The organism is Streptomyces sp. CA-251387 (assembly GCF_050936625.1).
GTDB lineage: Bacteria > Actinomycetota > Actinomycetes > Streptomycetales > Streptomycetaceae > Streptomyces.
Genome location: NZ_JBNJMJ010000001.1, coordinates 7,380,138 through 7,436,852, shown reverse-complemented (window position 1 = coordinate 7,436,852; position 56,715 = coordinate 7,380,138). Strand labels below are relative to the sequence as shown.

Here is a 56,715-nt window from a genome sequence, read left to right as displayed (position 1 = left end):
CCTGCGCACCGAGCCCGACTTCGTGCTGCTGAACGCGACCGAGCACAACGCCTATCAGCTGCTCGACTCGTATCCGCGCCCGCCCCTGTGGGAGCCGGTGCTCGCGAGCGGTCGTGCCGATCTGGCGCTGCTGCGGGCAGGCGATCGCGCGGTGTGGGACGCCGTGGCCGGCGATCCCGTACGGCGCCGACTCGCCCTGCGGGCCGCGCAGTTCGACCGAGCGGACGGCGACATCGAGGTGCTGCGCCATCTGCTGCGGCACGAGGCGCACTCCTCGATGACGGACGAACTGCGGCTCGCCGCCGTGCTGGTGGGGCTGCACGGCGACATCGCGGACCTGCCGCTGCTGCACGAGGTGCGTGAGACGACGTACGACACCTGGTGCGGGCTCGGCGGCATGCCGGAACCCGGGGCGAGCGCTCAGGAGTTGCGGGCGTGGGCGCAGGAACTGGACGAGTCGCTGTTCGGTGCGGATCCCGCGGACGAGCCGGTGGGCACATGGACCGACCTGGCCCGCGACCAGGGCATGACCGAGCTCGCCCGGATCGCGCTGATCCGCCGTCTCGACGAGATCGTCATGGATCACAGCAGACTCCGTCGGCCCGACGCGCCACGGGAGTTGACCACGACCCCGCTGCGGACGCTGGCGCACGACTTCGAGGAACTCGGCGACCGCCTCCAGGCACTGCGCGCCCAGCGCTTGCTCGCCGCGTTGCGGGAGAAGGCGTGGGACCGGGTGCTGGCCCGCCTCGACCAGGCCCGCCTGGAGCGTGCCGTCGGTCAACTGTCACAGTCGGTAAGGACCTTGGCGTACCTGCGCGAAACCCTCGCTGCCCCCGAGGACGACTCCCTGCGTCACTGGCGATGCGCGAGCCTCGGCCGCTTCATGGCCAAAGAGCACTACAGGCTGACCCGCTCCCTGGCCGAAGCGGGCCGACCGGACGAGGCCCGCGCGCTCCTCACGGCCGCCGACGCGATACTCGGCGAGCTGCCGGAGAACGCCGCGAAGGGCGTACGAGAACTCGCCGAGGAGGCCACTGCGCGCGTGCGCGAGGTCAGCTGAGGACGGGTACGGCCGGCGGGCGGTCGGGCAGGAAGCCGTGGGCGCGGCGGGCCAGGAAGTCGGGCTTGTAACGGGCGACCGCACGGTGCCAGTTCAGAATGGCCGCCATGTAGTTCTGCAGGTCGGCCACGTAGCCCCGCATGGCCTCGCGAGCCTCCTCCGAGAGGCCGAAGTCCTCGTACACGACCGGCAGTTCGTGGGCGGCCACGTGCTCGAACTGGCGCATCCGCTGGGTCATCAGGTCGTGGACGACTCCGAGGGCGGTCGGGTAGTCGATCCCGAAGAAGTTCTGCACGACGAGGATCGCGTTGTGGATCTCGCCCTCGTACTCGATCTCCTTCTGGTAGGAGAACACGTCGTTGATGAGCATGCTGTAGTCGACGGCGGCGTTCTCCAGGGAGCGCACGGGCCCGCTGCGGTAGACCTCCTGCGGGACGGCGGGACCGCAGCCGGTGCGGCACAGGTTGAGCGTGAGGTCGGCGCCGAAGGTGGCGCGCCGCATCTCCAGGTAGTCGACCGGGTCGGGGATGCGGTTCTGGAGCTGGTTGGCCAGCTCCCACACCCAGCTCTCGGTCATCGTGTTGATCGCGTCCTTCAGGGAGCGCCGCTGGGCCCGAGTCATCCCGGCCGTCGTGCGCGTCCAGAGGTCGACGAGGCCGCACTCCATGCCGCCCAGCGGGGTGACGGCCGCCTCGCCGTCGAGGGGCATGCAGTCCGACAGGCGCCGGGTGGTCAGGCGCGCGGCGGCCAGGTCGCGGCGGTGGCCGAAGACCAGCGGGTAGTAGTCGTCGCCGTACGTCCCCCAGGCGAGCCACTGCGCGCTGAGGTCGAGGGCTTCGGGTGTGGCGTCCGGGTCGAGGCCGGCGGAGCACAGGGCGAGGTCGTAGGCGGCGAGCTTGTCCTCGTCCCAGACACCCTCCCGGAGCATGCCCATGCGGTGCATCCACTCGGTGAGGCGGGTTCGGGCGCCGGGCAGGTGCGGGCTGAGCTCCACCGCGAACGGCATGTGGAAGTCGGGCAGCCGGGACGGGCCGACCTTCTGGAAGGGGACGTGGGTGTACACGCGCAGGCGTTCGGCGCCGGCCGCCGCGAGCAGGGCGCCGACGTCGGCCGCGGAGGTGCCGGGCCCGGTGAGCGTCTGCCACGGCGCGGAGGACCGTGCGCGGTCGTTCATGTAGCGGCTGGAGCGCATGTGCCATTCGTGGCCGCCCGACTGCCAGTCCTGCAGGCCCTTGGTGTACGCGGCGACCGCGGCGGTCTCCTGCGGCGTGAGCCCCTTCTCCAGCGCCACGGCGGGGACTTCGGTGAGGGCGGTGTGCTCGAACTGGTGGAGCCGGGAGGTGAGGACGTCGTTGACGGTGTCGGCGGCCTCCTGGGTGGTGCAGCCGAAGAAGGTCTCCAGCACCAGGACACCGTTGCTGAGTTCGCCCTCGTCCTCGACCTCGCGCTGGTAGGAGAACAGGTCGTTGCGCAGGTGTACGGCGTCCGAGAACGTCTCCATCAGGACCCTCAGCGGCCTCGACTCCGCAACGGACGCGGGCACTTCGGCCGTCGCGTACTCCACGAGGCCCGACGACCAGGGGGCACCGCCCACTTTGCGGCGCATCTCGATGTACTCGACCGGGTTGGCGATGCGCCCCTCATTGATGTTGGACAGCTCCCACAAGGACTCGTTGAGAAGGTGCTCGGTGGCGACGGCGAACCGGCGGCGCCAGTCGACCGACATCGAGGGCACCGTGCGGGTCCACAGGTCGGCGAGCCCGGCCTCGACGGGGTTCTGCGGCTCGGGCATCGGGGTCGACAGGTCCATCGGCATGAACAGCGGCAGCCGGTCCAGATATGCCTTCCCGCCGGCGCGGTCCTGGGTGCGCTTGAAGGTCTCCAGGAAGTGGTCGTCGAAGAAGAAGACCCACACGTACCAGTCCGTGATGAGGGAGAGGGCCGGGCCGTCGCAGTCGGGGTGGGTGTAGGCGCAGAGCAGGCCGTAGTCGTGCGCGTCCAGGTCGGCCTGCTCCCAGATCCCGGACCCCTCCAGCATGCCCATCTCGCGCGCCCACCGGGTCGAATGGGCGCGAGCCTCGTCGACGTGCGGGTTCAGCCGCGCGGGATACGGCATGTAGAAGTGCGGGAGTTCGAAGGGCTGCTGCGTCATGGCCCGGCCCTACCCTCGGGGCCCAACAGGCATCCGCGGCGCGGGACATGATCACACCATCGCGTGAATCACGGATGAATCCGGGAGTTCTCGCCGGGCCTTGTGGCGTTCATCTCTACGCGCGCAGACTTTTCGCGCTTCATGTGTCCCCTCTGCCCTCCTCCCCTCCTCCCCCACCGGAGTCGCAATGAACAACACCGGATCTCTCTCACGCCGCACCGCACTCGCCTCCCTCGCCGGGGCGGCGCTGGCCACGACCGCGGCGCTCCCGGCCTCGGCGGCCGAGCGGCACGGCCGCCGGTCGGTACGGTTCGCCACCTTCAACGCCTCCCTGAACCGCTCGACCCAGGGCGCGCTGATCAGCGACCTGTCCACGCCGGACAATGCCCAGGCGCGCAACGCCGCGGAGACCATCCAGCGGGTCGACCCGGATGTCCTGCTGATCAACGAGTTCGACTACGACGAGCAGGGCACGGCGGTCCGGCTGTTCCTGCGCAACTACCTGTCGGTCGGCCAGAGCGGGGCGAAGCCGATCCGCTTCCCGTATCGCTTCACCGGCCCGGTGAACACGGGCGTCGCCACCGGCGTGGACCTCGACGGGAAGAACGGCGCGGTCACGACACCCGGTTCGGACGCGTACGGGCAGGACGCGTACGGCTACGGCTGGTTCCCGGGGCAGTACGGCATGGTCGTGCTGTCGAAGTACCCGATCGACACGCGCGCGGTGCGGACCTTCCAGCACTTCCTGTGGAAGGACATGCCCGGTCACCTCATGCCCCCGGGCTACTACAGCGACGAGGCCCGCGCGATCCTCCGGCTGTCGTCGAAGAGCCACTGGGACGTGCCGGTGTGCGTCGGGCACTCCACCGTGCACTTCCTGGTCTCGCACCCGACGCCGCCCACTTTCGACGGCACCGAGGACCGCAACGGCCGGCGCAACCACGACGAGATCCGCCTGTGGGCGGACTACATCGGCGGGCGCGGGCGCAGCTCCTATCTCTACGACGACAAGGGCGTACGCGGCGGGCTGCGGCCCGGGGCGCGGTTCGTGATCGCCGGCGACAACAACGCCGATCCGTACGACGGTGACAGCTACGACCACGCGATACGGCAGCTGCTGGACCACCCAGCGGTGAATCTCCCGGCCACCCCGCCGGCCAGCGCGGGCGGCGTGGAGGCCGCGAAGCTCCAGGGCGGCGCCAACGCCTCGCACACCGGCGACCCGGCGTACGACACCGCCGACTTCGGCGACACCGCTCCCGGGAACCTGCGCGTCGACTACGTCCTGCCGTCCAAGGGCCTGATACCTGGCGCGAACGGGGTGTTCTGGCCGACGGCCGACGACCCGCTGTACCGGCTGGTGGGCGACGGGAAGACGGTGCCGACCTCTGATCACCGGTTGGTGTGGCAGGACGTGCGGCTCGGCTGAGGGGCGGGGCCGGCAGGGGAGTTCCTCGCCCCCGCCGCCCCTACCCGTCCCAACCTGAAGGGGCTCCGCCCCTTCCACCCCGCCAAGGGGCTGCCGTCCCCTGAACCCCCGCTTCGGCCCCTAAAGGGCCTCGTCCTCAACGCCGGACGGGCGGGATGGCGCCGACCGGCGCCAAAGGGGCTCCCAGGTTCCCTCCGCTCTCCCTTCCGCTATCTCTTCCTCACCGCCCGTCCCACCTCCGACCTCAGTGCGACGAACTCCGCGAGGCCCCGGGTCGTGATCTGGTCCCGGGCGCCGGGGAGTTCGACCGGCAGGTCCAGGACGACCTTGGCGCCGGGTCCCGGGGAGAGGACGACGACACGGTCGCCCAGGTACACGCTCTCGTCGATGTCGTGGGTGACGAAGACGATCGTCGCGCCGTCCGTGCGGTGGACATCCAGAAGGAGGTCCTCCAGGTCCTCGCGGGTCTGGGCGTCCAGGGAGCCGAAGGGTTCGTCCATGAGGAGCAGGGAGGGTCGGCAGACCAGGGCGCGGGCGATCGCCACGCGTTGCTGCATGCCGCCCGAGAGCTGCCAGGGGTGGCGCCGGGCCGTGTCGGTGAGGCCGACCCGGGCCAGGATGCGGTCTGCCTCGGCCCGGCGTTCCGCTCTCGGCAGACCCCTGCGGCGCAGCGGGAGCGCCACGTTCTCGCGGACCGTGAGCCAGGGGTAGAGGGAGCGTGCATAGTCCTGGAAGACCACGGCCAGGTTGTCGGGGACGCCCCGCACGGGTGTGCCGTCGAGCGTGATCGTGCCGTCGTACACCGGCAGCAGGCCCGCGACGGTGCGCAGAAGGGTGGACTTGCCACAGCCGGACTGGCCCACGACGCACAGGAGTTGGCCGTCGGGCACGGTGAGGGTGATGTCGTGCAGGACCTGGTGGTCGCCGTAGCGCTGGCCGACCGCGTCCAATCGGAGCATGGCTGTCCCTGCGCAGAGGTTGAGGGGCGTAAGGGTCATCCGGTCGTCGTCCTCCCTTTCCCGACGATCCGCTTCTCGACCGCCAGCAGGCCGGTGTTGAGGAGGTAGCCGAGGGCGCCGAGAAGGACCAGCGCCGCCCAGACGGTGAGCAGGTCGGAGCGGGACTGGGCGTCGGTGAGCGTGAAGCCGATGCCGTTGGCGGTGCCCGGGAGCAGTTCCGAGAACACCATGAGGATGAGGGAGAGCGAAAGGCTCAGGCGCAGGCCGGCGAAGATGCGGGGCAGGGCGGAGGGCAGGATCAGAAAGCGGAGCCGTTCGGCGGGAGTCAGCCGCAGCACGGCGGCGACCTCGAGGCGCAGTGGGTCGGTGTTGCGGGCGCCTTCCGCCGTGTTGATCAGCACCGGCCAGACGGCGCTGAAGACGATCGACGCGATCTGCATCGGCGTACCGAAGTCGAAGATCACGACGAAGACGGGGACCAGGGCGGGCGGCGGCACGGCGCGGGCGAACTGCAGGACGGGGTTGCAGAGGGCGTAGGCGCGTCGTGAGCGGCCGACCGCGACGCCGAGTGCGATCCCGGCGACGGCGGCGAGTGCGAACCCGGCGGCCATCCGGCCGAGGCTGGGCAGGATGTCGGCGACGGCGTCCTCGGTGAGGAAGACGTGCCGGGCGGGCCCCGAGAACCACAGGTCGCGGGCGTGCCGCGCGATCTCGGCGGGCGGCGGGAAGTAGACACTGCCGTGCGCTCGGGCGACCACCTGCCAGACGGCCACGGCGACCGCGAGGACGAGCCAGCGGAGGAGGGCGTGGCGTACGGCGGCGGAGGCGGGCGCGTGTCGTACGGGCGCAGAGCGCAGGGCGCGAAGTACCGCGGCCGACGGCCGGCCACGAGCCCCGGCGGGCTCCGATGCGGTGGTACGGGGGCGGTCCATCAGCGCTCACCGCGGCGCGATCGGGCCGGCGGTTTCGGTGGGATGGGTGCCGCGTGGGGTGGGGCGTATGACGTGGAACCGCGTACCCGGGACGGAAGCCCCGCCCCCGCGAGTACTCCCCGCGCCCACGCACCACCCCTCCGCAACACCCCGACTTGCCCCCACCGACCCGCTCAGAGCCACACTCCACCGCCTCACCAGCCCCTCACCACGCCCCTTCACCTACCGCCCCTCACCACTCCGCTTCACGTACGCGCCTTCACCCACCCGGCTACACCCACCGCGCTTCACCCACCCCGCCACCCCGGCGTCCAAGGGAACAACCGCCGTTCCCCCCACACCAGCACCCCATTGATGACCAGCCCCAGAACCCCCGCCCACACGACCCCCGCCAGCACATCTCGCGTCCCGTCCGTCGCGAGCCCCGCCTGGGCGATGAAGATGCCGAGGCCTTCGCCGAACCCGGAGAGGATCTCCGTGGCGACGGCCAGGATGAGGGCGACCGCGGCCGAGATGCGGATGCCGGCGGCGATGAAGGGGGCCGTGCCCGGTAGTTCGACGCGGAGGAGGACGGCGAGGCGGCCGAAGCCGAAGGCGCGGAGGGTGTCCTTGGCCAGGGGGTCGGTCTCGCCGAGGCCGTAGACGGTGTTGAAGAGGATCGGCCAGACCGAGGCGTACGTCACCAGCACGACCTTGGTCTCGGTGCCCGAGCCGAGGAGGAGGGAGACCAGCGGGATCAGCGCGACGGACGGCAGCGGCCGCAGGAACTCGATGATCGCGCGTACGGCGGCGTCGACGACCGGCACACTGCCCAGCACCAGACCGACCGGCACCGCGATGGCACAGGCGAGACCGAGCCCGAGCGCCCACGCCCGCAAGGTGGCCCCGATGCCGTCCAGGAAGGCCGCGTCGCCCGCCAACTCGACGGCACGGGCCAGGACTTCGGAGGCGGGCGGCAGATAGCTGCGCCGCACGAGGCCGGCACGGGAGACGGCCTCGCAGGCACCGAAGGCCAGCACCACGCCCAAAGCACCCAGCAGCAGCTGCTCCCGACGGCCCTTCACGTCACGTCACTTGACCATCAGCGTCGCCGGGTCGATCGGCTTCTTCAGCATCCCCTGCTTCTCCATCAGACCGGTGAGCCGGCTGAGCTGCGCGGCGTCCATCGCGGGCGGAAAGACCGGCAGATCGATCGACTCGGCCTGTTTCTCGGTGACCTTGGTGTACGTCGGCAGGGTGTCGCGTACGACGGACGGGTCCTTCTCGGCGATCCGCACGGCCGCCTTGATGGCCCGCTGGAAGGCGGCCAGCGTCTTGGCGTTCCCGTCGGCGTAGTCGCTCGTGCTGATGTATCCGCTGAGCGGTAGTGCCTCCACGGGCGCGGACGAGCCGTCGACGAGGACCCTGGCCTTCAACTCGTCCTGAATGGAAGTGTCGTAGGGCTCGACCGCGTGCACGGCGTCGATCTGCCCCTTGTCCAGAGCCGCACCCATCTGCGGGAAGGGTATCGCCCGGTAGACGGGGCGCCCGACGCCCTGCTTCTCCAGGATCTCGTTGAAGGTGAGCGACTGGACGTTGTTCAGGGTGTTGACCGCGAGCTTCTTGCCCTCGAGGTCGGCGACGGTCTTGATGTCCGAGTCCTCGGGCACCAGGACCTCCATCATGCGCGGCGCGGCCCTGATCGCCTCGGCGACGATCCGGATGTCGAGCGTGCCCTGCTCATGGGCCTGCAGATAGGTGACGTAGTTCGCGCTCGCGACCATGTCGATCTGCCCCTTGGCCAGGGCCGGCAGCGCCTGGAGGCTCTGCTGGACCTGCTGGACGCGGACGTCGAGACCCTCCTTCTCGAACAGGCCGCGGTCCCGCGCGATATAGAGGGCGGCGCAGTCGATCAAGGGCAGGGCCGCCACCGTGACGGTCTCGTTCCCGTCGGCTTCGGGCGAGGAGTCCCCGTCGTCGCCGCAGGCCGTGAGTGCCACCAGCAGGAAGGTGACCGTAACGGCCGCCGCTGTCCTCGTTCCCGAGCGCAATTGACGTAACGGCATGTCGACATGACTACCAAGAATTTGTCATGATCACCACATCGAGCAGATGAACACCGCCGTGGCAATCTGTCGGCCTTCACCGATATGCGCCACCTTGGTCACATGACCTCCTACACGCTCCCGCACGAGCTGCACGGCGACGGCCCTCACAAGGTGTTCGCCGTGCACGGCTGGTTCACCGATCGGTCCGCCTACGCGGGCGTCCTCCCCGACCTCGACCGCACGGAGTTCACCTACGCCCTCGTCGATCTGCGCGGCTACGGCGGCGGGAAGCACGCAGTCGGCGCGGATACGACGGCCGAGGCGGCCCTCGACCTGGTGGAACTGGCCGACCAGCTCGGCTGGGAGCGGTTCTCGGTGGTCGGGCACTCGATGGGCGGCGCGGTCGGCCAGCGTCTCCTCGCCGTGGCCCCGCACCGGCTGCGCAGGCTGGTCGGGGTCTCACCGGTGCCCGCGTCGGCGCTGGCGTTGCCGCCGGAGATGGGGGTCCCCCGCTCGAGCGAAGTCGAGAGTGGGGGAGGGAGCTGTTCGCGGACGCGGCGCACAAGCCGGAGAACCGGCGCGCCATCATCGACACCACCACGGGTGGCCGCCGCCCGGCCGCCTGGCTCGACCATATGGTGACCCGTTCACTCGCGGTCAGCGACCAGAAAGCCTTCCGCGCGTGGCTGGACTCCTGGGCCGGGGAGGACTTCCACACCCGGGTCGAAGGATCCCCGGTGCCCGCGCTCGCGGTCACCGGCGCCCTCGACCCGGCCCTGTCCGCCGACCTGCTCCGCCGGACGTGGATGACCTGGCACCCCCGCGCCGAGCTGCAAGAACTCCCCGCCACCGGCCTCCCCCACTCTCGGCTTCGCTCGAGCGGGGGCACCCCCATCGCGATGGACGAGACACCGTTGGAGCTGATCAGAGCGGTGGAGGACTTCCTGCGCGCCGACGAGAGCGAGCAGGCGTGACGGTCCACCACGCTCCCCCCGTGCCCGACGTCTTCGACCCCCGGCAGTACGCCACCGGCGTCCCGTACAACGCCTATCGCATCCTGCGCGACCACCACCCCGTGGCCCGGCAGGAGGAGCCGGAAGTGCTGGGCTGGCCGGCCGGGCCCGGGTTCTGGGCGGTGACCCGGCATGCGGACGTGGTGCGCGTGCTCAAGGACTCGGCGACGTACTCCTCGTACATCGGTGCGACCCAGATCCGCGACCCGGACCCGGCCGACCTGCCGTTCATCCGGCGCATGATGCTCAATCAGGACCCGCCGGGGCACGGACGCCTGAGACGGCTGGTCAGCCGCGCCTTCACCCCCGGACGCATCGACCGCTTCACCAAGGTCGCACAGGACCGGGCCCGCGCGCTCCTCACGCGCGCCCTGGAGGAGGCCCGCGCCGCGGACGGCACCGTCGACTTGGTCACCACGGTCACCGACGAGTACGCCCTGCTCAACCTCGCCGACCTGCTGGGCGTGCCGGACGCCGACCGCAGGCTGCTGCTGCACTGGACGCAGCGGGTGATCGGGTACCAGGACCCCGACGAGTCCGGGCCGCCGGTGCGGGACGCGGCGGGCAGGCCCGTCAATCCTCGCTCACCCGCGATGCTGCGGGACATGTTCGGGTACGCCCAGCAACTGGCCGCGCACAAACGGCGGTTCCCCGACGACGACGTCATGACCACCCTCGCCCACGACGCCGAACTCGCCGGCCCGGAGCTGGAGATGTTCTTCTTCCTGCTCACGGTCGCGGGCAACGACACCGTCCGCAGCGCGGCACCCGGCGGGCTGCTCGACCTCGCCGAGCACCCGGAGGCGTATGAGCATCTCCTCGACGGACGCGCCGAACTCCCGCCCGCCGTCGACGAGTTGCTCCGCTGGCACCCGCCCGTCCTCACCTTCCGCCGCACCGCCACCGAGGACACCGAACTGGCCGGCCGTCGCATCCGCGCGGGCGACAAGGTGGTCGTCTTCCACGCCTCCGCCAACCGCGACGAACGGGTCTTCACCGACCCGGACCGGCTGGATCTGTCCCGCACCCCGAACCCGCACGTCTCCTTCGGCGACGGCCCGCACGTCTGCCTGGGCGCGCACTTCGCGCGGCTGCAGCTGCGCGTGCTCTACCGGGAGGCCCTGCGCCTGCTGCCGGTCCTGCGGACGGCGGGGCCACCGAGGCGGCTGGTGTCGAACTTCATCAACGGTCTCAAATCGCTGCCCGTACAGATCACATGAACCGTCACGGTCGACCGCTGTGGTCGGCCGTCGCCGTCACGTCCGCACCTGGATCAGCGCATGCGTCCCGCCGGTCCGCCACTTCTGCCCCTCCGCCTCGTCCAGCGCCGCCTCCGTGCGGGCGTCCAGGCCGGTGATCACGTCGGACTTCAGGGTGCGCAGGGCGGCGACCGGACCGGGGAAATGGGCGGTGACGTCGGTGAACGGCGTGGTCGGCGGCCAGAGCCGGTCGCCGACGAGGCGCCGGTAGTTGAGGTCGCCCTTGACGACGGTGAGGGTGGCCGCGGACAGCTCCTCGCGGAGATCGCCGGGCAGCGCCGCGAAGGGAAGGGGGGCGCTGGAGAAGGGGTGGGCGCGTACGGTGAGGCGGCCGTCCCTCATCGCCGACCAGAGTGTGTGTCCGTACGTCGCGGCCGCGCCCGGTGCCGCCGTCAGCCGGCGCAGGGCGTCGAGTACGTCGGCGTGCGTGGCGTCGGAGACGTAGTAGGGGTACGGCTTGACGTGGAGGACGGCCCGCCGGACGCGCCCCTGGGTGAGGAGGTGGGCGATGAGGAGCAGGTCGGGGACGAGTTCGCGGCCCGCGTTGTCGGCGATCAGGACCAGGGTGGCGGAGCCGGTGGGCGGGAGCAGGGACCAGAGGGCCGCGCTGTCGTCGGCCACCAGAGGCGGGGTGTCCGAGGAGGTCTCGTCGTTCCCGGCCGACAACCGGAAGCCGAGGTCCGCGCGGTTGCCCCACAGGGAGCCGTGCAGCAGCGCCCGGTCCTGCTCGTCGGCGGGCCGGTCCGTGAGGCTGTCGAGGGCGGCCAGTTCCTCGTCCGTCTCCGGGGCGTCGAGTTCGGCCAGCTTGGAGGGGCGGAACGGGTCGATGCCCTGCCAGGGGCCGGGGGCGAAGTAGCCGACGGCTTCGAGGAGTTGGCGGTAGAAGTAGCTCTCCGACCACAGCCACGGTAGGTCGAACCAGGACCGGCCGGTGTACGTGTCGGCGCCCCAGGCCGTCCAGCGGTCGCGGTCGTGCGCGTCGGCGGGGAGCGGTTCGATCACGCCCTTGGTGCAGTTCGCGTGGAGCGCGTCGAGCGCGCGGTGCTGCTCGGGGCCGTACGGGAAGGAATCCCGCACCTGCTCGATGATCGCGGGATGCCGTTCGGCGAGCACGCTGTGCGGGAACGAGCCGGGTTCGTCGCCGAGGAGCACCGGCGCGAGCGGGGTGTCGGACCTGTCGGGCATGCGCCTCACCGTATCGCGGGCGTCACACGGCTCTGATCTCCCGCTCCAGCTGTGTCGCGAGCGCGAGGTAGGGGGCCCGGCGGGGTACGGGGACCAGGCCCCGGACCAGGAGGCGCCACATCTCGGCCACTCTGCGGGGCTGGCGTGCGACGGGTTCGAGGGAGCGGCCGACGACTCGGGTGCCGACGAAGAAGCAGACCAGGGAGTGGGCCGCGGTCTCGACGTCGACGTCCGGGTGGATGTCGGACTCCTTGGCGGCACCGTGGAGTTTGCGGGTGGCGATGTCCAGCAGTTCGGTGAAGGGATGCCGCAGCGGCGGCCGTATCACCACTCCCCCGGTGGCCAGGCGCAGGCCGGCCCGGGGTATCGGGCCCTCGACGCTGAGTCGTGTGATGCCGAACGTCGTGCGCATCAGGGCCTCCAGCGAGGAGTGGCCCCGGGCGTCCATCTCGCACGCCACCTGACGGGAGGCCCTGGACTGGAGCTCCATGATGGCCTGGGCGAGATCCTCCTTCGCCGCGAAGTGGAAGTACAGGGCACCCTTGGTGACTTGGGCGTGTTCGACGATGTCGCTGAGGCTGGTCGACTCATAGCCGTGGCGGTCGAACAGCTCGGCGGCGGCTGTGAGGATCGTGGTGCGGGTCTGCTCGGCGCGTAACTGCCTCACCATCGACTGGATCCTCCTGGCCTGAAGAGAACGGGACATGCCGTTTGTTTCTTACTCGCTGTACAGGATAGCTCACTCCTCCGCGGTCCCGGCGGCGCATTCGAAGACCGTCGACTCCCCCTGCTGCCCCACGACATGGACGTCGGTGTCGTACGCCCCCTGCTTGTCGAACGCCTCTATCCAGGTGGGCCGGTCGAGTTCGGCGTACCGGTGGAAGACGGTGTGGAACGACACGGGTATGCGGCGGCCGTCGCGGGCCCGTACGGCCTGGCGGACGGCCTCCAGCAGCAGCATGCCGGGCACATGATCGAGTGGATGGTCGAAGAAAACAGCATGAGCGGTATCGACCCGCAACTGCCAGCGGTCGGGGTGGTCGGGCGGGGCGAGGACGACGTCCGCGGGCAGGGCGCGGCCCACGGCGGCGGGCGGCAGACCGGGCGGGACGGGCAGTGCGGACACGGTGGCCTCGGTACGGCCGCCGCGCAGCCTTCGGTAGACGGCCTCACTGGTCCAGGTGGCGGCTGTGTGCGCGGTCGCCACGCGTTCACCGCCGAGCCATAGGTCCGTGTCGAAGCGGATTCCGGCCGGGCGGCCGCCGCGGTGGTCGATGTCGGAGACGGCGATGCGCAGGGCGGGTTCGGCGGGTGCGGGACCGACGGCCAGATGCTCGGGGCGGGTGGTGATCCGCATTTCCTTGAGCACGAACTTGTGGCCGAGGGGGACTTCGTAGGCGGTGTGCGCTATGAGAGTGCCGGCCTGGCGGACGGTCTCCGCGACGAGCAGCGGCTCGTACATCCTTCGGTCCGGCGACACGTGTAACTGATGAGCGCGCGGCCATTGGGCGAAGACGGTGAACCGGTCGGTGTCGGTGCTGGTCCCCCCGGTGATCAGCGTTTCGGCCAACGAGGCACGGTGGACGAGCTGGCGGGGTACGGTGGCGGTCAGGCCTTCCGGCGCCGCCGAGATCTCGGCGAGCGGGTTCGTGGCGTGCTGCCGCGGATGAGGCATGTGCCCTCCTGTGGGTCCCCCCGTGTGTGCGTTGGCATACGGCGAGGTGCCCGTGCCGCGAGCGTTAGAGTACGAGGCGACCGGTTTGTTTTCAATGCGGCCTCGGGTCGCCCGGCCGTGCCCGAATCCGCTCCGGCGCACGCCCGGGCGCGCACGTCAACTCGGCGCAGCCACAAGGGTGCGCCGGTGTCGAGGGGCTCTCGGCACACGGCCTGGAGTGCCCCGGAGGCGACGGAATATACGGAGGGGCGGTTATGGCGAGGCAGGAGCGCGCCATCAGGACGCGGCGGGTGATCCTGGAGGCCGCGGGCGCGGTCTTCGACGAGCACGGGTACACCGCGACCACCATCTCGATGGTCCTGGAGCGGGCAGAGGTGACCAAGGGTGCCCTGTATTTCCACTTCCCCTCCAAGGAATCCCTCGCCCAGGCCGTGCTGGACGAGCAGTTGTCGCTCGGAGCGGTGCCGCCGCAGCCGTGCAAGCTGCAGGAACTGGTCGACACGGCCTTCGTGTTCGGGCAGCGGCTGCTCAGCAACTCCCTGCTCAAGGGCAGTGTGCGGCTGGCGGTGGACCAGAGCGCACCACCCGGCGTGGACCACTCCGGGCCGTTCCGGCAGTGGTCGGAGCATCTGGTGGTGGTGCTGGAACAGGCCCGCGACCAGGGCGAGTTGCTGCCCACCGTGCAGCCCGCGCAGACGGCGGAGCTGCTGGTCGGGGCGTTCGCCGGCATCCAGCTGATGTCCCGCGCGCTCACCGACCGGGCCGATCTGGCGGAGCGGATCTCGGTCCTGTGGGGGCACATCCTGCCGAGCATCGCCGTACCGGCTCTACTGACCGGCATCGACTGGGAACCCGACCGCGGAGCCCGTGTTCTGGCCGCCCTCGACGCGGCGGACGCCGACGAGGCCGCCATGGACTTGTCCGCACGCTGAGTGAACGACACCGACCGGAGTGACGGTTTCCGTTGCTCCGGTCGGTCGGTCGCGATGTACGACGGGCCGGCCGATGCCCCATCCGCATCGGCCGGCCCGCCCGCCTGTGATACGCGCCTGTCCGGCGCGCCTGTTCAGTTGTCGGCTTCAGTTGTCGGCTTCAGTTGTCGGCCGGGGCTCTCACCCGCGGCCGTCGTCCGCCTCCGCTCAGAAGGTCAGCTTCCAGCTGTTGAGCCTGCCCGTGTCCTGGGCCGCCACGTCCTGGACGCGCAGCTTCCAGGTGCCGTTGGCGACCTCGCTGGAGGCGTTCACGGTGTAGGTGGTGTTGACGTTGTCCGCGGAGTCCGAGGAGCTGGAGGACTTCAGGCGGTACGTCGAACCGTCCGGAGCGACCAGATCGATGACCAGGTCACCGCGGTAGGTGTGGGTGATGTCCACGCCGACCTGGAGGGCCGAGGGGGCGTTGCCGCTGCGGCCGCTGACGGTGATCGGGGACTCGATCGCGGAGCTGTTGTCCGGGATGGAGACCGCGGAGGTGCTGGTGAAGGTGGTGCCCCCCGTGGAGCCGCCGGAGCCGCTCACCGCCTGCACCGTCTTGGCCGCGTCCGCGAGGCCCGCACCGCAGCCGCCCGAGCAGGTGCCGGGAAGAGCGCGCGAGTTGGTCTTGATCGCGGACTCGATCTGGGCCGGGGTCAGCGCGGAGTTCGCCGACTTCATCAGCGCGGCGAGACCTGCGATGTGCGGGGCGGCCATGCTGGTGCCCTGGTAGTACTTGTACGTCTCGCTCGACGGGCCCTGGGTGCCGGTGTTCAGCGTGGACAGGATGCCGTTGGCCGTGGTGGTACGGGTCTCGCCGCCGGGGGCCGCGATGTCCACGGTCGAGCCGTAGTTGGAGTAGTAGGCCTTGGCACCGGAGCGGCCCAGCGCGGCCACCGAGATGACGTTGTTGCAGCTGGCCGGCGAGTAGTTGGCCGCGTTGTCGTTCTCGTTGCCCGCCGCGACGACCACCGTGGTGCCGCGGTTGACGGCCGCGTTGATGGCGCTCTGGGTGGCGGCCGTGCAGGCGCCGCCACCGCCCAGGCTCATGTTGATGACCTTGGCGACGTTGGCGTTGGCGGGTACGCCGGAGACGGTACCGCCGGACGCCCAGGTGATGGCGTCGATGATGTCGGAGTCGTAGCCGCCGCACTGGCCGAGGACGCGCAGCGGGGAGACCTTCGCGCCGTAGGCGATGCCCGCGACGCCCTTGCTGTTGTTGGTGACCGCGGCGATGGTGCCCGCGACGTGGGTGCCGTGCCAGGAGGAGGTGGTCGCCGTCCAGTCGCTGGCGCACTGGCCGTCGGTGGTCCAGTCGCCCGGGTCGGCCGGGTTGCTGTCACGGCCGTTGCCGTCGTTGGAGACCGCGGTGTCGCTGATGAAGTCGTAGCCCGCGACGATGTTGGCACCGAGGTCGGAGTGGGTGACGTAACCGGTGTCGATGACGGCGACGGTGACCCCGCTGCCGGTGGCGATGTCCCAGGCACCCGGCACGCGCATACCGGCGGTGGTCTCGAACAGGTCCCACTGCTTGCTGTACTCGGTGTCGTTGGGCGTGGCCGTCGGCTTGTTCAGCCGGTCCGGTACGACGTAGGCGACCTGCGGGTCGGCCTGGTACTCGGCGACGACGTCGGCGACGTCCGCCTTGGTGAGGTGCTCGCCCAGGTCGACGAGGGCGGCTCCGGAGCCGAGGCGACGCCGGAAGTCGAGGTCCTCGCCGGCCTCCTTGCCCTTGGCGGCTGCGTCGGCCTCGGCGGCCTTGTTCGACTTGGCCTCGGCGGCGCCGGACTTGTAGCCGACGATGAGGCGCTCGGCCGGGGTGCCGGGGGCGGCCTCCGTCTGCGCCGCCGGTGCGGCGGCTTCCTGGGGAGCGGGTTCCTGGGCCACGGCGACCGTGGTGGCGGCCGTGAACAGCGCGGCGGAGACCGCGGCGACGGATATCAGCTTCCGTCTGAGGGGTGCAGAGGTACGCAAGGGCTTGCCTTTCGTGGGGCCGGCCGTACTCCGGGCAGCGCGGAGCGGCGGTCGAATTCGCTTCGTCGTCGAAGCGGCGGGGGGTGCATCGAAAGTGCGTTGCGGGGGCGCGGCGGCCGGGCAGGGGGTGTCTGTCGGCTCACCGCGAGAGAAGGAGCGGCGTCCGGTGCGTGCGATCGCAAGGCGCCGGAGCGCCCTCGTGACGGAGCCACGTGGGCGTTTCGGCAACGCGGCGAGCGTGCGTGCCAGACGTCGCGACACCGCGGGGAGCCGGCAGACACCCGCTGAGGCGCGAGCTCGACCCGTTCGGGGTTACCTGTGGGTCAGCTGTGGTCGAACGATAGGCAAAGAGAAGGTCATCGGGATACAGGGGAAACCCTCGATCCGGCCGGAAACCCACCCTCTACGTCGGACAACTGACCGGCAATTGACGGATTTCTCCCGGCTCGTCGCGCAGTGAACGCGCCGGGCCGGTTTCCCGTACTGGACGAGGACCCTTCCCGCACCGGCCGAGGAGACGTTCCGGATGTCCCGGATGCCCTGGATGAGATCGCACCGCTCCGCCCTGGCGGCCGCCGCCGTCACGCCGTTGCTGCTCACGGTGTGGGCGGCGGGTCCCGCCCGTGCGCACGGTGCGCCGACCGATCCGGTCAGCCGGGTGTACGCCTGCTCCCCCGACGGCGGCACCGCGTCCCGGTCGGCGGCGTGCCGGGCGGCGGTCACCTCGAACGGCGTGCCCTTCACCGCCTGGGACAACCTGCGGATCGCGAACGTGAACGGCCGGGACCGCCAGGTCGTCCCCGACGGGCGGCTGTGCAGCGGCGGACTGCCCGCCTACCGGGGCCTCGATCTCGCCCGCGCCGACTGGCCGTCCACCCGGTTGACGCCGGGCGCCACCCTGACCATGCGGTACGTCTCGACGATCCCGCACACCGGCACCTTCCGGCTCTACCTCACCAAGCCCGGCTACGACCCGACGAAGCCGCTCACCTGGTCCGACCTGCCGGACAAGCCGTTCGCGGAAGTGACGGACCCGGCGCTGACGGACGGGGCGTACCGGATCAGGGCGACGCTGCCGTCCGACCGGTCCGGGCGGCATGTGCTGTACACGGTCTGGCAGAACAGCAGCACGCCGGACACGTACTACTCGTGCTCGGACGTGGTGTTCCCGGCGGACGGGAACGGGAGCGCCGAGGAGAGCGGTGGCGGGAGTGCGACTTCGGCCACCGCGGACGGGAAGCGCGGCAAGGGCCGTACGACCGTCAGCCCTTCGCCGACGAACGAGTCGCGCGCATCAGGGCCGCGTACGACCGCCTCGCCCACCGCCTCCTCCTCGTCGAGTGGCGTCACCACCCCGCGCGCCGGGGACGACAGCACGCCGGTGGCGTCCACCGGGGCCGCCGACGCGGGGCCCTCGACGCCACTGCTGGCGGGCGGCGCCGCCGCGGTGCTGGTGCTCACCGGGGGCGCCGCCCTCGCGCTGCGGTTGCGCCGGAGGCGATCTCCGGCGTAACGGGGGTCAGTTGACGTACACCGCCTCGCCGGCGCCGGTCACCGGGGAGTACTTGGCGGTGAAGTAGCCGTGGGCGAAGCAGAGGGACGAGCCGGAGACCTTGGTGAACTGCACGGCGGCGAAGTTGATGCTGTTGTCGGCGTTGCTCGCCGTGCCGGACAGGCTGGGGGCCTGGTAGACGCAGTTGATGCTGCCCAGCAGGGTCCGCAGCACGACCGTCGTCTGGATGGTGGAGCCCTCGGCCGGGGTGACGGTGACGGTGCCGTCGGAGGCCACGGCGGCGCTGTACGGCAGGTTGTTGACGGTGATGCTGGTGACGCCGAGCACGCCGACCACGTTGGTGGTGCAGCTCGCGGCGTCGAAGGTGTGCGCGGTGACCGACTCCGTCGCGGTCCCGGGGGCGCCGGGGTTGTCGGTCACGGTGGCCGTGAACTGCGACGACGTGCAGGAGATGCCGCTCGTACCGGTCGCGCTGGAGTAGAAGGTGGCGGCGGTGCCGCTCGCCAGCGGCGCGGTGAGGACCTCGCCGGCCGCGACCGCCGTACCGCCGACGGAGCCGGTGGTGAGGACGGTGCCGTCGGCCGCGGACGCGGGGGCGGCCATGGGGAGGGTGAGGGCGGCGACGGTGCCGGCGAGGGTGAGCAGGGTGCGTGCGCGCATGCGGGTGTACCTCGTCTTTCGTTGCGGGGGTGTGCCCTGACGGCCTGAGGCCCAGGGGGTTCGGGGAGTCGGTGGGGGGAGCGCGAGTTTCGGTGGGGGGTGCGCGAGTCGGTGTGTGCCGTTGCCGGTCCGTGACGCCTTCTCCGTACGACACGGACCGGCAACGGAGGCCCGGCCGGTGGCCGGCCGGAGACCGTGGGGAGGGCTCCGGCCGGGCCGGGCGGGGGCGGCCGGCACGGACCGAGGGGGGGGAGCGACCGAGACGGCGCCGGGGAGTGATCTCGCGAAAAGGAAATGTGAAGGACATCAGGTCCGGGAACGCGGCATTGGCCGCGCGGCGGCGGATCCGGCGCCACGGATCCAGGGGGGAGCCAGGGAGAGTTGTAGACCTGAGGGACCGTCAACGTCAAGCGTTAATAAGGGAGTTGCTGTGGAACTCGGCGGCTTTGCGCGACCGCGGGGAGCTCATGACTCACAGGCGACACACAATCAACACTCTTTTTCCACAGGCGCCTTGACCCTCGACCGTAACCGCCGGTAACTTCCCGGCTGGCTACTGCGGAGTACGAGAAAGCCCTTGCATCCACCGGGAGTCGCGAGGGGCGTGCGCCGTGGGCGCTGTCCGCGCCAGGACAACGTGCCGCTGACGCCCTACCCGCACTTTCTCTGCACCTGGGAGCAGTTATGGCCTCGTCCGAGAACCCGGAAAGCGGTTCCGTGTCCGAAGCGTCCGAAACCCCCGACGGCCCCGCGAGACGCGGGCGGGTCCGGGCGCGCCGGGCCGCCGTGATGGCGGTGCCGGCCACCCTGATCGCCGGCACCCTCGCGGTCCTCACCGCCGAGGGCGCGCTGGGCGTCCAGTTCGCCATCTCCGGCATGCCCTTCACGGTCACCGCGACCGAGCTCAACGGCACCGGGTTCGAGCAGTTCGGCGGCCTCGATCAGATGGCGCCGGGCAGCCCCAACGAGGGGGACACCGGCGGCCAGGTGCTGGTCGTCACGTCCGCGATCAAGAGCGCGACGCTCACCAAGCTGTGCCAGAGCGTCGATCTCGGCGGCACGAATCTGCTGATCACCGCGGGTGGCGGTGCCGAGAAGGTGACCGCGAGCGATCTGACCACCGACTCGACCGAACTGTCGGGTGACGCGGCGTTCAACAACATCGAGATCGGCAACGATGCGAGCACGTTGACCAAGGCCGGGGTGAAGGGGCCGATCGGTGTCTTCAGCCAGCAGGCGGACACCGTGCGCATCGCCAACCTGCGGCAGACCAACTACGCCACGACTGCCGGGGTGTTCAAGCTCCCCGGCCTCAAACTCCGCTTCAGCGACTCGGGTTGCTGATGAGCGAGCGTACGGGATTTTGGCCCGCCTTCCGTCGTTGGCGGGCCGACCGACCGTTCTGGGGCGGGCTGTTGCTCACCCTGGGCGGGGCGGAGATTCTGCTGACCATGAAGGCGTCGATGAAGGTCGTTCTTCATGTCGGGATGCAGGGGCTGGCGGGGTATCTGCTGCCGGCCCTGATGCTGTTGCTCGGTCTGCTGATCGTCTTCAATCCGGCGCAGCGGCTCTTCTACTCGATCACGGCGGTATTGCTGTCGCTGGGCACGTGGCTCACTTCCAACCTCGGGGGCTTCTTTGTGGGGCTTCTGTTGGGGGTTGTGGGGAGTTGTCTTGCGTTTGGGTGGCTGCCGGATCAGGAGCCCCGCAAAAGCCGTAAGCAGCGCCGGAGCGCTGTTGCGGCTGGTTGAGTTCGGCGAGTGCGAGTGCGTGGGGGCCGGCCGCGCCCACGTGGCGGAGCCGCATGTCGACAGAGCCCCGCGCCACTAGGTTGGACGCTCCGCCCCCAGCTCCAGGAGGCACCCTTGCATGACGGCATCGACACCCAACACGCCCATTCCGCCCGCATCTACGACTACATCATCGGCGGGAAGAACCATTACCCGGCCGATCGAGAAGCCGGCGATGCCATGGTCCGCGAATGGCCCGCGCTGCCCATCCACATGCGGGCCAACCGGGACTTCATGAACCAGGCCGTGCGGTATCTCGCCGAGGAGGCCGGGATGCGGCAGTTTCTCGAAGACGGCGTACGTCGAGGCCGACATGCTCGATCCGGCGGCCGTTCTCGACTTGCCCGCGTTCCGCGAGACCCTCGACCTGAGCGAGCCCGTCGCGCTCACCGTCATCGCGATCGTGCACGTCCTGCTGGACGAGGACGACGCCGTGGGGATCGTGCGGCGGCTGCTCGAGCCGCTGCCCGCGGGCAGTTGCCTCGCGATGTCCATCGGTACCGCCGAGTTCGCGCCGGACAGCGGCTGCGTACCCTCGGCGAGGCCGGGGAGTTCTTCAGTGGTCTGGACCTTGTCGAGCCGGGCATCGTGCAGGTCCACAAGTGGCGTCCGGACGGCACGGGCACCGAGGTGATCCGGGACGAGGACGTCGCGATGTACGGGGCGGTGGCGCGCAAGCCGAGTTGAGCGGTTTGCAAGCGCAAGCGGTGCGGGTGAGCCGACCCCGGGTCCGGTCCTCCCGCCAGCGGTTCATCACGATGTGGCAGCAACGACTTACACCCTGTGGTTGCACACTTGACTACCGGTGGTCACACGCGATTGGCTCCGCCCCAGCGAGAGTTCACCAGGTCGGCGAACTCCCCGTTCGACGTCGGCCGTTCTCTCGTTCGTTCCTCCGGCTCGGCCGCACAGCGAGGTGCCGCACCCTCATGAAGACTTCACCCCCCTCTCCCGTTTTCGCCAGCGTCGCGGCCCTCACGGCCGCCGCCTGTCTGCTGCTGGCCGGCTGTTCCGCCCTCGGCGGGACCGACGAGGCGTCGGGCGCGGACGCGGCCGGCACCGCACGGCTGAAGGTCGCCCTCATCACCCATGGCGGCGAGGGGGACGCCTTCTGGGAGCTGGTACAGAAGGGCGCCCAGGCCGCGGCCGCCAAGGACGACATCGATCTGACCTATGCGAGCGACTCCGACCCGGCCGGACAGGCCGAGTTGATGCGGGACGCGATCCGGCAGAAGGTCGACGGCATCGCGGTCACCCTCGCCAAGCCGTCGGCGATGGCGGGTCCCGTCACCGACGCCCGGAAAGCCGGCATACCGGTGGTCGGCCTCAACTCAGGTATAGACGACTGGCAGTCCGCCGGGCTGCTGGGGTACTTCGGCCAGGACGAGAGCGTCGCCGGCCGGGCCGTGGGCGACAAACTCGGCGATCTGAAGGCCAAGCACGCGCTGTGCGTCGTCCACGAGCGCGGAAACGTCGCCCTGGAAGCGCGCTGTGCGGGCGTGAAGAAGGCGTTCGGCGGCGAGACCGAGAACCTCTACGTGGACGGCACCGACATGGACGCGGTGACCGACTCCGTCGCGACCCGGCTCAGCCAGGACCCGAGCATCGACGAAGTCGTCACGCTGGGCGCACAGTTCGCGCTGGCGGCGGTGAAGTCGGCCGATGAGGCGCACAGCAAGGCCAGGGTCGCGACCTTCGATCTCAACAAGGACCTCGTCCAGGCGGTCCAGGACGGGGACGTGCAGTTCGCGGTGGACCAGCAGCCGTATCTGCAGGGCTATCTCGCCGTGGACTCGCTCTGGCTCTACAGGACCAACGGCAACACCCTCGGCGGCGGCGAGGCCCCCGTCCTCACCGGTCCGGCGTTCGTCACCAAGGCGAACGTGGCCGCGGTCGCGAAGTTCGCCGCCAACGGCACCCGCTGACCGGACACTTCTGCCGACGGTGTCACCAAAGATTCGGTCAGGCATGACGCGTACGCTCACATGTACGGATAACATCCAGCGCACCCCCTGTGACGTACCGGACACGCAGTCACCCCTCGCGCTCGTCCACCTTCCGCTCCCCCGCCCGTCCCCTCCCCCTCCCGCCTCCCCCCATCCCCCATCCGCTTCCGCTTCCGCGCTGACCACCCCAGCCCCTCGCTGATCGCCCTAGGACGACAATGTCTCCACGGACAGGTCCCCGGCGCCGCCGCCTCGGCTCCATACGTCTCTCCCTGATCCTCCTGGCGCTGGTGCCGAGCGTCACGCTCGCCGCCGTCTGGAGCGTGACGACGGCCCAGATGTTCTCGGAGGGGCTGCGGCTCCGCGCGCAGACCGGGCTGAGCAAGTCGACCGGGGCCATGGGTACCGAGGCCACGCTCGCGCTGCAGCGGGAGCGCAGCTACTCGGCCGTATGGCTCGCGTCGCGCCAGGAGGCGGCCCGCGAGGCGCTGGACGAGCAGCGCCGCAAGACGGACAGGGCCGTCGGCAAACTCCTCGGCCAGTCGGACGAGATCCAGCAGGCGCCCTCCCGGGTCAAGGACCGGCTGTACTCGGTCGTCGCGTCGGTGAGCAGCCTGGAGTACTACCGGGGCCAGGTGGACAGCCCCACCGACATCACCGCCGTGCAGGCGCTGGGCCAGTACACGTCGATCATCGACGACCAGATCCATGCTTTCCAGGAGCTCTCCCAGGTCGACGACGGCGACCTCACCTCGCAGGCCGGTCCGCTCGTCGCGCTGGAGCACGCGGCGGAGCTGGTGTCCCAGGAGGACGCGCTGCTGACCCTGGCCGGTCCGGCGGGCACGATGGACGAGAAGACGTGGACCGAGTTCGCGGAGCTGGTGAACACCCGCCGCTGGCTCGTCGAGGACCAGATCCTCCCCTCGCTCACCGGGAGCGCGAAGGCGGACACCGAGCGGATCCTGCGCAGTACGCAGTGGCGGACCCTGGAGTCCATCGAGGACCGGGTCCTCGCGGCCCGGATGACGGCGCGGGACAGCGGGGACATCGCGATTCCGGACGTGCAGAAGCAGTGGCGGGCCGCGCTGATCGAGGTCTCCGACCAGTACGCGGTCCTGATCCAGCAGCAGACGGCCGGACTGCTGCAGCGCAGCGCCGACAACGCGCGCGGCCTGCTGGTCAAGGCCGCCTCCCTGAGCGCGGGCGGCCTGGTCGCCCTGCTGGTGTGCGTCGGGATGTCCTGGCGGATCACCCGCTCGCTGTCCCGGCGGCTGCGGGGCCTGCGGGAGGCGACCCTGGGTCTGGCGCACGACCGGCTGCCCGATGTGGTGGCCCGGCTGGAGCGGGGCGAGAAGGTCGACGTCGAGCTGGCGACCCCGCCGCTGGACTACGGGCACGACGAACTCGGCCAGGTGGCCCAGGCGTTCAACACCGCGCAGCGCACCGCCGTGCACACCGCCGTCGAACTCGCCGACACCCGGCGCGGCTTCCAGAAGGTCATCCTGGGCATCGCCCGGCAGAGCCAGAACCTGGTCAACCTCCAGCTCACCAAGCTGGACGCGCTGGAGCGCGCGCACCAGGACCCCGAGGTGCTCAAGGGGCTGTACGAACTGGACTCCACCGCCAGCCAGTTGCGCCGCTACGAGGAGAACCTCGTCATCATCAGCGGTGAGCGGCCGGGCCGCAGCTGGAGCGAGCCGGTCGCGCTGATCGACATCCTGCGCAGTGCGGTCGGCGAGGTCGCCGAGTACCAGCGGGTGGAGGTGCACACCGAGGAGGAGGTGCATCTCGCGCCGCCCGCGGTCGCGGACGTGATCCATCTGCTGGCCGAGCTCATCGAGAACGCCACGCTGTACTCCCCCGCGCCCGCGCCGGTCACCGTGCGGGCCGCGATGGTGGCCAAGGGCCTGGCCGTGGAGGTCGAGGACCGTGGCCTCGGCCTGTCCGAGGAGGACTACGCCTCCTTCAACGCCCAGTTGGCCGAGCCCCCGCAGTTCGACGTGGTGGCACTCGCCGACGACCTGCGGCTCGGCATGTTCGTGATCGCGCAGCTCGCCCAGCGGCACGGCATCGCGGTCACCCTGCGCTCCTCGCCGTACGGCGGCACGACGGCGATCGTCCTGATCCCGCACGATGTCGTGGTGCGGGACGTACCCGCCCGGGATCCGGAGGAGGTGGAGCACGCCGGGGCCGCCGAACCGGAGGAGCCCGTACGGGAGTCCCGCCCGGTCGTCCCGGCCCGCACCACCCCCGACCCGGCCCCCGCCCCCGTCGCGCGCCGCGACGGCCTCTCCCCGCTCCCCCGCCGCGTACCGCAGACCAGCCTGGCCGCCGAGCTGCGCGAAGAGGCCCCGCCCGCCGAAGAGTCCGAGGCCACCGACGAGTTCACCGCGGAGCAAGCCGCCTCCTCCCTCGCCTGCTTCCAGCGCGGCACACTCCAGGCCCGCGACGACAGCGGCGACGAGACACCGGACGCATGCGGCTCCACGGACCACCAGGAAGCCGCCGCCCCCGCCGGACTCAAGCACGGCAGACCCCAAGCCCACGACGACAACGGCGACGAAACCCCAGACGCACGCGGCTCCACGGATCAGCAGGGCCCGACCGCCCTCGCCCAGTTCCAGACCGGCACACTCCAAGCCCGCCACGAAAACGGCGACGAGACCGCGGACGTACTCACGTCCACGGAACACGAGGGCCCGGCCGCCCCCGCCCGGCTCCAGACCGGCACACTCCAGGCCCGCGACGACAGCGGCGAGCACGCGCCGGACGTGTCCGAAGGCGTGGGCCGGCGGGTTCCGGGCGCGCGGCGGGCGCGTGACGGCGTCGCCTCCGACGAGCCGCCCGCGGCCGACTCCGCCGCCTCTTCCCGGGCCGCCGCTCCCCCGTCCTCCGCTCCGCCCGCCGACCGCTCATGAAGGACATCGCCATGACACGCCCCACCCCCGCCACGGACACCCAGCTCGACCAGTTGCTCACCGGACTCGTGGAGCGGGTCGCCGACGTCAACCACGCCGTCGTCCTCTCCGAGGACGGGCTGGTGGTCAGCAAGTCCACCGGGTTCCTGCGCGACGACGCCGAGCGGCTGGCGGCGACCGCGTCCGGTCTGATGAGCCTCAGCAAGGGCGTCAGCATGGACTTCCGGGGCGGCCCGGTGCGCCAGGCGCTGATCGAGATGGCCAACAGCTATCTGATCCTGACCTCGGCCGGACCGGGCGCCCACCTCGTCGTGCTCACCAACCAGGGCGCGGACGTCGGCGTGGTGGCGTACCAGATGAACATGCTGGTGAAGAAGATCGGCGAGCACCTGTCGGCGGCACCGCGGGCCCATGTCGGCCCGGGCGCGTGAGGTGGGCGGAGACGATACGGCGGGCCGGCTGGTACGTCCGTTCACGCTGACCGGCGGCCGGACCCGGCCCAGCCGCACCGACTTCACGCTGATCACGACGGTCACGGCGGTGGATCCGCCGCCGGAGCGGGCGCCGCGTCCGCAGCCCGAGCAGGCGCGGATCCTGCGGCGCTGCGCGCGGCCGATCGCCGTCGCGGAGCTCGCGGCCCATCTCGACCTGCCGGTGAGCGTGGTCGCCATCATGCTCTGCGATCTGCTGGAGGCGGGCCTGATCACCGTGCACCCGCCGCACCCCGTCACCCCCCGCACCCCGGACCTGGACCTGCTGCAGAAAGTGAGGGACGGCCTTGGCCGGCTCTGACACCACCGCGACGGCACTCGCGCCGCCCGACACGGTCAAGATCCTCATCGCCGGCGGTTTCGGAGTCGGCAAGACCACCATGGTCGGATCGGTCAGCGAGATCGCCCCGTTGCGCACCGAGGAGCCCCTGACGGTCGCGGGACTGGGCATCGACGACCTCAACGGCATCGAGGAGAAGCGGGCCACGACCGTCGCCCTGGACTTCGGCCGGATCACCATCAGCCGGGAGCTGGTGCTGTATCTGTTCGGTACGCCCGGGCAGCAGCGGTTCTGGTTCATGTGGAACGACCTGGCGGTCGGCGCACTCGGGGCCGTCGTCCTGGTGGACGTCCGGCGGCCGGAGTCCAGCTTCGCGGCGATCGACTTCTTCGAGCGCCGGGGCATCCCCTTCGTCGTCGGCGTCAACGGCTTCCACGGCGAACACCCCTACCCCGCGGAGGAGATCCGGGACGCCCTGGCCCTCCCGGCGCATGTGCGGGTGCTGCTGTGCGACGCGCGGGAGCGCGAGTCGTGCCGGGATGTACTGATCGCCCTGATCGACCAGTTGATAGCGGCGGCGAAGACGGCGTAGCCGTTCACATCGGGCCCAGAGCGAACTCACAGGCGGATGGCGGGAATCCGCCAAGCCTGACAGGACGATTGACCCGTAGGCACCGCCTCCCTACCTTCTGATCGATTCACCGAACCTCGTTCGATATGTCGACCATCCACACCCCGGGGTTACTGCCCCGCCCCCACACCAGCCCCTCCCTTGGAGCGCACATGACCGATGCCGCCCACCTCTCCCGCCGCCGCTTCCTCGGCATGGCCGCGACCGTCCCTGTGGCCGCCACGGGCGCGCTGGCCCTCGGCTCCGGGACCGCCCACGCCGCCGATTCGGCGTACGTCATGTGCTACTTCACCGAGTCGACCAACCTCGGGGACGGCACCGACTACGGCCTCCATCTCGCCGTCAGCACGGACGGGCTGCGCTGGATGCCGCTGAACCAGAACAACCCGGTGGTCACCCCCACCGAGGGCGCGGGGGGCCTGCGCGACCCGTTCGTCCTGCGCAAGCAGGACGGCACGTTCGTGGTGCTCGCCACCGACCTCAAGGGCACCGACTGGAGCTACAACAGCCAGTACATCCACGTCTGGAACTCGACCGACCTGCGCACGTTCACGGGCTACCACCGGCTGAAGCTGCACGACATGGTCACCCACAGCTGGGCGCCGGAGGCCTTCTGGGACGCGGGGTGCGGCCAGTACGCGATCATCTACTCGTCGGTCAACTCGAGCGGCCACAACGTGATCATGGTGAACTACACCACCGACTTCGTCACGGTCTCGGCACCCCAGGTCTTCTTCGACCCCGGATACGACGTCATCGACGGCGACATGACGGTGGGCGTGAACGGCGTCAACTACCTCTACTTCAAGAGGAACGGGACGCTGGTCGGCGCCCGGTCCACCTCGCTGAACCCGGGCAGCTTCACGCCTTTCACCAGCGGCGTGGCGCACGGCGGCACCGAAGCCCCGACCGTCGTGAAGTCCCTGACGTCCAGCACCTACTGGCTCTGGGGCGACACCTACACGCCCAACGGCGTGTTCTACGCCTGGCAGTCCACCGATCTGTCGGCGGGCACCTGGAGCGCGCTCGACCAGCGGACGTACACCCAGCCGGTCAACTCCAAGCACTGCGGCATCACGACGATCACCACGACCCAGTACGACAACCTCGTCGCCAAGTGGGGCGCCCCCGGCTGGAACCGGCTGAAGTCGTACAACTACCCGGCCCGTTACGTCCGCCACGCCAACTACGCGGGCCGCATCGACGAGTACCCCATCGAGCCGTACAAGGACTCGCTGTGGAAGCTGGTGCCCGGGCTCGCGGACTCCTCCGGTGTCTCGTTCCAGTCGGTCAACTACCCGACCCGGTATCTGCGGCACTACAGCTACGCCCTGCGCCTCGACGCGAACGACGGCACGTCGGCGTTCGCCGCGGACGCGACCTTCCACCGGACGGCCGGGCTCGCCGACTCCTCCTGGGTGTCGTTCCGCTCGTACAACTTCCCGACCCGCTACATCCGGCACGCGGACTACGCCCTGCGCATCGACCCGGTCTCCACGGCCACCGAGCGGCAGGACGCCACCTTCCAGGTCGGCTACTGAGCAGCCCCCGCCAGCCGTACGGCGGGGTGGTGGCGGCGCCGGCCGGCCACCACCCCGCCGTAGGGGACGTCAGGCCAGACCGGCCGACTTCAGCCAGGCCTTGGCCACGTCGAGCGGGTCCTCGTTCTCCAACTGGACCTGGGAGTCCAGGTCGAGGAGCGTCTTGGTGTCCAGCTTGGCCGAGACCGCGTTGAGCGCCTCGACGCCCTCCTTCGAGAGGCCGCTCTTGTAGACGAGCGGGGTCACGTTGGCGTACCCGAAGAGGTTCTTCGGGTCCTTCAGGACGACGAAGCCCTCCTTGGTGATGGTCGGGTCCGTGGTGAAGATGTCCGCCGCCTGCACGGTGTTCTTCGCCAGCGCCGCCTGGGTCAGCGGGCCGCCCGCGTCCAGCGCCTTGAAGGACTTGAACGTCAGGCCGTACTCGGACTCCAGGCCCTTCAGGCCCTGCTGCCGGGTCTGGAACTCGGGTGAGCCGCCGAACACCAGGTCCGGCGCGATGTCCTTGAGGTCATCGAGGGTGGACTCGGAGGTGAGCTTGTACTTCTTCGCCGTCTCGGCGTTGACGCTGACGGAGTCCTTGTTCTCGGCCGGCGAGGACTCCAGCAGCGTCAGCTTGGAGTCCAGCTTGCTCTTGACCGCGGCGTCCACGGCCTCGGCCGACTTCTGCTCCGCCTTGGAGTCGAGGTAGGCGAGCAGCGAGCCGTTGTACTCCGGCAGGACCGTGACGGAGCCGTTCCTCAGCAGGCCGTAGGTCGTCTCGCGGCTGCCGATGTTGGGCTTGTAGGTGACCTTGATGCCCTTGGCCTTCAGGGCCTCGCCGTAGATGTCGGCGAGGAGGATGCTCTCGGCGAAGTTGTTCGAGCCGACGACGACGGTGTCGCCGCTCGGCTTGTCCCCGGCGAGGGGGTCGGAGTTGTCGTCGGAGGAGGAACATCCCGCCAGCAGCGCCGCCGTGGCGGCGAGCGCGACGGCGGCCGCGCCGGGATGGTTCCTGAGGGACCTGCTGCGTGAGGCGGTGAAAGTCACGATTCCCGTTCCGGATTCGGCGAGTGGGGAGAAGCTGCGGAGCTTTCGAAGCTCTCGACTGATCCAAACCAGCCACGTCTTGCTCAGTCAAGAGCAGCCCGGTCACGATTGGCCCCGGAAGAACCGGCGGTCGCGGGGCGATGCGAAGGCGGGACGGTCGAGGCACGGGGGGTTGGCACGGGGGTTGTAACGGAATATTGATGTTCAGTTTCGGTCATGACCAGCAAGAGACTGTAGTCTCCCCGCAATTGACCTGATCAACACCGGTCACGTGAAGCCTTCGCGCGCCGAGTGACGCCACGAAGGGGGCACGTATGCGCGGGTTCGCCGTCCGCTGGCCGTTCCGGCGCAAACTCAACCTTCTCGTGGGCGTACCGCTGACCCTGGTCGCCGTCCTCCTCGCCTACCTCATCGCCGACCAGACCGCGCAGTCGCGCAACGCGGCGGACGCCGCCCGGCTGGTCCGGGAGAGCGCGGAAGTCGCCACCCTCGTCGACCGGCTGGCGGCCGAACACCAGCAGGCCGTCCTGCTCTCCGTGCGGCACGAGGCCGCCGAGGGCAACACGCCCTCGTCCGCCGCCTACCGCACGGCGCGGTCCCTGGTGGACGCGCAGGTCGAGCGGGTGCGCGACGCTTTCGGGGACGCGCTGCCGGAGAGCGAGGCGCAGGCGCTGCGCGGGGTCGAGGGCCTGAGCAGCCTGCGCGAGACCGTCGAGCAGCAGTATCTGCCCGCCGAGAACATCGACCCCGCGTACACCCACGCCGCACAGGGGCTGATCGACGGGCTGGGACTGGACCGCAACCCCGATCTCGCGAGCACCTTCACCGGCAACCTGCTCGACTCGCTGCTGCGCGCGGGCCTCGCGCACAGCGCCTTCGAGACCGGCGTCTTCTCCGCGTCGACCGGCGACTCCAACGCGCTCCTCGAGCTCATCGGCGCCATCGGCTCCTACGACGAGTACACCCACCAGGCCGACCGGTTCGCCCGGTTCGCCACCGATGCGCAGGCCGCCCAGCTCAACGGCATCAAGTACACCGCCGCGCAGAGCGTCGTCAGCCGGCAGTTCGCCGAGCTGCAGATCGACCCCGGATCGGTGCAGGGCGACTCGCCCGCCGAGATCCGCAGGTCGCTCGCGGAGGCGCTCGACTCCTATCCCGCCTACCGGGACCAGGCCAGGACCAGGCTGGCAATCACCACGTCCCTCATCGGCCAGATAGCCGACCAGGCGGACCAGGCCTCCGAGGAGGCGGCGTGGCGCGCGGTCCTGCTGCTGGGGCTCGCCCTGCTCGGCTTCGCCGTCTGGCTGGTCCTGGCGATGCTGGTCCGCCGCTCCGTGGTCCGCCCGGTGGTGGCTCTCACGGGTGCCGCGCGGCAGGTCGCCGAAGTCGCCGAGCGGGAGCTGGCCCGGGTGGCCGACGACGACGCCGAGGACGACGGGCCGCCGCGGCTGCGCGCGATGCCGGTCACGGCGCGCGACGAGATCGGTGAACTCGCCGAGACCTTCAACCAGGTGCAGACGACGGCGGCCGCGCTGCTGGAGCGGCAGGTGCTCAGCCGGCGCAACGTCGCGGAGATGTTCGGCAACGTGGGCCGCCGGGTCAGCAACCTGACGTCACGTCAACTCGCCCTGATCGACGCGGTCGAGCGGGGCGCGACCGACCCCGCGCTCCTCGAACGCCTCTACTCCATCGACCACATCGCGGTCCGGCTGCGCCGCAACGCCGACAGCCTGATGCTGCTCGCCGGCATCCACGAGGCGGACCTCGACGCCGGGCCCACCGCGCTCACCAACCTCGTACGCGCCTCCCTGGGTCAGATCGAGGGCTACCAGCGCGTGGAGCTGCGCGCGCGGACCGAGGCCGTGGTGGAGCCGGAGGTCATCGGCGACCTCACGCTGATGGTGGCCGAACTCCTGGAGAACGCGGTGTCCTTCTCGCCGGAGGGCACCCCAGTCGAGGTGACGGTGGCCGACGGCGAGCACGGTGACGCGGTCATCGTCGTCGCCGACCACGGCCTCGGCATGAGCCCCGAGCGCCTCGACGAGGAGAACGCCCGCCTGATCCGCCGCGAGCGACTGGACCTGGTGCCGACGAAGGTCCTGGGCCTGTTCGTGGTCGGCACGCTGGCCCGCCGCTGGGAGATCGCGGTCACCCTGTCGCGCACCCCGGGCGGCGGCGTCACGGCCGAGGTGACGGTGCCGTCGTCGCTACTGGTGACGGGCAGCACGACGGTGGCAACGGCCACGGCGGCACTGGCGGCGCTCGCCGGGGGTGCGGCGGCCGGGGCGGCCGGTACCGCGGAGGCGGAGGCGGGCGGCGACTCGACGACCAAGGCCGCAGCCGTCTCCCGGGGCGCCGAGGCTGGGACGACCGGCGCCACGAAGGCGCAGGCCGACAGCGACCCGACAACCAACGCCGCGGACGCCTCCCGGAGCGCCGGGACCGCAACGACCGGTGCCACGAAGGCGGAGGCCAGCGGCGGCTCGACGACCAAGGCCGCAGCCGTCTCCCGGGGCGCCGAGGCTGGGACGACCGGTGCCGCGGAGGTGGAGGCTGCTGGCGGCTCCGGGACGAAAGCGTCGTTGATGTCCGACGGTCGCAAGCCCAGGGCGGTAGGCGCGACGCAAGCGGACGGCCGCGCCCGCACGGTGCCGCCCACCGGCTCGCTGCCCGGCGCCGGGTCCCAGTCGGGTTCCGTCTCCGGACCCCGCTCGTCGGGTGCCACGCGCACGGACGCCGTACGGGCTGACGCGGACGGACCGCGGCCGCTCCCCCGCCGGGTCTCCCGGCGGCAGGTCGACGTGGGGGACGCGGCGGAGCCAGCCACGCCGGGTGGTGCCGAAGCGAACGCGGCGCCGGCCTCCGAGTCCCAGCCGCGTGAGACACCGTCCCGCGCCGAGGCCCCGAGCGAGAACACCTCGGTAGTGGACCAGCCCGGGACCGGTGCCGGCGACACGGCACCTTCCGACCACCGAACGCAGACCGACCACCAAGCCCAGGCCGACGACCACGCGCGGGCCGACCAGACTGATCCCTTGCCGCGCGCCCGGACCGACCGGCGCTCCCCGACTGCCATGCCCCGCCCCGGCGCGACCCCGACTGCTCCCCCGGCCTCCGGCGAAACCCCCGCCGCCCGCCCCCTGCGGCGCCGCGTCCGGGGTGCGACCCTCCCTGCGAACGCCGACGCCTCCATCTCGCACGCGCCGCTTCGGCAGAGCGTGCGGATCGTGGACGCGGAGGCCGTCCGGGCCGCGATCGAGGAGTTCGAGGCCGCCGTGGAACGCGCGCACCGCGACAGCCGGCCCGGCAGCGGCACCAACACCGGCACCGGCACCGGAGAACAGGCCGTGTCGGCCACACCCCCGACCCCCCGTACGCAAGACCAGAACGACCCCCCGGAAGGAGCGGAGCAGTGAGCACGTCGACAGGTGGCACCCCGGCGGAAGGCGCCACGCCGGCCGAACTGCAGGCCGCCGCAGCGGACTTCACCTGGCTGCTGAAGCGCTTCGCGACCGAGACCGCCGGCGTCGTGGACGCCATCGCCGTCTCGTCCGACGGACTGCTCATCGCCGTTTCCGACGTGCGCGAGCACGCGGACTCCGAGCGGCTCGCCGCGATCGTCTCCGGCATCACCAGCCTGGCCGCCGGCGCCTCCGGCAACTACGGCCTCGGCGGCCTCAACAAGGTCATCATCGACCTGGAGGGCGGCCACGTCCTCGTCTCCGCGATCGGCAGCGGCGCCGTGCTCGGCGTGGTCACCGACAAGGAGGCCAAGCTGGGCAACATCGCCTACGAGATGACCGTGTTCGCCAACCGCGTCGGCGCCGCCCTCAGCCCGCAGCTCGTGCTGGAGCTGAAGAACAGCGTCGGCTCCGCGTCGGCCCGCTGAGGACGGACAGGGCCATGGCGGACGGCTCCCCACCCCCGGGCTCCGACGCGGAACCCGTCGATCCCGCCTCCGCCGTACGGCCGTTCCTGGTGACCTCCGGTCGGGTGGCACCCAGCCCGTCCGGCCGGACGATGCCGCTCGAGACCCAGGTGGTGGCCACCGCCGAGGGTCTCGACGCGCTCGATCGACTCGCCTTCGAACAGCACGACATCGTCGCCGTCTGCCGGCTGCCGCAGTCCCTCGCGGAGATCGCGGCCCGGCTGCGGCTGCACCTCAACGTGGTGCGCGTCCTCGCCGAGGACCTGCGCGCCGCGGGGCAGTTGACGGTGCACGTGCCCGACTCCGGCGTCGTCCACGACGCATCCGTACTGCGCAGGGTCATCGACGGCCTGCGCGCCATCCCCGACGCACGAGGGGCACTCAGTGACACCGACTGAACCGGTCACCGTACGACCGCCGCTGCCGGTGAAGATGGTGATCTCGGGCGGCTTCGGCGTGGGCAAGACCACGACCGTGGGCTCGATCTCCGAGATCGAGCCGCTGACCACCGAGGCCGCCATCACGGAGGTCGCGGCGGGCGTGGACGACCTCACGCACACCCCGCGCAAGACCACGACGACCGTGGCCATGGACTTCGGCTGCATCACCATCGACCCCACCCTGAAGCTGTACCTGTTCGGCACGCCCGGTCAGGAGCGGTTCGGGTTCATGTGGGACGACATCGTCGAGGGCGCGGTCGGCGGGCTCGTCATCGTGGACACCCGCCGCCTCGACGACTGCTACGCCGCCGTCGACTACTTCGAGCACAAGGGCATCCCGTTCGCGGTCGCCGTCAACGCCTTCGACGGCGAGGTCGAGCACAGTCTGGAGGAGGTCCGCTGGGCGCTCGATGTCACGGACGGGGTGCCGGTGATGGTGTTCGACGCGCGGGAGCGGGGTTCTGTGCGGGACGCGCTGCTGGTGGTGCTGGAGCTCGCGCTGGCCCGCACGGCGGAGCCGCATATCGATACAGCCCCGCGCCCCTGACCGGCGCCGCAGAACCCGCACTTACTCTGCCAGGCACGCTCAGACCCGCCTTCGCACCCCCGGCGACACCGCGATCCGGCCGAGCAGCCAGAACACCGCCAGGGTCGCCAGCGCCAGACCCGCGACCAGCGTCGCGCCCCCGACGACCTTCTCGTAGCTGCGCTGGTAGAGACCGTCGATGATGTACCGGCCCAGCCCACCGAGGCTGACATACGCGGCGATGGTGGCCGTCGACACGATCTGGATGGCCCCGGAGCGCAGGCCGCTGAGGATCAGCGGGAGGGCGGCCGGGAGTTCGACCTGGAAGAGGACTCCGGCCTCGCTCATGCCCATGCCTCGCGCGGCGTCGACCGGTGAGGGATCGACGGAGCGCATCGCCTCGTAGGTGGTGACGAGGATCGGGGGGACGGCGAGCACGACCAGCGGCGTCATCACGTTCACCATGCCGAAGCCCACCAGCAGGGTCATCAGCACCAGCAGGCCGAACGTGGGCAGGGCCCGCCCGGCGACGGCGATCAGGGCGAGGACGTTTCCGCCGCGCCCGTAGTGACCGGTGATCAGGCCGACCGGCAGTCCGATCAGGGCGGCGATGCCGAGCGCCTGCAGGGTGTACTGGATGTGCTCGCCCACGCGCGTGGGGATGCCGTCGTAGCCGCTCCAGTGGGCGCTGTCGCGGAAGAAGTCGCTGATGAAGTGCAGCAGGTTCACCGGGCTGCGTCCTCCAGGGCTGCGGCGGCCGGGTCGGGCCGGCCGGCCTTCGGTGTGGTGCGTGCTCGGCGCGGCATCCACGGGGTCAGCAGGAGGCGCACGACGACCAGCAGGCCGTCGGCGAGGATGGCCAGGAGGGCCATGCTGAGCACGGCGTTCACCGCGAGCTCCGGCCGGTTGTAGATGTTCGCGTCGTTGATGAGGTTGCCGAGGGCACCCTGGTTGCCGATGAGGGCGCCGATGCTGACGAGGCTGATGCTGGACACGGTCGCCACGCGCAGACCGGCGATGATCGCGGGCACCGCGATGGGCAGCTGCACCTGGAGGTATCGGCGTACGGGGCCGAAGCCCATGGCCGTCGCGGCGGCGAGGGTCTCCTGCGGTACCGAGCGGACGCCGTCGACGATCGCCGGGACCAGGACGACGAGGCTGTAGACGGTGAGCGGGATCATCACCGTGAGCTCGGTCTGGCCCGTGTAGTCGATGAGGAGCACGAAGAAGGCCAGCGAGGGGATGGCGTACAGCACGGTCGTCACCCACAGCACCGGCGGGTACAGCCAGCGGAAGCGGACACACAACTGGGCCAGCGGCAGCGAGATCAGCAGCCCGGCCAGCACCGGCAGCAGGGCCTCGCGCAAGTGCAGCCCGACCAGGCCGAGCCAGCTGTGCTGGAGGTCGCTGGGGATGTCGAAGATGCGGTCCCAGTTCATCCGGCGACCTTCACGTCCGTACGCCCCTCGCCGCGTCCGTCGGCGTCAGGCCCCCCGGCGTCACGTCCCCCGGCGTCACGCCCCTCCGCGTGGGCGCCGCGGATCGCCTCGGCGATGGTCTGCTGGGAGACCACGCCGGTCACCCGTCCGTCGTCGTCCACGGCGACCGCCCACCCGGTCGGCGAGAGCACGGCGCAGTCCAGCGCGGCGCGCAGCGAGTCGGTGCCGGGGACGAACGGCCGCCCGTACGGCAGGAGTTCCTCCGGCTTGATCTCTCCGGGGGTCAGGTCCCGCGGCTCGCTCCAGCCGAGGGGCTTGCCGTCGGGGTCCGTGACGAGGAGATAGGGGGCGTCCGCGCTGTCGTACGCGGCGATCTGCTCGGCGGTGGCGTCGATCGCCATGACGGGTGCGGTCAGCAGCTCCAGCCCGGCAGCGGGGAAGAAGGACAGCCGCCGGATGCCGCGGTCGGCGCCGAGGAAGTCCTCCACGAACGCGTCGGCGGGGTGGGACAGCAGCTCGGCGGGCGGGGCGAACTGGGCGAGGTGCCCGCCGGTGCGCATCACGGCGACCATGGTGCCGAGCTTGACGGCCTCGTCGATGTCGTGGGTGACGAAGACGATGGTCTTGCCCAACTCCTCCTGGATGCGGAGGAGTTCGTCCTGCAGCCCCTTGCGGACCACGGGGTCGACGGCCGAGAACGGCTCGTCCATCAGCAGCACGGGCGGATCCGCGGCGAGCGCCCGCGCCACGCCGACGCGCTGCTGCTGCCCGCCGGACAGCTGGTAGGGGTACCGCTTGGCGAGCGCCCCGTCGAGGCCGACCCGCTCCATCAGCTCCCGCGCCCGCGTCCGGGACTTCTCCTTGCCCCAGCCGAGCATGCGGGGCACGGTGGCGATGTTGTCGAGGATCGTGCGGTGCTGGAAGAGCCCGGCGTTCTGGATGACGTACCCCATGGACCGGCGCAGGGTGTTGACGGGCTGCTGCTGGATGTCCACGCCGTCGAGGAGGATGGTGCCCTCGCTGGGCTCGACCATCCGGTTGATCATCCGCAGGGTGGTCGTCTTCCCGCAGCCCGAGGGCCCGACGAGAACGGTGATCGAGCGGTCGGGTATCTCCAGCGACAGCCGGTCGACCGCCACCGTGCCGTCCGGGTACCGCTTGGTGACTGAATCTATCCGTATCAAAACGCCGAATACCCTTCGGGTTTGGCAGTTCTCGCCCGCTTTCGACCACGGGCTCCGGGCCATTGAGGGCCGAGTCTAGACCTCTTGTGTTGCGGAACCTTTGCCGTGACCTGCGGCACGCACACCAGCGCCTGTACGGCCTGGACGCCTCCGGCGTCGGCGACATGGACCTGGACCCGCTCGTCGAGGTCCAGGTCCGGAAGCGTCTCGGCGCGCGAAAGGGGCACATCAGACTACGGTTCCTTACAAAACAAGGACGTCGGAGCCGGACGGCGGCACGCGCGCGCGTGGGGTGCGACGCTGGCGGCATGGAGCATGAGCAGCCCAGCGCGCAGGCCGGGGCCCGGGTCCTCGTCGTCGACGACGATCCCACCGTCGCCGAGGTCGTCACCGGATACCTCGACCGCGCCGGATACGTCGTGGACCGCGCGGGTGACGGCCCCGACGCCCTCGCCCGGGCCGCCGCCCACTGGCCGGACCTCGTCGTCCTGGACCTGATGCTGCCCGGCATGGACGGCCTGGAGGTGTGCCGGCGGATGCGCGGCCACGGGCCCGTGCCGGTCATCATGCTCACCGCGCGTGGCGACGAGGACGACCGCATCCTCGGTCTGGAGGTCGGCGCGGACGACTATGTCACCAAGCCCTTCAGTCCCCGCGAACTCGTCCTGCGGGTCGAGTCGGTGCTGCGCCGCACCCGCCCGGTCCAGTCGGCGGGCACCCTCCGCGCGGCCGGGCTCTCGGTCGACTCCGCGGCCCGCCGTGCCGTCAAGAACGGCACCGAACTCGCCCTCACCATCCGCGAGTTCGACCTTCTCGCCTTCTTCCTGCGCCACCCCGGCCGGGTCTACAGCCGTGAGGACCTGATGCGCGAGGTGTGGGGCTGGGACTTCGGGGACCTGTCGACCGTCACCGTCCATGTCCGCCGGCTGCGCGGAAAAGTCGAGGACGACCCCGCCCGCCCCCGGCTGATCCAGACGGTGTGGGGCGTCGGTTACCGCTTCGACGCCACCGGTTCCACAACCGAGGGGTGACGACCGTGCGCGACACCCTCCTCATCGCCCTCTTCGCCTTCCTGGGCGCCGCGGCCGCCGGTCTGCTCGGCGCCTGTGTCCTCCTGGTCATCCGGCGCCGCTCACTCATCGCCCACCTCGCCGTGGTCGCGGGCGTCGGCGTGAGCGCGATGCTCGCGGGCACGCTCGCCGTCGCGCAGGCGATGTTCCTGTCCGGTCACGACCTGACCGTCGTCACGACCGTCGTCGCCATGGCCGCCGTCGTCTCCCTGGCCACCGCGCTGCTGCTCGGCCGCTGGGTCGCCGCCCGCAGCCACGCCCTCGCACTCGCCGCCCGCTCCTTCGGCGACGGTGGGGACTTCACCTCGCCCGACGGGCCCGCCACGGCCGAACTCGCGGCGCTGAGCCGCGAGTTGGAGACGACCAGCGCCAAACTCGCCGAGTCCCGGGAACGCGAGCGCGCCCTTGAGTCCTCCCGGCGCGAACTCGTCGCCTGGATCTCCCACGATCTGCGCACCCCGCTGGCCGGCCTGCGCGCGATGGCGGAGGCGCTGGAGGACGGGGTCGCCACCGACCCCGACCGCTACCTCAAGCAGATCCGGATGGAGGTCGAGCGCCTCAACGGCATGGTGGGCGACCTCTTCGAGCTGTCCCGCATCCACGCCGGGACGCTGGCGCTGAGCCCGAGCCGTGTCTCCGTGTACGACCTCGTCGGCGACGCGCTCGCGGGCGCCGACCCGCTGGCGCGCGAGCACGGCGTACGGCTGGTCGGTGACCGGGTCGAACCCGTTCCGGTGGAGGTGGACGGCAGGGAGATGAGCCGGGTGCTGGGCAATCTGCTGGTGAACGCCATTCGCCGGACGCCTGCCGACGGCACCGTCGCCATCGCCGCCGAGCGCTCACCCGAGGGCGTCGTCCTGTCCGTGACGGACGGCTGCGGCGGCATCCCCGAGGAGGATCTGCCACGCGTCTTCGACACCGGTTGGCGCGGCTCGCACGCCCGGACGCCGCCCGCGGGCGCCGGGCTCGGCCTCGCCATCGTGCGCGGCATCGTGGAGGCGCACGACGGGAGGGCAACGGTACGGAACGTCCCCGGTGGCTGCCGCTTCGAGGTGGTGCTGCCCGCAGCCGCTTCCTGAGGCGGGCAGCACCACCGGTCCGATGCAGGCTACGCCTCCCGCAGCCCGGCCCGCGCGAACTTCCGGGTCACGACCGGCTCGGGGCCGCCGTACGCCGCGGCGACCGCGTGGGCCATTGCCGACGGTGTGCGGATCACCGCCGCATGCGGTCACGCCAGGGCCGTGGGGGGCGTTTCAGTTGCCCGGCGCAGGTGATGTCACGTCTCCGTAAGACCTGGTGGAGGGGCTCCGCCCCTGTCCACCACCAGCGGAATCGTCACCGTGAACACCGTCTCCCCCGGCTCGCTGCTCAGGTCGATCCGGCCGCCATGGGCCCGCACCAGCGACTGCGCCACCGCCAGCCCCAGCCCGCTGCCGCCCCGGTCCCGACTGCGGGCCTTGTCGACGCGGTAGAAGCGGTCGAAGACGCGCTCCCGGTCGGCGGGCGGGATACCGGGGCCGGCGTCGGCGATGCGGACCTGGGCGGTGCCGTGCGTCGCCGACACCGCCACGGAGACCGGCGTGCCGGCCGGGGTGTGCATCGCCGCGTTGGTGAGGAGGTTGTCCAGGACCTGGCGGATGCGCTGGGGATCCAGGCGCAGTTTCAGGGAGCCGGGGCCCGGGGCCACCGTCAACGGGTGGTCGGCGTGGGTGACCCCGAAGGCGTCGGCCGCCTGCTCGACCAGCTCCACCAGGTCCGCTTCCTGCGGGCGCAGCGGCGTCTCGACCTCCGCGGCGTCCAGGCGGGCGAGCAGCAGCAGGTCGTCCAGCAGGAACCCCATGCGCGCGGCCTCGGCGCGCAGCCGCGCCAGGTGCTTGTCGCGTTCCTCGGGAGCGTTGGCGGCCGCGTACTGGAAGAGGTCGGCGTAGCCCCGGACCGACATCAGGGGGGTGCGCAGCTCGTGCGAGGCGTCCGCCACGAAGCGGCGCAGACGCTGTTCCGCCTCCGCGCGCACCGCGAGGGAGTCGTCGATGTGTTCCAGCATCGTGTTGAACGCGGTGCGCAGTTCCTCGACCTCGGGCCCGCCGCCGCGCCGGTCGTGCCGCACCGGCAGCCGCGCCGAGTCCGTGAGGTCGTGCGAGGTGATGCCGCGCGCGGTGTGCGCCATGTCGCTCAGCGGCTGCAGGCCGCGCCGCAGCATGGCCCTCCCGAACACGACGAGCGCCAGCAGCGCCAGCACGAAGGTGACCACCTGGACGGTGATCAGCTGACCGACGGTGTCCTCGATGTCCTCCATGGGCGCGGCGCTGACCAGGACCACGCCGGGCTCGACCTCGCAGGCGCGCAGCCGGTACTCGCCCTTGTCCCGCAGGTGCTCGGTGCGCAGCACCTCCGTGTCCGCGCCGGTCTGCGCCCGGGCCACGGCGGTGAAGTCGTCGACGTCCGTCGGCAGGTCGGCGGGGTCCTCGGGCCTGCGGAGCACGGGCCTGCCGTCGGACACGTCGTACACGGCGTAGAACCAGCTGTAGTACTTCTTCCCGGAGAGCGTGCCGTAGTCCGCGAGGCTCTTGGACTGGGCGATCTGCGCCTGCGCCAGCTGCGTGTCGAGCTGGTTCGACAGGTAGTCGCGCATGTACGTCGTCAGGGCCGTGCCGACGACGGCGAACACGACCAGCGCCAGCCCGCCCAGCCCCAGCGCGAGCCTGGTGCCCAGCCGGAGCCTGCCGTACGTCCGCCGCAGCCGCCCGATCACTCGGCGGCCTGCCGGATCACGTACCCGAAGCCGCGCACCGTGTGGATCAGCGGTGTGCCGGTGTCGTCGAGCTTGCGGCGCAGCCGGCTGACGACCAGCTCCACGACGTTCGAGCGGCCGCCGAAGCCGTACTCCCACACATGGTCGAGGATCTGCGCCTTGGTGAGCACGGTCGGCGACTTGCGCATCAGATAGCGCAGCACCTCGTACTCGGTCGGCGTGAGCGTGAGCTGCTTGTCGCCGCGGCGCACCTCGCGGGTGTCCTCGTCCATGGTCAGGTCGCCCACCCGCAGCACCGCGCGCTGGAAGCCGGGCCCGGCGCTGCGTCGCAGCACGGTCCGCAGCCGGGCCATGAGCTCCTCCACCGCGAACGGCTTGACCAGGTAGTCGTCGCCGCCCCGGGTCAGCCCGGCCACCCGGTCGGCGACCCCGTCGCGTGCGGTGAGGAACACCACGGGCACCATCGTCCCGGCGCGGCGCAGCCGGTCCAGGACGCCGAAACCGTCCAGGTCGGGCAGCATCAGGTCCAGCACCACGATGTCCGGGTGGAACTCGGCGGCCAGCCGCAGCGCCTCCTCACCGGAGTTCGCGGTGACCGCCTCCCAGCCCTCGTAGCGGGCGACCGTCGCGACGAGGTCGGCGATGGGCGGGTCGTCGTCCACGACGAGCAGGCGTACTTTCTCCACCCGTTCATAGTGCGGCACCCGGCACCGGTCCTCCGGGGCGGGTAGGGTGCCGCGGCCACATCGATAAAGAGTTGAAAGAAGTACGACAGCTTTTCGACAGCTCCCGCCGGACAAGCTCGGTAACCACAGACGAGATCAAGGAGCTGTCGCCCGTGACGACCGTCCAATCGCCCCCCGCGCCCCCCACGGCGATACGCCCGAGGGTGGTCGCCCGCACGGGCCTGTACGCCGTGCTGGCCGCGAACGTGGCCGTGGTGCTCTACTTCTTCTTCGCCGCCGGCTTCACCTCCAACACGCTCATCGTGCTGGGGCGGCTGACCGGTCTGTCCGGCGCGCTGCTCATGGCGTTCCAGCTGCTGCTGGTGGCCCGGCTGCCGTGGCTCGACCGCCGTATCGGCATGGACCGGCTGACTTCCTGGCACCGCTGGACCGGCTTCAGCGTCCTGTGGGCCCTGCTCGCGCACGCCGTGTTCATCACCTTCGGCTACGCCGAGTCGTCCTCGCTGGACCCGGTGAACCAGTTGGTCGACCTCGCCGAGACGGTCGAGGGCGTGCTGCGCGCCGTCGTCGCGCTGGGGATCATCATCGTGATCGGTGTGGTCTCCGCCCGGTTCGCGCGGCGGCGGCTGGCGTACGAGACGTGGCACTTCATCCACCTGTACACGTACGTCGCGGTGGTCCTGGCGTTCACGCACCAGGTCGCGGTCGGTACGTCCTTCACCTCGTCCTCCGCCGCGACGGCGTACTGGTACGCGGTGTGGGGCGTGGCGCTGGGCGCGGTGTTCGTCGGCCGCCTCGTCCTGCCGCTGTGGCGGAACCGGCGCCACCAGCTGCGTGTGTCGGCGGTCGTCCCCGAGTCCGACAACGTGGTCTCCGTGTACATCACCGGCCGCGACCTGGACAAGCTGCCCGCCCGGGCCGGCCAGTTCTTCCTGTGGCGGTTCCTGACGAAGGACCGCTGGTGGCAGGCCAACCCCTTCTCGCTGTCGGCCGCCCCCGACGGCCGCACGCTGCGGCTCACCGCGAAGGCGGCCGGCGACGGCTCGGCGGCCCTCAGGCACATCAAGGTCGGCACGCGCGTGTTCGCCGAGGGCCCGTACGGCGCCTTCACCACGATGCACCGCACCCGGCCGGAGGCCGTGCTCATCGCGGGCGGCGTCGGCGTCACCCCCATCCGGGCCCTCCTTGAGGAGCTGCACGGACACGCGGTCGTGATCTACCGGGTGGCCGCGGACCGGGACGCCGTCCTGTACGGCGAGCTGGTGGAACTCGCCCACGCCAAGGGCGCCGAGCTGCACCTGGTGACCGGCCCGGCCGTTCCCGACAAGCTGGCCCCGGCCGAGCTGCAGCGGCTCGTTCCGGACATCACGAACCGGGACGTCTTCCTCTGCGGACCGCCGCCCATGATGAACGCGGTCATCGGCAGCCTGCGCGAGCTGGGCGTGCCCAAGCAGCAGGTCCACTTCGAGCGCTTCAGCCTGGCCGGCTGAGAGGGACGGGGAAGAGAACCGTGAAGCGAGCAATACCTGTCCTGGTCCTGAGCGTCGCGGGCCTGATCCCGGTCTGGCGCTACGAGCCGTCCCTCGGCACGGCCACCACGGAGGCCGCCGCACCGGCCTCGACACCCTCGGCGTCGTCCTCCGCCGCCGCGGGGTCCGGGTCCGGCGGCACGGTCGTCAAGGGCTCGACCGTGCAGACCGACAAGGGTCCCGTGCAGGTCCAGGTGACCTTCGACGGCACCGAGATCACGGCTGTGAAGATGCTCCAGCAGCCGAACCACCCGCAGACGACGGCCGCGGTGCCGAAGCTGATCGCGGAGACGCTGGAAGCCCAGAGCGCCGACATCGACACGGTCTCCGGCGCCACGATCACCAGCGACGGCTACAAGGAATCGTTGCAGGCCGCGATCGACGCGAACGCGGATTCGGCGTCCTCATCCTCGTCCGCTGCCTCGGGGACGCAGTCGCAGACGGTCGACGGCTCGACGGTGACCACGGACAAGGGCCCGGTGCAGGTCCAGGTGACCTTCGAGGGCGACAAGATCTCGGCCGTGAAGATGCTCCAGCAGCCGAACCACCCCCAGACCACGGCCGCGGTGCCGAAGCTGATCGCGCAGACGCTGGAAGCCCAGAGCGCCGACATCGACACGGTCTCCGGCGCCACGATCACCAGCGACGGCTACAAGGAGTCCCTCCAGGCCGCGATCGACGCGAAGGGCTGATCACGATGCACCGAGTCGAACACGTCATGGGGTTCCCGGTCTCGCTGCGGGTCGACGACGAGAACGTCGGCGAGGAGACCGCGGACGCCGTGTTCGCGTGGCTGCGCGAGGTCGACGCCCGGTTCAGCCCGTTCAAGGCCGGCAGCGAGGTGAGCCGGCTGGACCGGGGGGAGATCGCGCGGGCGGACGTCAGCGCGGACCTCGAAGAGGTGCTGGGGCTGTGCGAGGAGTACCGGGTCGCCACCGGCGGCGCCTTCGACGTACGGCTGCCGGGGCGCGGGCTGGATCCGTGCGCGGTGGTGAAGGGCTGGTCCGTGCAGCGGGCGGCCGAGCTGCTGAAGGCTGCGGGCGCGCGGCGCTTCGTCCTCAACGCCGGGGGTGACGTGGTCGCCTCCGGTGGGCCCTGGCGGGTGGGGGTACGACACCCCGAGCAGGCCGACAAGGTGTGCACGGTGGCCGAGCTCACCGAGGGGGCGATCGCGACGTCCGCCCGCTACGAGCGCGGCGACCACATCATCGACGGCCGCACCGGGCGTCCGGCGACGGGGCTGCTGTCCCTCACCGTCGTGGCGTCCTCCCTGACCGTGGCGGACACGGTAGCCACCGCCGCGTTCGCGATGGGCGCGGAGGGCGTCGGGTGGGCCGCCGCGCGGGAGGGCTGCGAGGTGTTCGCGGTGGACGCCGAGCGGCGGGTGTTCCGTACGGAGGGGTTCCCGGTGGCGTCCGTGGAGGCTCGGGCGGCGTAACCCAGCTCCCTGCTCGCCCTCGGAGCGGCCGAGCTACGCCTGGCGCTCCACGTGCTCGGTGCGCTCGTCACCCTCCTCGTCGCCGACCTGTCCGGGATGAGCAAGGCGGACGGGGCGGAGCTGGCTGCCGTTGCTCGTCAATCCCCTTTTGCTGACGGGTTGGTGAGGGCACATGAGGCGAGGTAAGGTTTGCCTTACCTAACTCGAAGGGTTTCCATGTCTGCTGCCACCTGCCCTGAGCCGACGCCCGCCGAGCGTGCCCGCTCGGTGCTCTCGGCGGCCGGCTCGCTGACCGTCACCACGCACGGCCACCGCGTCGAGCTGATCGGCCTGCACACCGTCGACGCCGCCGCACGGCTGCTCCTGCAGAACCCGCCGGACGCCCACCTCGCCGCCGAGCTCGCCGTGGCACCGCACGGCGACCTGGCCGCCCTCGTGGAGTTCACCGACGTCGCCCCCGTCGCCGTACGCGACCGGGTGCGCGCCCGGCTGACGCTGGGCGGGTGGCTCACCGCCCTCGGTCCGAAAGCCCTGGTGTTCCATCCGGCGCGGGCCGTGCTCACGGAGGACGGCGGGACGACCACGACCGTCGTAGGCCTCGACGAACTGACCCTGGCCGCTCCCGACCCGCTGGCCACCCACGAGGCGGAGATGCTGGCCCGGCTGGACGCGGCCCACGCCGACACCGTCGCCCCGCTCGCCCGCCTGCTCCCGCCCCGGCTGCAGCTCGGCGCGACCGGCGTACGGCCGCTGCGGCTCGACCGGCACGGCCTCGTGCTCCGCGTGGAGACGCCGGACGCCCACCACGACACCCGCCTGCCCTTCGCAACGCCGGCCACGCACCCGGGAGACGCGGTGCGCCGGATCCACGCGCTGCTCGCCGAGGCCACCGCCCGCCCGCGCCGCCGACGCCTGCCGACCGGGTCGTAGGGCAGGCCGAGGAGGGACGCACCCGAAAGCCTCCGGCCTCCGGACCGCCCGCCGGGGCCTTCCCGTCTCCTCGGCGTCAGGCGCCCGGAGGTCGGCCGTGGTGCTCACCGCCGAGCCCCCGCCTCCAGGCGCTCCGTGGTCTCCATGAGGGAGACGGTGAGGGGGTGCTGAGGATCCGTCAGGACATCGTGCGCCGCCCCCTGTTCGACCAGCTCTCCCGCGTCCAGCACGGCGATGCGGTGAGCCAGGCGCGCGGTGTCCAGGTCGTGGGTGATGAGGACCAGGGACAGGTCTTCGCCCTCGCCCACCAGGCCCGCGAGGACGTCGAGGATGCCGCGCCGGGTGACGGTGTCCAGGCCGGACGTGACCTCGTCGCAGATCAGCACCCGGGGGCGGGCGAGCAGGGCGCGGGCGAGGGCGGCGCGCTGGAGTTCGCCGCCGGAGAGTTCGGCGGGGCGGCGGTGGGCCAGCTCCTCCGGCAGGCCCAGGCGGTTCAGGGTGGTCGCCGCCTCGTCCGTCGCCGTCCGTTCGTCGGTAGCGCGCAGCCGTACCGCCGTACGGGCCACCTGGTGGAGGACCGGCCGGTGCTCGTCGAAGGCGGCGCGGGCGTCCTGGAAGGCGTACTGCACGGCGGCGAGTTGGGCGCTGCTGCGGTGGCGCAGACTGCGCGGCAGCGGTGTGCCGTCGAGCAGGATCTCGCCGTCGTGGTCGCGGTGGAGGCCCGCGAGGCAGCGGGCGAGCGTGGTCTTGCCGCTGCCGGAGCGGCCGACGACGGCCAGACTCGTGCCGGGGTGGAGCGCGAGGTGCGGGACGTGCAGGACGGCGGTCCGGCGGTCGTGCACGGCCGTCAAGTGCCGTACCTCGAGGACCGGTCGAGCCGCGCCCGGTTCCGCTCCGGTCCGCGGGACCGCGCGCTGCCCGTCGAGCAGACGACGGGTCCACTCGTGGCGGGGCGCCGCCCACAGCCGCTCCACCGGGCCCGACTCCACGACCCGGCCCGCGCGCATGACGAGGACCTCGTCGGCGAGGGCCCGTACGACGTCCAGGTCGTGGCTGAGCAGCACGATCGCGATGCCGCGCGCCGCCACCGCCGCCAGTTGCCCGACGACCCGGCTCTTGGTCAACGCGTCCTGTCCGGTGGTGGGTTCGTCGGCGACGATGACACGGGCGCCGAGCAGCAGGGCCTGGGCGAGGACGACGCGTTGCTGCTGGCCGCCCGAGAGCTGGTGCGGGTGGCGCCGCAACAGGGCCTCGGCAGCCGTGAGTTGGGCGTCGGACAGGGCCCGCAGGACCAATGCGCGGGCCGCCGTGCGGCGTTCGGCGCGGGGCAGGTGGCGGACCTGGGGCCGGGCGATGTCGTCGAGGAGGGCGCTGACGCGGCGGGCCGGGTTGAGGACGGCCGCGGGGTGTTGGGGCACATAGCCCACCGGGCCGTCCCCCGGCCGCCGTACCTCGCCCGTGACGCGTGCGCCGGGCGGATACTCCCCCAGCAGCGCCAGGCCGGTCGTCGTCTTGCCGCTGCCGGAGGCTCCGACCAGTGCGGTCACCTTTCCGGGCGGCACCCGCAGGTTCACCCCGTCCACGATCGCCCGGCCGCCGATCTCCACGCGCAGGCCGCGGATCTCGGCGACGGCATCACCCGTTGCCCGGCTCACGGACGTCGTCCCTTCTGCTCCAAGGCGGCCCTCTTCCCCCATGCGGCCCTCTTCTCCAAGGCGGCCTTCTTCTCCAGCGCCGCGTCGAAGAGCAGGTTGGTGCCCATCGTCAGCGCCACGATCAGCAGCGCGGGCACCACCACGGCCCAGGGCTGCACGAACAGTCCGGTGCGGTTGCGGTCGACCATGACCGCCCAGTCGGCGGCGTCCGGCGCGACGCCGACACCGAGGAACGCCGCCGTCGACACCAGGTACAGCACGCCGGTCAGCCGGATCCCGGCGTCGGCGGCGAGGGTGCGCAGCACCGACCGGCCGACGTAGCCGACGGCGATCCGCCACCAGGTCTCCCCCTGCATGCGCAGCGCCTCGACGGCGGGGCGTGCGGCGGCCTCCCCTGCGGCCGCCCGCACGATCCGCGCGGCGTCGGGCACGTTCACCAGCGCCACGAGCAGCGCGAGCCCGGCGGCGCCCGGCGAGAGCACGGAGGCCACCAGCAGGATCAGCAGCAGCGACGGTACGGCGAGCAGCACGTCCAGCGGCCGCATCAGCAGCTCCTCCAGCCACCGCAGGCGGGTGAGCGCGCTCATGAGGGCGACCGGGACGGCGACGAGATAGGCGAGCGCGGTCGCGGCCAGCGCGGTGACCACGACCGTACGGCCGCCCAGCAGGACCTGTTGCCACACGTCACGGCCCACGAAGTCGGTGCCGAGCCAGTGGCCGCCGCCGAGGGTGAAGGACGTGGCGCGGGGGCCGGGGTCGCCGGTGAACAGCGGTCCGAGCAGGGCAAGGACGAGGGGGACGGCGATGACCGCGAGGCCGAGCGCGAAACGGCGGTGCGTCGTCATGCGGCCACCGCCGCACGAGGAGTGAGCCGATGGGCCATCAGATCGGCCCCGAGGTTCAACATGACCGTCAGCACCCCGAACACCACGGCCAGCCCCTGCACCACCGGTACGTCACGTTCGGCCACGGCGTTGAGGAGGACCGTGCCGAGGCCCGGGATCACGAAGAGGGCCTCCACGACGATGACTCCGCACAGCAACCAGTCGACCGTGCGGGCGAGTTGCTGCACGGCAGGGGCGAGGGCGTTCGGCAGGGCGTGGGCGTAGCGGACCCGGGCGCCGGGGACGCCGTAGCGGCGGGCGTGGGCGGCGTAGGGGGAGGCGAGGGCGTCGACCATGCCGGCCCGCACCAGGCGGGACAGGGAGCACACCGGGCGGGACAGCAGGACCAGCACGGGCAGGACAAGTGCCGCAGGATGGCCGAGCAGGTCGGTGCCGTAGCCGAGCGCGGTCGGCGGCAGCCAGGCCAGCTTGAGGGCGAGGAGCGTCACCAGCAGCACCCCGAGGGCGAACTCGGGGACCGCGTAAACGGCCAGCGTCACCGAGCTGACCAGCCGGTCGACGAGCCGCCCCTCGTGCCGGGCGGCGAGCACGCCGAAGCCGAAGCCGAGCGGGACGAGGAGCGCCAGCGTGAGCGTGGCCAGCAGCAGGGTCGGCCCGAAGCCGTCGGCGATGTACTGGGTGACCGGGCGGCCGGACGTCAGGGAGGTACCGAAGTCGCCGTGCAGCAGGCCCGCCGCCCAGTCGGCCAGCCGCTCGTACGCCGGCCGGTCCAGGTCCATCGCCTCACGGATCGCGGCGATCCGCGCGGGGTCCGGCTGGTCGCCCGCGAGGGCCACCGCGGCATCGCCCGGCAGCGCCTCGGTGAGCGCGAAGACCAGCAGCACGACGGCCACGGTCTGCACGACGCCGAGGAGCAGGCGCCTTGCGGCGAAGGAACGCACACTCGTAGTGCCGCGAAAGGCCGTCTTGCGGCTGCGGCGCCGTTGTGGCTGGTCGCGCAGTTCCCCGCGCCCCTTGGGGGCGTTGCCGCCCAACCACGTCGTCACGCCAGCCACACCTTGTCGAAGCGGGCCCAGTCCAGGGTGTTGGCGGGTGCCTTGGTCTCCACTCCCTTCACCGTGCGGGCCGTTCCGATGATCCAGTCCGCGAAGCCCCAGACGAGGAAGCCGCCCTCGGCGTACAGACGGCGCTGCATCCGCTCGTAGACGGCGGTCCGTTCGGTCTTGTCGCGGGTGGACTGGGCCTGCTGGTACAGGGCGTCGAAGTCCTTGTGGTGCCACTTGGTGGCATTCGTCGTGGAGTCGGTGAGCAGGCGCTGGGAGATGTGGGCCTCGATGGGCATCGCGCCGGAGCGATAGCAGCACAGGGTGCCGTTGTCGAGGATGTCGCTCCAGTAGGAGTCCTTGCTGCCCATCTTCACGTCGATCGTGACGCCCGCCTTCGCGGCCTGGTCGCGGAAGATGCCGGCGGCCTCGGTGAACCCGGCGGCGACGGCCGAGGTGTCCAGGGTGACCTTGAGCTTCTCGGCGCCGGCCTGCTTCAGCAGGGCACGGGCCTTGTCGAGGTCCTGCTCGCGCTGGGGCAGGCCGTCGGCGTAGTACTCGTAGCCCTTGCCGAACAGGTCGTTGCCGACCACGCCCGCGCCGGACAGCGCGCCGTCGACGAGTTCCTGCCGGTCGGCGATCAGGAAGAAGGCCTCGCGGACCCGCTTGTCGTCGAAGGGCGCCCGGTCGGTCTTCATGCAGAACGCCTGCATGGCGCTGCCCCGCAGCCGCACGATCTCGATCTGGCCCTTGCCCTCGTGGGCGCGGGCGGTGGTCGGGTTGAGCTCGTGCGCGTACTCGACCTGGCCGCCGAGGAGCGCGTTGACGCGGGCCGACTCCTCGTTGGCGACGACGAACTCGATCTCGTCGAGCAGCGGCGCGCCGTCCCAGTGGTCGTCGTAACGGCGGAAGACGGCCGAGCGGCCGGGGGCGAAGGAGACGAACCGGAAGGGGCCGGATCCGACGGGCTTCTTGTCGAAGTCCGTGGCGTTCTCCGGGACGATGTACGCGCCGAACGCCGCCAGGATGTTGGGGAATTCGGCGGTGGGCCGCTTGAGGACGAACTCGATCGACCGTTCGCCGGTGGCGCGGCTGGCGTCGAGGTCGATGGGCTCCAGGGACGCCTTGGCGCGGAACGCCTGGTCGGGGTCGGCGATGCGGCGGTAGCTGTAGAGGACGTCCTTGGCGGTGACGGGCTTGCCGTCGTGGAAGGTGGCCTGACGGAGGGTCACCTTCCAGCGGTCCAGCGTCTTGTTGGACTCCCACTTCTCGGCGAGGCGGGGCTGGGCGGAGAGGTCGGCGCCGTAGTCGGCGAGCTTGTCGAAGAGGGCCTTGGCGCGGGCGACGTCGGCGAAGAGGTTGGCCAGGTGCGGGTCGAGGGTCTCGCTCGCGCCGCCCCCGGCGAACGCGGCACGCAGCCGGCCGCCGCGCTTGGGAGTGCCGGATGCGCTGTCCGCCTTGTCGTCCGTGCCGCCGCCGCAGCCGACGAGGGCGAGGGCGGCGGCGCCCGAGGTGGCGGCGAGGAAGCCGCGGCGGCGCAGGCCGGGGAAACGTTCGTCGTACATGAGTGGTTCCTTCGTGTCAGTTGGTGTGCGAGCGGCGCGCGACGACGTGCAGCCGGTCACCGTCGATGGAGAGGCCGGGCAACGCGCCCCGCCGCCAAGGCGGTTCGGTGCGCGGCCCCGGGCCGTCGTGGAGTTCGAGCACCTCGAAGCCGTGCGCCGCGAGGAAGTGCCGTAGTTCCTGCGGGAACAGCAGCCGCCAGGCGGAGCGCTGTTCGACGGGCGGTGTTCCGTCGCCGGCCGTCCATACGCGGATACGGCGCAGGAGCTGGGCGGTGCGGTCGACGGTCAGGGTGGTGGTGGACCGGTAGGCCGTGCCCTGCCAGGTGAAGGCGTTGACGGACGGGGCGTCGAGCAAGTCCGTACGGCCCAGGAAGTACGCCCCATTGCGCATCTCCGCGACCAGCAGCCCGCCCGGCGCAAGGGCGCGGCGGCAGGAGGCGAGGAAGCCGTCGAGCTGGTCGTTGGTGTGGCAGTACAACAGGGAGCTGTCCAGGCAGACGACCGCGTCGAAAGCGGCCCCGCCCAGGCCACGCAAGTCGAAACCGTGCAGGTCGGCGCGGACGTACGCCGGTCCCGGGTGGTGGACGCGGGCGTGCGCCAGCATCGCCTCGGAGAGGTCGGCGCCGGTCACCGTACGGCCGACGGAGTGCAGATGGGCGGCGTCGCGGCCGGTGCCGCAGCCCATGTCCAGGACGCGCGGCCCGGCGCCATGGCGGCGCAGACAGTCCTCGGCCCAGCGTCCGGCGAGCCGGTCGGGGTCGGGGAAGCGTGCCTCGTACAGGGCGGGGTTGTCGGTGAGGAGGTTGCGGTTGCCGCCCGGGGCACCGGTGACGGGGGTGCGATTCTCGCCGTCCGACGCGGCGGCCACGTGTCGCTCCCGCCCGACCGGCCCGGCGATCGCACCAGGACCCTCACCCGCCCGAGCGGCCGCCGACCCAACGGTCACCTGGTGCCCCAGGCCGACCCGCTCGGCGCAGGCATCCTGGCTCCCGCGCGCCGCAGCCACGGGCGCGTTCGGTTCCGGACGGCCGGGCCCGGCGGTCGTGCGCTGGCGCTCGCCCCCCGCCACCACGGTCACATGCCGCTCCTGGCAGAGCCGCTCGCCGGCGACACCTTGGTCCTCGCCCGCCCTGGGGGCCGGGCCTGGCTGCCGACCGCCGGGCCCGGCGGCCATGACACGACCGTCTGGGTCGGTGGCGGCGCTTCGACCCCCGCCCGTCCGATCGCCGACCGTGCGCCGCTCCGCTTCTCCTCCGCGTCGCGCACTCACGCCCTGCTCCTCTCTCCGGCCTGCGCCGGAGCCGCCGATGCCGGATCCGCGGGCAGTCCCCCGAGCCGGTGCAGCCAGGCCACCCCGCCCGCCGAGGCCAGCCCGAAGGCCGCGCAGCACACCCACGGCAGCCACGGGCGGCCACCGCTCTCCCCCGCGTCCATGGCCCACCCGACGACGGTGTTGCCCACGGCCGCGGCGACGCCCGAGACGACGTAGAAAATCCCGAAGTACGTGCCGGTCAGCTCGGACCGCCCGAAGCGGGGGATCAGCTCCATCACGAACGGCGAGGCGACCATGACGCCGAGGTAGAGCAGCAGTGCGCCCAGCAGTACGGGCCCGGCGTCCAGCCACCCGGGAGACCCCGCGCCCTTCACCAAGGCCGGCGGCAGGAAGGCCAGCCCCATCACCGCGAGTCCGACGGCGATCCAACGCGCCCTGTCCCCACGGGACTTGAGGCTCGTCGTGATCCTCAGCTGGAGCGTCAGATTGGCGACCGTGCCGACGAGGAAGACGATGCCCGCCGCCCCGTCCCAGCCGGTGGCCTCGCGGGCCCCGTCGGGCAGCAGCAGGTACAGCTGGTTCTCCAGGGTGAACATGCCGACCATGGCGAGCGCGAAGGCCAGGAAGGCCCGGTTGCCGAGCACCTCCCGCCAGTCCGCGAGGACACCGCTGTTGCCGCTGGGCTCGACCTTCCGCGCGGGCAGGACGAGGGCCTGGGCCACGGTGAGCACCGCGAAGATCCCGGCCGCGGTCAGCGCGGACGTACGGAAGTCGACGAGGAGCAGCACGCTGCCCAGCAGCGGGCCGATGAGCGCGCCGGTCGTGGCGAACACGTTGAACAGCGCGAACGCCTCCGCCTTCCGCTCCCCCGCCTCCTGCGCGAGGTACGCCCGCACGGCCGGGTTGAACAGCGCCCCCGCGATCCCGCTGAGCACGGACGCGGCGAGCAGCACCGGCAGCCCGTCGCCGAGGGCGAACAGCGCGAACCCGACGGTCCGCACCGCGCACCCGGCGATGATGACGCCCCGCGCCCCGAGCCGGTCCGAGGCCGAGCCGCCGATGATGAACAGGCCCTGCTGGCTGAGGTTGCGCACGCCGAGGACGATCCCGACGACCGCCGCCGACATGCCGAGGTTCTCGCCGAGGTGGGTGGCGAGGTACGGGATGAGGAGGTAGAAGCCGGTGTTGACGCCGAGCTGGTTGACGAGGAGGAGCTGGACGGCGAGCGGGAAGCCCCGCATCTCACGCCACGTCCTCATGCGCCGTCACCTCCTCCGCCTGCCGACCACGACGGTCGCTCTCCTCGACTCCCAGGCCCGGTCGGCCACTTGTGCGTACGAAGCCGTCGGCCCCGCCGATCCCGGTCCACGGGTCGTGGGCGAGCAGCAGATGCCCGTCGAGGTCGGCCCAGCGGGCCCGGTCGGCGAGGTGGACGGCGGGCGCGAGGCCGAGGCTGCTGGCGGTGAGGCAGCCGAGCATCAGCTCGGTCCCGCTGCCCTCGATCAGCTCGGCGATCCGCAGGGCCGCCCGGACTCCACCGCACTTGGCGAGCTTGACGTTGACGCCCTGGACGCGTCCTGCCAGCCGCCGTACGTCGTCCACGCTCACCGCGTCCTCGTCGGCGATGACGGGCAGCGGCGACTTCTGTGCGAGGGCGCCGAGCGCATCCGGGTCACCGGGCGGCAGGGGCTGTTCGACGGCCTCGACCCCGAGCGCCGCGAACCGGGGCAGCAACCGCTCCGCCTCCGCCGCGCTCCACGCCCCGTTCGGGTCCAGCAGCAGCCGCACCTGGGGTGCCGCGTCACGGATGACCCGTACGCGCTCCACGTCCTCCTCGGAATCCGGCGAGCCCGCTTTCACCTTGACGACCTCGAAGCCGTTCGCGGCGAGGCGGCGGGCCTCGGCGGCCGCGTGCGCGAGGGAGGTGATGCCGATGGTGCGTGCGGTGGCGACGCCGAACGACGTCTCGGTCCCCAGCAGGCGGTGGACGGGCACACCGTCCCGCTTGCCGGCGAGGTCCAGCAGCGCGGACTCGACGGCGGCGACGACGGCGGGCGGCACGGCAGCCGAGGGCAGGGCCTCCAGGGCGCTCTCGGGATCGGCGAACCGTTCCAGGCCGACCGCCGAGAACAGCCGTACGAGCGTGCCGGCGTCCAGCCCGTAGTACACGCTGCTGACGGCCTCGCCGTAACCGGTCACTCCGTCGTGCTCGACGGCCAGCCACACGGCGTCGCGGGCGGTCATGGTGGAGCGGGATATGCGCAACGGCTCGGCGAGTTCGAGACGTACGGTGCGCAGACTGGCCTTCACTGAGTCCCTTCCAGGGGGTGGAGCGTCTTGAGTGGATCCGCGACCCGCGTGCACCGCACCCACCCGCTCGCCTCGGCGGCATACGGATGCGGTATCTCCACGGGCCGGGTGGCGGCGCCGGCCGGGTCGAGGCCGTGGGCGGCGAGGAAGTCGTCGTCGTAGACGGTGCCGAGGTAGCGGTGCGGCCCGTCGGGGAAGACGGTGGCGACGACCGCGCCCGGGTGCACGCAGGCCGCCCAGGCGGCGACCCGCGCCACGGCCCCCGTGCTCCAGCCGCCGCTGACGAAGCAGCCCCGGGCGAGCCTGCGGCAGCTGTCCACGGCCTCGGCGGGGCCGATCCAGTGGACCTCGTCGAAGGCGTCGTAGGCGACGTTGCGCGGGTGGATGCTGCTGCCGAGTCCGCGCATCAGGCGGGGGCGGGCGGGCTGGCCGAAGATCGTGGAGCCGGTGGCGTCGACGCCGATGAGACGGAGTGCGGGCCAGCGGCGGCGCAGCGGGGCGATGACGCCGGCGCTGTGGCCGCCGGTGCCGACGCTGCACACCAGGATGTCCAAGTGGTCGAGCTGGGCGCCGAGTTCGGCAGCGAGGGAGGCGTAACCGAGGGTGTTGTCGGGGTTGTTGTACTGGTCGGGCCAGTAGGCGCCAGGGAGTTCGGCGAGTAGTTCCCGCAGCCGGGCCAGGCGTGCGGCCTGCCAGCCACCCTGGGGCGCCGGGCGGTCCACGAGCTCCAGTCTCACTCCATGCGCCCGCAGCAACTGGCGCATGGACGGCTCCAGTTCGCTGTCGCCGACCAGCACGATCGGGTGGCCGAGCGCCTGCCCGGCGAAGGCGAGCCCGACGCCGAGCGTGCCGGAGGTGGACTCCACCACCGGGGCACCGGGCCGCAGTTCGCCGCGCTCGCGCGCACCGAGCAGCATCGACACGGCGGCCCGCGCCTTCATGCCGCCCGCCGCGAGCCCTTCGAGCTTGGCCCAGAAACCGGGGTGGGCGTGGGGCAGGCCGGTGGTGACACGGACGACGGGGGTACGGCCGAGCAGGGCGAGCAACTCCGGGCGCGCGGTGGGGAGCACGGCGGTGGCGGTCATCGCGCACCCCCGGGACAGCGGTACCGGTGAACGACGCCGGGCCCGCCGTCGAGCCAGAAGAAGGGGTACGGCTCCGCGCACACCGCGCTCACGCCGTGCCCGAGGAACCGGGGCAGCACGGCGCTTCCCGTCTGGGCGAACATCACCAGCTGCTTGCCGTGCCGCAGCGCGTGCTCGCGCAGGGGCTCGAAGGTGCCGTTGCCCAGGGTCATCCCGGACACCAGCAGCGCGTCACAGCTGTCGGCAGCGCCGAGCGCGTCAGTGACGACCGGCTCGCCCCACTCCGTCGCGCCGCCCTTGAGATCGCACGGCACATAGCCGAGTCCGCGCGAACGCAGCGCCTCCAGCAGGGAGTTGACGACCCCGACTACCAGGACCGTGCTCCCGGCCGGCAGGTCCAGGAGCTCGATGACCGCCCTCGCCCTGCCCTTGGACTTCTCCAGCGACGACCCGGCGGGCAGGGTGACGGGCAGCGCCCCGTGGTCCGGCGTGTGCGGGGTGACGTGCATCAGATAGGCGTCGAGGGCGGCCACCCGCACCGCCGGCAGCGGATGCTCCAGCAGCCGTGCCACGTCGGCGCCCACGCAGTCGTCGAGCGCGCTGTCGGGCAGTTCGCCGGGCTCGACCGCGCAGGAGCCGACGGCCTCGGCGAGGCGCAGGCTGAGCACCTCGTTGCGGTAGCCGGTGCCGCGCCCGTCGTGCCGTACGGCCTGCCGGGTGGTGAAGGCGACGGCGATGCGCTGGGTGCGCGGGTCGGGGCCGAGCTCGCCGGCGCGGACGCGGGCGACGAGATCGTCGTACGTCCGACAGGGCGCCGTCGGCGAGGCGCTCGCGGCGGTCACCGGATCACCAGCCCCGCGCGCAGCCCGGTCATCAGGTCCTCGACACGGTCACGGGCGCCGAGGCCCTCCGCGTCGCCCGCCATGACATGGCCCAGGTACTCGTTGTTGCTGCCCGCCGCCTTCACGGTCCTGCCCGGCTCGGCGAGCTGCACCTCCAGCACATCGGGCCGGTCGGCCAGTCGGCTGCCGTCGAGTGCCTCGAGCGTGCCGGCACGGTCCGTGACGAGGAAGCCGATGGCGGCGCTGCGCAGCCCGGTGTCCGTGCGCCGCAGGTCGGGCTCGCGGCCGAGGGCGACGTCCACGAAGGCGGCGGCGAGGTCGATGCCGGTGACATGGCGGACGAGCTCGGTGATGCGGTTGCCGGCGGGCCGGGGGTTGACCTCGACGACGCGGGGCCCGGCGGAGGTCAGCTTGATCTCGGTGTGCGCGACGACGCCGTCCGTCAGCCCGAGCGCCTTGAGCGCGCCGAGGGCGGTCTGCTCGGCGGCGTCGAGGTCGGCGAGCGGCAGGGCGGCGGGGAACATGTGGCCGGTCTCGACGAAGGCGGGCGCCCCGCCGATGCTCTTGTCGGTGACGCCGACCATGTGCACCGCGCCCCCGTACGACACCGTCTCGACGCTCACTTCGGGGCCGTCGAGCAGCTCTTCGAGGAGCACGGCGGAGGCGCGCCGCTGCCCACGGGCATTGACCGGAAAGCCGGCCAAGGCCCGTACGGCCTCGGCGAGTTGGGCCTCGTCGTCGAC

52 protein-coding genes (2 of these 52 running past the window's edge) are annotated in these 56,715 nt (G+C 71.6%); 26 read left to right on the top strand and 26 right to left on the bottom strand.

Annotation, left to right across the window (positions count from 1 at the left end; genetic code table 11):
- On the top strand, window positions 1-1,063 hold the 3' portion of the coding sequence (locus tag ACQEV2_RS33135; RefSeq protein WP_433049809.1) for a hypothetical protein. Its footprint begins 422 nt before the window's first position; 1,063 of the gene's 1,485 nt are visible here — the last part of the coding sequence; its start codon lies off the left edge, out of view; its stop codon occupies window positions 1,061-1,063.
- Here the strand turns inward: ACQEV2_RS33135 and cyc2 are convergent.
- Window positions 1,056-3,215 (bottom strand): germacradienol/geosmin synthase Cyc2, encoded by a 2,160-nt coding sequence (cyc2, locus tag ACQEV2_RS33130; RefSeq protein WP_433049806.1) that lies wholly within the window; start codon window positions 3,213-3,215, stop codon window positions 1,056-1,058. The genes ACQEV2_RS33135 and cyc2 overlap by 8 nt on opposite strands.
- Before the next feature lie 187 nt (window positions 3,216-3,402).
- On the opposite strand from cyc2, the gene ACQEV2_RS33125 reads away from it, so the two are divergent.
- Window positions 3,403-4,644 carry an endonuclease/exonuclease/phosphatase family protein gene (locus tag ACQEV2_RS33125; protein WP_433049803.1) on the top strand — a complete coding sequence of 414 codons (1,242 nt, stop codon included), beginning with the start codon at window positions 3,403-3,405 and terminating at the stop codon, window positions 4,642-4,644.
- 209 nt (window positions 4,645-4,853) lie between these two features.
- On the opposite strand, the gene ACQEV2_RS33120 is transcribed toward ACQEV2_RS33125, so the two are convergent.
- The 4 genes from ACQEV2_RS33120 to ACQEV2_RS33105 form a co-directional block, all read right to left on the bottom strand.
- Entirely contained in the window at window positions 4,854-5,603 is a 750-nt protein-coding gene (locus ACQEV2_RS33120) for an ABC transporter ATP-binding protein (protein ID WP_433049800.1), read from the bottom strand.
- Between the two features lie 35 nt (window positions 5,604-5,638).
- Window positions 5,639-6,535: an ABC transporter permease gene (locus ACQEV2_RS33115; protein ID WP_433049798.1), complete on the bottom strand. Its 897-nt coding sequence runs from the start codon at window positions 6,533-6,535 to the stop codon at window positions 5,639-5,641.
- Window positions 6,536-6,822: 287 nt separating this feature from the next.
- Window positions 6,823-7,599 (bottom strand): ABC transporter permease, encoded by a 777-nt coding sequence (locus ACQEV2_RS33110; protein WP_433049795.1) that lies wholly within the window; start codon window positions 7,597-7,599, stop codon window positions 6,823-6,825.
- A 6-nt stretch (window positions 7,600-7,605) separates the two neighbouring features.
- A complete protein-coding gene (locus ACQEV2_RS33105) occupies window positions 7,606-8,514 on the bottom strand; it encodes an ABC transporter substrate-binding protein (protein WP_433049792.1) in 909 nt (302 codons plus the stop codon).
- A gap of 168 nt (window positions 8,515-8,682) precedes the next feature.
- Between ACQEV2_RS33105 and ACQEV2_RS33100 the strand changes: the two genes are divergently transcribed.
- Genes ACQEV2_RS33100 through ACQEV2_RS33090 form a run of 3 tightly spaced genes read left to right on the top strand, consistent with a single transcriptional unit; the run spans window position 8,683 to window position 10,795 of the window.
- Window positions 8,683-9,204 (top strand): alpha/beta fold hydrolase, encoded by a 522-nt coding sequence (locus tag ACQEV2_RS33100; RefSeq protein ID WP_433049789.1) that lies wholly within the window; start codon window positions 8,683-8,685, stop codon window positions 9,202-9,204.
- The gene (locus tag ACQEV2_RS33095) at window positions 9,198-9,536 is read left to right on the top strand and encodes an alpha/beta fold hydrolase (protein ID WP_433049786.1); all 339 of its coding nucleotides are present in this window, start codon (window positions 9,198-9,200) and stop codon (window positions 9,534-9,536) included. Before ACQEV2_RS33100 ends, ACQEV2_RS33095 begins: the two co-directional genes overlap by 7 nt.
- Window positions 9,533-10,795, top strand: a complete 1,263-nt coding sequence (locus ACQEV2_RS33090) for a cytochrome P450 (protein ID WP_433049783.1) — start codon at window positions 9,533-9,535, stop codon at window positions 10,793-10,795. The genes ACQEV2_RS33095 and ACQEV2_RS33090 overlap by 4 nt, the downstream gene beginning before the upstream one ends.
- A gap of 36 nt (window positions 10,796-10,831) precedes the next feature.
- Here ACQEV2_RS33090 and ACQEV2_RS33085 read toward each other — a convergent pair whose 3' ends face one another.
- From ACQEV2_RS33085 to ACQEV2_RS33075, 3 genes are all read right to left on the bottom strand, one after another.
- Window positions 10,832-12,019 (bottom strand): damage-control phosphatase ARMT1 family protein, encoded by a 1,188-nt coding sequence (locus ACQEV2_RS33085; protein WP_433049780.1) that lies wholly within the window; start codon window positions 12,017-12,019, stop codon window positions 10,832-10,834.
- A gap of 22 nt (window positions 12,020-12,041) precedes the next feature.
- The gene (locus tag ACQEV2_RS33080) at window positions 12,042-12,689 is read right to left on the bottom strand and encodes a ScbR family autoregulator-binding transcription factor (protein WP_433049777.1); all 648 of its coding nucleotides are present in this window, start codon (window positions 12,687-12,689) and stop codon (window positions 12,042-12,044) included.
- 69 nt (window positions 12,690-12,758) lie between these two features.
- Window positions 12,759-13,694: a ScbA/BarX family gamma-butyrolactone biosynthesis protein gene (locus ACQEV2_RS33075; RefSeq protein WP_433049774.1), complete on the bottom strand. Its 936-nt coding sequence runs from the start codon at window positions 13,692-13,694 to the stop codon at window positions 12,759-12,761.
- A 254-nt stretch (window positions 13,695-13,948) separates the two neighbouring features.
- Between ACQEV2_RS33075 and ACQEV2_RS33070 the strand changes: the two genes are divergently transcribed.
- Window positions 13,949-14,626, top strand: coding sequence for a ScbR family autoregulator-binding transcription factor (locus tag ACQEV2_RS33070; RefSeq protein WP_433049771.1), 678 nt, complete (start codon window positions 13,949-13,951; stop codon window positions 14,624-14,626).
- A gap of 207 nt (window positions 14,627-14,833) precedes the next feature.
- Here ACQEV2_RS33070 and ACQEV2_RS33065 read toward each other — a convergent pair whose 3' ends face one another.
- On the bottom strand, window positions 14,834-16,636 hold the full coding sequence (locus ACQEV2_RS33065; protein WP_433049768.1) for a S8 family peptidase: 1,803 nt from the start codon (window positions 16,634-16,636) through the stop codon (window positions 14,834-14,836).
- Between the two features lie 535 nt (window positions 16,637-17,171).
- Here ACQEV2_RS33065 and ACQEV2_RS33060 point away from each other — a divergent pair.
- Window positions 17,172-18,149: a lytic polysaccharide monooxygenase auxiliary activity family 9 protein gene (locus tag ACQEV2_RS33060; RefSeq protein WP_433054951.1), complete on the top strand. Its 978-nt coding sequence runs from the start codon at window positions 17,172-17,174 to the stop codon at window positions 18,147-18,149.
- 6 nt (window positions 18,150-18,155) lie between these two features.
- On the opposite strand, the gene ACQEV2_RS33055 is transcribed toward ACQEV2_RS33060, so the two are convergent.
- Window positions 18,156-18,809, bottom strand: coding sequence for a Tat pathway signal sequence domain protein (locus tag ACQEV2_RS33055; RefSeq protein WP_433049765.1), 654 nt, complete (start codon window positions 18,807-18,809; stop codon window positions 18,156-18,158).
- Window positions 18,810-19,493: 684 nt separating this feature from the next.
- On the opposite strand from ACQEV2_RS33055, the gene ACQEV2_RS33050 reads away from it, so the two are divergent.
- The 9 genes from ACQEV2_RS33050 (at window position 19,494) to ACQEV2_RS33010 (ending at window position 28,406) form a co-directional block, all read left to right on the top strand.
- Window positions 19,494-20,153 (top strand): DUF6230 family protein, encoded by a 660-nt coding sequence (locus tag ACQEV2_RS33050; protein WP_433049762.1) that lies wholly within the window; start codon window positions 19,494-19,496, stop codon window positions 20,151-20,153.
- Complete coding sequence (locus ACQEV2_RS33045; protein WP_433049759.1) at window positions 20,153-20,560, top strand: DUF6114 domain-containing protein; 408 nt, start codon at window positions 20,153-20,155, stop codon at window positions 20,558-20,560. The genes ACQEV2_RS33050 and ACQEV2_RS33045 overlap by 1 nt, the downstream gene beginning before the upstream one ends.
- Before the next feature lie 114 nt (window positions 20,561-20,674).
- On the top strand, window positions 20,675-21,286 hold the full coding sequence (locus ACQEV2_RS33040; protein ID WP_433049756.1) for an SAM-dependent methyltransferase: 612 nt from the start codon (window positions 20,675-20,677) through the stop codon (window positions 21,284-21,286).
- Window positions 21,287-21,528: 242 nt separating this feature from the next.
- Window positions 21,529-22,524 (top strand): substrate-binding domain-containing protein, encoded by a 996-nt coding sequence (locus tag ACQEV2_RS33035; RefSeq protein ID WP_433049753.1) that lies wholly within the window; start codon window positions 21,529-21,531, stop codon window positions 22,522-22,524.
- A gap of 239 nt (window positions 22,525-22,763) precedes the next feature.
- On the top strand, window positions 22,764-25,463 hold the full coding sequence (locus tag ACQEV2_RS33030) for a sensor histidine kinase (protein ID WP_433049750.1): 2,700 nt from the start codon (window positions 22,764-22,766) through the stop codon (window positions 25,461-25,463).
- Window positions 25,464-25,474: 11 nt separating this feature from the next.
- Entirely contained in the window at window positions 25,475-25,894 is a 420-nt protein-coding gene (locus ACQEV2_RS33025; RefSeq protein WP_147997842.1) for a roadblock/LC7 domain-containing protein, read from the top strand.
- Entirely contained in the window at window positions 25,875-26,255 is a 381-nt protein-coding gene (locus ACQEV2_RS33020; protein WP_433049745.1) for a DUF742 domain-containing protein, read from the top strand. The genes ACQEV2_RS33025 and ACQEV2_RS33020 overlap by 20 nt, the downstream gene beginning before the upstream one ends.
- Window positions 26,242-26,826 (top strand): GTP-binding protein, encoded by a 585-nt coding sequence (locus tag ACQEV2_RS33015; RefSeq protein ID WP_433049742.1) that lies wholly within the window; start codon window positions 26,242-26,244, stop codon window positions 26,824-26,826. Before ACQEV2_RS33020 ends, ACQEV2_RS33015 begins: the two co-directional genes overlap by 14 nt.
- Before the next feature lie 191 nt (window positions 26,827-27,017).
- Window positions 27,018-28,406: a glycoside hydrolase family 43 protein gene (locus tag ACQEV2_RS33010; protein ID WP_433049739.1), complete on the top strand. Its 1,389-nt coding sequence runs from the start codon at window positions 27,018-27,020 to the stop codon at window positions 28,404-28,406.
- 69 nt (window positions 28,407-28,475) lie between these two features.
- On the opposite strand, the gene ACQEV2_RS33005 is transcribed toward ACQEV2_RS33010, so the two are convergent.
- Complete coding sequence (locus tag ACQEV2_RS33005; RefSeq protein WP_433049736.1) at window positions 28,476-29,432, bottom strand: ABC transporter substrate-binding protein; 957 nt, start codon at window positions 29,430-29,432, stop codon at window positions 28,476-28,478.
- A gap of 314 nt (window positions 29,433-29,746) precedes the next feature.
- On the opposite strand from ACQEV2_RS33005, the gene ACQEV2_RS33000 reads away from it, so the two are divergent.
- Genes ACQEV2_RS33000 through ACQEV2_RS32985 form a run of 4 tightly spaced genes read left to right on the top strand, consistent with a single transcriptional unit; the run spans window position 29,747 to window position 34,347 of the window.
- Window positions 29,747-32,848: an ATP-binding protein gene (locus tag ACQEV2_RS33000; RefSeq protein ID WP_433049733.1), complete on the top strand. Its 3,102-nt coding sequence runs from the start codon at window positions 29,747-29,749 to the stop codon at window positions 32,846-32,848.
- On the top strand, window positions 32,845-33,321 hold the full coding sequence (locus tag ACQEV2_RS32995; protein ID WP_433049730.1) for a roadblock/LC7 domain-containing protein: 477 nt from the start codon (window positions 32,845-32,847) through the stop codon (window positions 33,319-33,321). Before ACQEV2_RS33000 ends, ACQEV2_RS32995 begins: the two co-directional genes overlap by 4 nt.
- Before the next feature lie 14 nt (window positions 33,322-33,335).
- On the top strand, window positions 33,336-33,758 hold the full coding sequence (locus ACQEV2_RS32990; RefSeq protein WP_433049727.1) for a DUF742 domain-containing protein: 423 nt from the start codon (window positions 33,336-33,338) through the stop codon (window positions 33,756-33,758).
- Entirely contained in the window at window positions 33,745-34,347 is a 603-nt protein-coding gene (locus ACQEV2_RS32985; RefSeq protein WP_433049724.1) for a GTP-binding protein, read from the top strand. The genes ACQEV2_RS32990 and ACQEV2_RS32985 overlap by 14 nt, the downstream gene beginning before the upstream one ends.
- 39 nt (window positions 34,348-34,386) lie before the next feature.
- Here ACQEV2_RS32985 and ACQEV2_RS32980 read toward each other — a convergent pair whose 3' ends face one another.
- From ACQEV2_RS32980 to ACQEV2_RS32970, 3 genes are read right to left on the bottom strand one after another with little or no spacing between them, the layout of a single operon-like run.
- A complete protein-coding gene (locus ACQEV2_RS32980) occupies window positions 34,387-35,055 on the bottom strand; it encodes an ABC transporter permease (RefSeq protein WP_433049721.1) in 669 nt (222 codons plus the stop codon).
- Window positions 35,052-35,765, bottom strand: a complete 714-nt coding sequence (locus tag ACQEV2_RS32975) for an ABC transporter permease (protein ID WP_433049718.1) — start codon at window positions 35,763-35,765, stop codon at window positions 35,052-35,054. Before ACQEV2_RS32975 ends, ACQEV2_RS32980 begins: the two co-directional genes overlap by 4 nt.
- A complete protein-coding gene (locus ACQEV2_RS32970) occupies window positions 35,762-36,949 on the bottom strand; it encodes an ABC transporter ATP-binding protein (RefSeq protein ID WP_433049715.1) in 1,188 nt (395 codons plus the stop codon). Before ACQEV2_RS32970 ends, ACQEV2_RS32975 begins: the two co-directional genes overlap by 4 nt.
- 308 nt (window positions 36,950-37,257) lie before the next feature.
- Here ACQEV2_RS32970 and ACQEV2_RS32965 point away from each other — a divergent pair, with 308 nt between their 5' ends.
- Both ACQEV2_RS32965 and ACQEV2_RS32960 read left to right on the top strand, forming a co-directional pair.
- Complete coding sequence (locus tag ACQEV2_RS32965) at window positions 37,258-37,980, top strand: response regulator transcription factor (protein ID WP_433049712.1); 723 nt, start codon at window positions 37,258-37,260, stop codon at window positions 37,978-37,980.
- 5 nt (window positions 37,981-37,985) lie between these two features.
- Window positions 37,986-39,098, top strand: a complete 1,113-nt coding sequence (locus tag ACQEV2_RS32960) for a sensor histidine kinase (RefSeq protein ID WP_433054949.1) — start codon at window positions 37,986-37,988, stop codon at window positions 39,096-39,098.
- A gap of 197 nt (window positions 39,099-39,295) precedes the next feature.
- Here the strand turns inward: ACQEV2_RS32960 and ACQEV2_RS32955 are convergent, their stop codons facing one another.
- On the bottom strand, window positions 39,296-40,771 hold the full coding sequence (locus ACQEV2_RS32955; RefSeq protein ID WP_433049709.1) for a sensor histidine kinase: 1,476 nt from the start codon (window positions 40,769-40,771) through the stop codon (window positions 39,296-39,298).
- Window positions 40,768-41,457 carry a response regulator transcription factor gene (locus ACQEV2_RS32950; RefSeq protein ID WP_433049706.1) on the bottom strand — a complete coding sequence of 230 codons (690 nt, stop codon included), beginning with the start codon at window positions 41,455-41,457 and terminating at the stop codon, window positions 40,768-40,770. Before ACQEV2_RS32950 ends, ACQEV2_RS32955 begins: the two co-directional genes overlap by 4 nt.
- 152 nt (window positions 41,458-41,609) lie before the next feature.
- On the opposite strand from ACQEV2_RS32950, the gene ACQEV2_RS32945 reads away from it, so the two are divergent.
- The 4 genes from ACQEV2_RS32945 to ACQEV2_RS32930 all read left to right on the top strand — a co-directional run bounded on the left by ACQEV2_RS32945 (window position 41,610) and on the right by ACQEV2_RS32930 (window position 45,354).
- Entirely contained in the window at window positions 41,610-42,947 is a 1,338-nt protein-coding gene (locus ACQEV2_RS32945) for a ferredoxin reductase family protein (protein WP_433049704.1), read from the top strand.
- Window positions 42,948-42,967: 20 nt separating this feature from the next.
- Window positions 42,968-43,678, top strand: coding sequence for an FMN-binding protein (locus tag ACQEV2_RS32940; protein ID WP_433049701.1), 711 nt, complete (start codon window positions 42,968-42,970; stop codon window positions 43,676-43,678).
- A 5-nt stretch (window positions 43,679-43,683) separates the two neighbouring features.
- The gene (locus ACQEV2_RS32935; RefSeq protein WP_433049698.1) at window positions 43,684-44,424 is read left to right on the top strand and encodes an FAD:protein FMN transferase; all 741 of its coding nucleotides are present in this window, start codon (window positions 43,684-43,686) and stop codon (window positions 44,422-44,424) included.
- A 216-nt stretch (window positions 44,425-44,640) separates the two neighbouring features.
- Window positions 44,641-45,354, top strand: a complete 714-nt coding sequence (locus ACQEV2_RS32930) for a DUF2470 domain-containing protein (protein ID WP_433049695.1) — start codon at window positions 44,641-44,643, stop codon at window positions 45,352-45,354.
- 104 nt (window positions 45,355-45,458) lie between these two features.
- On the opposite strand, the gene ACQEV2_RS32925 is transcribed toward ACQEV2_RS32930, so the two are convergent.
- The 10 genes from ACQEV2_RS32925 to ACQEV2_RS32880 all read right to left on the bottom strand — a co-directional run.
- Window positions 45,459-47,051 (bottom strand): ABC transporter ATP-binding protein, encoded by a 1,593-nt coding sequence (locus ACQEV2_RS32925; RefSeq protein WP_433049692.1) that lies wholly within the window; start codon window positions 47,049-47,051, stop codon window positions 45,459-45,461.
- On the bottom strand, window positions 47,006-47,854 hold the full coding sequence (locus ACQEV2_RS32920) for an ABC transporter permease (protein WP_433049689.1): 849 nt from the start codon (window positions 47,852-47,854) through the stop codon (window positions 47,006-47,008). Before ACQEV2_RS32920 ends, ACQEV2_RS32925 begins: the two co-directional genes overlap by 46 nt.
- Entirely contained in the window at window positions 47,851-48,795 is a 945-nt protein-coding gene (locus tag ACQEV2_RS32915; protein ID WP_433054946.1) for an ABC transporter permease, read from the bottom strand. Before ACQEV2_RS32915 ends, ACQEV2_RS32920 begins: the two co-directional genes overlap by 4 nt.
- A 101-nt stretch (window positions 48,796-48,896) precedes the next feature.
- Window positions 48,897-50,462: an ABC transporter substrate-binding protein gene (locus ACQEV2_RS32910; RefSeq protein WP_433049686.1), complete on the bottom strand. Its 1,566-nt coding sequence runs from the start codon at window positions 50,460-50,462 to the stop codon at window positions 48,897-48,899.
- Between the two features lie 16 nt (window positions 50,463-50,478).
- Entirely contained in the window at window positions 50,479-51,243 is a 765-nt protein-coding gene (locus tag ACQEV2_RS32905) for a class I SAM-dependent DNA methyltransferase (RefSeq protein WP_433054943.1), read from the bottom strand.
- Window positions 51,244-51,728: 485 nt separating this feature from the next.
- A complete protein-coding gene (locus tag ACQEV2_RS32900) occupies window positions 51,729-52,994 on the bottom strand; it encodes an MFS transporter (protein WP_433049683.1) in 1,266 nt (421 codons plus the stop codon).
- Complete coding sequence (locus ACQEV2_RS32895; protein ID WP_433049680.1) at window positions 52,978-54,045, bottom strand: dipeptide epimerase; 1,068 nt, start codon at window positions 54,043-54,045, stop codon at window positions 52,978-52,980. Before ACQEV2_RS32895 ends, ACQEV2_RS32900 begins: the two co-directional genes overlap by 17 nt.
- Window positions 54,042-55,130, bottom strand: a complete 1,089-nt coding sequence (locus ACQEV2_RS32890) for a PLP-dependent cysteine synthase family protein (RefSeq protein WP_433049677.1) — start codon at window positions 55,128-55,130, stop codon at window positions 54,042-54,044. Before ACQEV2_RS32890 ends, ACQEV2_RS32895 begins: the two co-directional genes overlap by 4 nt.
- Entirely contained in the window at window positions 55,127-55,972 is an 846-nt protein-coding gene (locus tag ACQEV2_RS32885) for a Rossmann-like domain-containing protein (protein ID WP_433049674.1), read from the bottom strand. Before ACQEV2_RS32885 ends, ACQEV2_RS32890 begins: the two co-directional genes overlap by 4 nt.
- A protein-coding gene (locus ACQEV2_RS32880) for an ATP-grasp domain-containing protein (RefSeq protein ID WP_433049671.1) crosses the window boundary here: on the bottom strand, window positions 55,969-56,715 show its 3' portion. 510 nt of this gene lie beyond the right edge of the window; only the last 747 of its 1,257 coding nucleotides appear in the window; its start codon lies beyond the right edge, outside the window; its stop codon occupies window positions 55,969-55,971. Before ACQEV2_RS32880 ends, ACQEV2_RS32885 begins: the two co-directional genes overlap by 4 nt.

Coding starts and splice junctions, on each gene's coding strand:
- cyc2 (WP_433049806.1), bottom strand. CDS start 3,215: ATGACGCAGCAGCCCTTCGAACTCCCGCACTTCTACATGCCGTATCCC.
- ACQEV2_RS33125 (WP_433049803.1), top strand. CDS start 3,403: ATGAACAACACCGGATCTCTCTCACGCCGCACCGCACTCGCCTCCCTC.
- ACQEV2_RS33120 (WP_433049800.1), bottom strand. CDS start 5,603: ATGCTCCGATTGGACGCGGTCGGCCAGCGCTACGGCGACCACCAGGTC.
- ACQEV2_RS33115 (WP_433049798.1), bottom strand. CDS start 6,535: ATGGACCGCCCCCGTACCACCGCATCGGAGCCCGCCGGGGCTCGTGGC.
- ACQEV2_RS33100 (WP_433049789.1), top strand. CDS start 8,683: ATGACCTCCTACACGCTCCCGCACGAGCTGCACGGCGACGGCCCTCAC.
- ACQEV2_RS33095 (WP_433049786.1), top strand. CDS start 9,198: ATGGTGACCCGTTCACTCGCGGTCAGCGACCAGAAAGCCTTCCGCGCG.
- ACQEV2_RS33085 (WP_433049780.1), bottom strand. CDS start 12,019: ATGCCCGACAGGTCCGACACCCCGCTCGCGCCGGTGCTCCTCGGCGAC.
- ACQEV2_RS33080 (WP_433049777.1), bottom strand. CDS start 12,689: ATGGTGAGGCAGTTACGCGCCGAGCAGACCCGCACCACGATCCTCACA.
- ACQEV2_RS33075 (WP_433049774.1), bottom strand. CDS start 13,694: ATGCCTCATCCGCGGCAGCACGCCACGAACCCGCTCGCCGAGATCTCG.
- ACQEV2_RS33070 (WP_433049771.1), top strand. CDS start 13,949: ATGGCGAGGCAGGAGCGCGCCATCAGGACGCGGCGGGTGATCCTGGAG.
- ACQEV2_RS33060 (WP_433054951.1), top strand. CDS start 17,172: ATGCCCTGGATGAGATCGCACCGCTCCGCCCTGGCGGCCGCCGCCGTC.
- ACQEV2_RS33055 (WP_433049765.1), bottom strand. CDS start 18,809: ATGCGCGCACGCACCCTGCTCACCCTCGCCGGCACCGTCGCCGCCCTC.
- ACQEV2_RS33050 (WP_433049762.1), top strand. CDS start 19,494: ATGGCCTCGTCCGAGAACCCGGAAAGCGGTTCCGTGTCCGAAGCGTCC.
- ACQEV2_RS33045 (WP_433049759.1), top strand. CDS start 20,153: ATGAGCGAGCGTACGGGATTTTGGCCCGCCTTCCGTCGTTGGCGGGCC.
- ACQEV2_RS33035 (WP_433049753.1), top strand. CDS start 21,529: ATGAAGACTTCACCCCCCTCTCCCGTTTTCGCCAGCGTCGCGGCCCTC.
- ACQEV2_RS33030 (WP_433049750.1), top strand. CDS start 22,764: ATGTCTCCACGGACAGGTCCCCGGCGCCGCCGCCTCGGCTCCATACGT.
- ACQEV2_RS33025 (WP_147997842.1), top strand. CDS start 25,475: ATGACACGCCCCACCCCCGCCACGGACACCCAGCTCGACCAGTTGCTC.
- ACQEV2_RS33020 (WP_433049745.1), top strand. CDS start 25,875: ATGTCGGCCCGGGCGCGTGAGGTGGGCGGAGACGATACGGCGGGCCGG.
- ACQEV2_RS33010 (WP_433049739.1), top strand. CDS start 27,018: ATGACCGATGCCGCCCACCTCTCCCGCCGCCGCTTCCTCGGCATGGCC.
- ACQEV2_RS33000 (WP_433049733.1), top strand. CDS start 29,747: ATGCGCGGGTTCGCCGTCCGCTGGCCGTTCCGGCGCAAACTCAACCTT.
- ACQEV2_RS32990 (WP_433049727.1), top strand. CDS start 33,336: ATGGCGGACGGCTCCCCACCCCCGGGCTCCGACGCGGAACCCGTCGAT.
- ACQEV2_RS32975 (WP_433049718.1), bottom strand. CDS start 35,765: ATGAACTGGGACCGCATCTTCGACATCCCCAGCGACCTCCAGCACAGC.
- ACQEV2_RS32965 (WP_433049712.1), top strand. CDS start 37,258: ATGGAGCATGAGCAGCCCAGCGCGCAGGCCGGGGCCCGGGTCCTCGTC.
- ACQEV2_RS32935 (WP_433049698.1), top strand. CDS start 43,684: ATGCACCGAGTCGAACACGTCATGGGGTTCCCGGTCTCGCTGCGGGTC.
- ACQEV2_RS32930 (WP_433049695.1), top strand. CDS start 44,641: ATGTCTGCTGCCACCTGCCCTGAGCCGACGCCCGCCGAGCGTGCCCGC.
- ACQEV2_RS32925 (WP_433049692.1), bottom strand. CDS start 47,051: ATGGGGGAAGAGGGCCGCCTTGGAGCAGAAGGGACGACGTCCGTGAGC.
- ACQEV2_RS32920 (WP_433049689.1), bottom strand. CDS start 47,854: ATGACGACGCACCGCCGTTTCGCGCTCGGCCTCGCGGTCATCGCCGTC.
- ACQEV2_RS32910 (WP_433049686.1), bottom strand. CDS start 50,462: ATGTACGACGAACGTTTCCCCGGCCTGCGCCGCCGCGGCTTCCTCGCC.
- ACQEV2_RS32900 (WP_433049683.1), bottom strand. CDS start 52,994: ATGAGGACGTGGCGTGAGATGCGGGGCTTCCCGCTCGCCGTCCAGCTC.
- ACQEV2_RS32890 (WP_433049677.1), bottom strand. CDS start 55,130: ATGACCGCCACCGCCGTGCTCCCCACCGCGCGCCCGGAGTTGCTCGCC.